At 62.4% G+C, this 57,671-nt stretch carries 44 protein-coding genes and 1 tRNA gene (1 of these 45 running past the window's edge); 19 read left to right on the forward strand and 26 right to left on the reverse strand.

All coding sequences use genetic code 11. The features are described 5' to 3' along the window. The 5 genes from VHD36_13680 to VHD36_13700 form a co-directional block, all read right to left on the reverse strand. Window positions 1–623: hypothetical protein (locus VHD36_13680; protein ID HVU88366.1), on the reverse strand; the 623-nt coding region annotated here is incomplete at its 3' end. Window positions 624–887: 264 nt separating this feature from the next. Then, a tRNA-Lys gene (locus tag VHD36_13685) sits at window positions 888–961 on the reverse strand. Between the two features lie 158 nt (window positions 962–1,119). Continuing rightward, on the reverse strand, window positions 1,120–1,908 hold the full coding sequence (locus VHD36_13690) for a sulfotransferase domain-containing protein (protein ID HVU88367.1): 789 nt from the start codon (window positions 1,906–1,908) through the stop codon (window positions 1,120–1,122). 484 nt (window positions 1,909–2,392) lie between these two features. Continuing rightward, window positions 2,393–3,007, reverse strand: coding sequence for a hypothetical protein (locus tag VHD36_13695; GenBank protein HVU88368.1), 615 nt, complete (start codon window positions 3,005–3,007; stop codon window positions 2,393–2,395). Continuing rightward, window positions 3,004–4,212 (reverse strand): CoA transferase, encoded by a 1,209-nt coding sequence (locus VHD36_13700; GenBank protein HVU88369.1) that lies wholly within the window; start codon window positions 4,210–4,212, stop codon window positions 3,004–3,006. Before VHD36_13700 ends, VHD36_13695 begins: the two co-directional genes overlap by 4 nt. A gap of 250 nt (window positions 4,213–4,462) precedes the next feature. On the opposite strand from VHD36_13700, the gene VHD36_13705 reads away from it, so the two are divergent. The 4 genes from VHD36_13705 to VHD36_13720 all read left to right on the forward strand — a co-directional run bounded on the left by VHD36_13705 (window position 4,463) and on the right by VHD36_13720 (window position 8,832). Beyond that, window positions 4,463–4,684: a hypothetical protein gene (locus VHD36_13705; GenBank protein HVU88370.1), complete on the forward strand. Its 222-nt coding sequence runs from the start codon at window positions 4,463–4,465 to the stop codon at window positions 4,682–4,684. 192 nt (window positions 4,685–4,876) lie between these two features. Continuing rightward, on the forward strand, window positions 4,877–5,965 hold the full coding sequence (gene aroB, locus VHD36_13710) for a 3-dehydroquinate synthase (protein ID HVU88371.1): 1,089 nt from the start codon (window positions 4,877–4,879) through the stop codon (window positions 5,963–5,965). Window positions 5,966–6,122: 157 nt separating this feature from the next. Then, the gene (gene dprA / locus VHD36_13715) at window positions 6,123–7,277 is read left to right on the forward strand and encodes a DNA-processing protein DprA (protein HVU88372.1); all 1,155 of its coding nucleotides are present in this window, start codon (window positions 6,123–6,125) and stop codon (window positions 7,275–7,277) included. A gap of 178 nt (window positions 7,278–7,455) precedes the next feature. Further along, window positions 7,456–8,832 carry a sulfatase gene (locus VHD36_13720; protein ID HVU88373.1) on the forward strand — a complete coding sequence of 459 codons (1,377 nt, stop codon included), beginning with the start codon at window positions 7,456–7,458 and terminating at the stop codon, window positions 8,830–8,832. 71 nt (window positions 8,833–8,903) lie between these two features. Here the strand turns inward: VHD36_13720 and purQ are convergent, their stop codons facing one another. From purQ to VHD36_13735, 3 genes are read right to left on the reverse strand one after another with little or no spacing between them, the layout of a single operon-like run. Beyond that, the gene (purQ, locus tag VHD36_13725; GenBank protein HVU88374.1) at window positions 8,904–9,689 is read right to left on the reverse strand and encodes a phosphoribosylformylglycinamidine synthase I; all 786 of its coding nucleotides are present in this window, start codon (window positions 9,687–9,689) and stop codon (window positions 8,904–8,906) included. 8 nt (window positions 9,690–9,697) lie between these two features. Then, entirely contained in the window at window positions 9,698–12,646 is a 2,949-nt protein-coding gene (gene purL, locus VHD36_13730; protein ID HVU88375.1) for a phosphoribosylformylglycinamidine synthase subunit PurL, read from the reverse strand. After that, window positions 12,630–13,508, reverse strand: coding sequence for a prephenate dehydrogenase/arogenate dehydrogenase family protein (locus VHD36_13735; protein ID HVU88376.1), 879 nt, complete (start codon window positions 13,506–13,508; stop codon window positions 12,630–12,632). The genes purL and VHD36_13735 overlap by 17 nt, the downstream gene beginning before the upstream one ends. Window positions 13,509–13,797: 289 nt before the next feature. Between VHD36_13735 and VHD36_13740 the strand changes: the two genes are divergently transcribed. The 4 genes from VHD36_13740 (at window position 13,798) to VHD36_13755 (ending at window position 17,531) form a co-directional block, all read left to right on the forward strand. Continuing rightward, a complete protein-coding gene (locus VHD36_13740) occupies window positions 13,798–14,298 on the forward strand; it encodes an RNA polymerase sigma factor (protein HVU88377.1) in 501 nt (166 codons plus the stop codon). Further along, on the forward strand, window positions 14,295–14,861 hold the full coding sequence (locus VHD36_13745) for a hypothetical protein (GenBank protein HVU88378.1): 567 nt from the start codon (window positions 14,295–14,297) through the stop codon (window positions 14,859–14,861). Before VHD36_13740 ends, VHD36_13745 begins: the two co-directional genes overlap by 4 nt. 69 nt (window positions 14,862–14,930) lie before the next feature. Next, window positions 14,931–16,256, forward strand: coding sequence for a hypothetical protein (locus VHD36_13750; protein ID HVU88379.1), 1,326 nt, complete (start codon window positions 14,931–14,933; stop codon window positions 16,254–16,256). Between the two features lie 228 nt (window positions 16,257–16,484). Beyond that, window positions 16,485–17,531, forward strand: a complete 1,047-nt coding sequence (locus VHD36_13755; GenBank protein HVU88380.1) for a type II secretion system F family protein — start codon at window positions 16,485–16,487, stop codon at window positions 17,529–17,531. A gap of 157 nt (window positions 17,532–17,688) precedes the next feature. Here the strand turns inward: VHD36_13755 and VHD36_13760 are convergent, their stop codons facing one another. Then, complete coding sequence (locus tag VHD36_13760; protein ID HVU88381.1) at window positions 17,689–18,420, reverse strand: HD domain-containing protein; 732 nt, start codon at window positions 18,418–18,420, stop codon at window positions 17,689–17,691. A gap of 184 nt (window positions 18,421–18,604) precedes the next feature. Then, window positions 18,605–19,339 (reverse strand): isoprenylcysteine carboxylmethyltransferase family protein, encoded by a 735-nt coding sequence (locus tag VHD36_13765; GenBank protein ID HVU88382.1) that lies wholly within the window; start codon window positions 19,337–19,339, stop codon window positions 18,605–18,607. A 570-nt stretch (window positions 19,340–19,909) separates the two neighbouring features. On the opposite strand from VHD36_13765, the gene VHD36_13770 reads away from it, so the two are divergent. From VHD36_13770 to VHD36_13780, 3 genes are all read left to right on the forward strand, one after another. Beyond that, a complete protein-coding gene (locus VHD36_13770; GenBank protein HVU88383.1) occupies window positions 19,910–20,599 on the forward strand; it encodes a DUF1080 domain-containing protein in 690 nt (229 codons plus the stop codon). Window positions 20,600–20,690: 91 nt separating this feature from the next. Beyond that, window positions 20,691–21,986, forward strand: coding sequence for a hypothetical protein (locus VHD36_13775; GenBank protein HVU88384.1), 1,296 nt, complete (start codon window positions 20,691–20,693; stop codon window positions 21,984–21,986). Between the two features lie 2 nt (window positions 21,987–21,988). After that, window positions 21,989–22,870, forward strand: a complete 882-nt coding sequence (locus tag VHD36_13780; GenBank protein HVU88385.1) for a hypothetical protein — start codon at window positions 21,989–21,991, stop codon at window positions 22,868–22,870. An 11-nt stretch (window positions 22,871–22,881) separates the two neighbouring features. Here VHD36_13780 and VHD36_13785 read toward each other — a convergent pair whose 3' ends face one another. After that, window positions 22,882–23,658, reverse strand: a complete 777-nt coding sequence (locus tag VHD36_13785) for an aldolase/citrate lyase family protein (protein HVU88386.1) — start codon at window positions 23,656–23,658, stop codon at window positions 22,882–22,884. Between the two features lie 496 nt (window positions 23,659–24,154). Between VHD36_13785 and VHD36_13790 the strand changes: the two genes are divergently transcribed. Beyond that, the gene (locus VHD36_13790) at window positions 24,155–24,466 is read left to right on the forward strand and encodes a hypothetical protein (GenBank protein HVU88387.1); all 312 of its coding nucleotides are present in this window, start codon (window positions 24,155–24,157) and stop codon (window positions 24,464–24,466) included. A gap of 169 nt (window positions 24,467–24,635) precedes the next feature. Beyond that, window positions 24,636–25,211 carry a sigma-70 family RNA polymerase sigma factor gene (locus tag VHD36_13795; protein ID HVU88388.1) on the forward strand — a complete coding sequence of 192 codons (576 nt, stop codon included), beginning with the start codon at window positions 24,636–24,638 and terminating at the stop codon, window positions 25,209–25,211. 99 nt (window positions 25,212–25,310) lie between these two features. Here the strand turns inward: VHD36_13795 and VHD36_13800 are convergent, their stop codons facing one another. The 5 genes from VHD36_13800 to pilM all read right to left on the reverse strand — a co-directional run bounded on the left by VHD36_13800 (window position 25,311) and on the right by pilM (window position 36,109). After that, window positions 25,311–25,688, reverse strand: a complete 378-nt coding sequence (locus VHD36_13800; GenBank protein HVU88389.1) for a DUF423 domain-containing protein — start codon at window positions 25,686–25,688, stop codon at window positions 25,311–25,313. Window positions 25,689–25,827: 139 nt separating this feature from the next. Then, window positions 25,828–29,832, reverse strand: a complete 4,005-nt coding sequence (locus VHD36_13805) for a hypothetical protein (GenBank protein ID HVU88390.1) — start codon at window positions 29,830–29,832, stop codon at window positions 25,828–25,830. A gap of 576 nt (window positions 29,833–30,408) precedes the next feature. Then, window positions 30,409–32,196, reverse strand: a complete 1,788-nt coding sequence (locus tag VHD36_13810; protein HVU88391.1) for a hypothetical protein — start codon at window positions 32,194–32,196, stop codon at window positions 30,409–30,411. Window positions 32,197–32,272: 76 nt separating this feature from the next. Then, on the reverse strand, window positions 32,273–33,739 hold the full coding sequence (locus tag VHD36_13815; GenBank protein HVU88392.1) for a hypothetical protein: 1,467 nt from the start codon (window positions 33,737–33,739) through the stop codon (window positions 32,273–32,275). 18 nt (window positions 33,740–33,757) lie between these two features. Further along, a complete protein-coding gene (gene pilM, locus VHD36_13820; GenBank protein HVU88393.1) occupies window positions 33,758–36,109 on the reverse strand; it encodes a type IV pilus assembly protein PilM in 2,352 nt (783 codons plus the stop codon). Between the two features lie 361 nt (window positions 36,110–36,470). Between pilM and VHD36_13825 the strand changes: the two genes are divergently transcribed. The 4 genes from VHD36_13825 (at window position 36,471) to VHD36_13840 (ending at window position 41,517) form a co-directional block, all read left to right on the forward strand. Next, entirely contained in the window at window positions 36,471–39,266 is a 2,796-nt protein-coding gene (locus VHD36_13825) for a hypothetical protein (GenBank protein ID HVU88394.1), read from the forward strand. A 32-nt stretch (window positions 39,267–39,298) separates the two neighbouring features. Beyond that, complete coding sequence (gene cmk / locus VHD36_13830; GenBank protein HVU88395.1) at window positions 39,299–39,961, forward strand: (d)CMP kinase; 663 nt, start codon at window positions 39,299–39,301, stop codon at window positions 39,959–39,961. A gap of 71 nt (window positions 39,962–40,032) precedes the next feature. Further along, window positions 40,033–40,749: a lysophospholipid acyltransferase family protein gene (locus VHD36_13835; GenBank protein ID HVU88396.1), complete on the forward strand. Its 717-nt coding sequence runs from the start codon at window positions 40,033–40,035 to the stop codon at window positions 40,747–40,749. Between the two features lie 315 nt (window positions 40,750–41,064). Beyond that, window positions 41,065–41,517: a hypothetical protein gene (locus VHD36_13840; GenBank protein ID HVU88397.1), complete on the forward strand. Its 453-nt coding sequence runs from the start codon at window positions 41,065–41,067 to the stop codon at window positions 41,515–41,517. 111 nt (window positions 41,518–41,628) lie between these two features. Here the strand turns inward: VHD36_13840 and VHD36_13845 are convergent, their stop codons facing one another. From VHD36_13845 to VHD36_13860, 4 genes are all read right to left on the reverse strand, one after another. Further along, window positions 41,629–42,225: a DNA-3-methyladenine glycosylase gene (locus VHD36_13845; GenBank protein HVU88398.1), complete on the reverse strand. Its 597-nt coding sequence runs from the start codon at window positions 42,223–42,225 to the stop codon at window positions 41,629–41,631. Window positions 42,226–42,280: 55 nt separating this feature from the next. Next, complete coding sequence (locus VHD36_13850) at window positions 42,281–43,060, reverse strand: creatininase family protein (protein HVU88399.1); 780 nt, start codon at window positions 43,058–43,060, stop codon at window positions 42,281–42,283. Between the two features lie 201 nt (window positions 43,061–43,261). Further along, a complete protein-coding gene (locus tag VHD36_13855; protein HVU88400.1) occupies window positions 43,262–44,716 on the reverse strand; it encodes a DUF1570 domain-containing protein in 1,455 nt (484 codons plus the stop codon). A gap of 148 nt (window positions 44,717–44,864) precedes the next feature. Beyond that, a complete protein-coding gene (locus VHD36_13860) occupies window positions 44,865–45,863 on the reverse strand; it encodes a sugar phosphate isomerase/epimerase (protein ID HVU88401.1) in 999 nt (332 codons plus the stop codon). Between the two features lie 412 nt (window positions 45,864–46,275). Between VHD36_13860 and VHD36_13865 the strand changes: the two genes are divergently transcribed. Further along, window positions 46,276–48,408 (forward strand): redoxin domain-containing protein, encoded by a 2,133-nt coding sequence (locus VHD36_13865; GenBank protein HVU88402.1) that lies wholly within the window; start codon window positions 46,276–46,278, stop codon window positions 48,406–48,408. A 561-nt stretch (window positions 48,409–48,969) separates the two neighbouring features. Here the strand turns inward: VHD36_13865 and VHD36_13870 are convergent. Then, window positions 48,970–49,812, reverse strand: a complete 843-nt coding sequence (locus VHD36_13870; GenBank protein ID HVU88403.1) for an anti-sigma factor — start codon at window positions 49,810–49,812, stop codon at window positions 48,970–48,972. Further along, entirely contained in the window at window positions 49,751–50,275 is a 525-nt protein-coding gene (locus tag VHD36_13875; GenBank protein ID HVU88404.1) for a sigma-70 family RNA polymerase sigma factor, read from the reverse strand. The genes VHD36_13870 and VHD36_13875 overlap by 62 nt, the downstream gene beginning before the upstream one ends. A 235-nt stretch (window positions 50,276–50,510) precedes the next feature. Here VHD36_13875 and VHD36_13880 point away from each other — a divergent pair, with 235 nt between their 5' ends. Then, a complete protein-coding gene (locus VHD36_13880; protein ID HVU88405.1) occupies window positions 50,511–51,467 on the forward strand; it encodes a metallophosphoesterase in 957 nt (318 codons plus the stop codon). Between the two features lie 609 nt (window positions 51,468–52,076). On the opposite strand, the gene VHD36_13885 is transcribed toward VHD36_13880, so the two are convergent. The 4 genes from VHD36_13885 to VHD36_13900 all read right to left on the reverse strand — a co-directional run. Further along, entirely contained in the window at window positions 52,077–53,732 is a 1,656-nt protein-coding gene (locus tag VHD36_13885; protein ID HVU88406.1) for a hypothetical protein, read from the reverse strand. Between the two features lie 71 nt (window positions 53,733–53,803). Continuing rightward, window positions 53,804–55,168 (reverse strand): DUF1501 domain-containing protein, encoded by a 1,365-nt coding sequence (locus VHD36_13890; GenBank protein ID HVU88407.1) that lies wholly within the window; start codon window positions 55,166–55,168, stop codon window positions 53,804–53,806. A 116-nt stretch (window positions 55,169–55,284) separates the two neighbouring features. Then, window positions 55,285–56,925: a DUF1549 and DUF1553 domain-containing protein gene (locus tag VHD36_13895; protein HVU88408.1), complete on the reverse strand. Its 1,641-nt coding sequence runs from the start codon at window positions 56,923–56,925 to the stop codon at window positions 55,285–55,287. A gap of 107 nt (window positions 56,926–57,032) precedes the next feature. After that, a protein-coding gene (locus VHD36_13900) for a DUF1559 domain-containing protein (protein ID HVU88409.1) crosses the window boundary here: on the reverse strand, window positions 57,033–57,671 show its end. The gene runs 1,212 nt beyond the window's last position; only the last 639 of its 1,851 coding nucleotides appear in the window; its start codon lies beyond the right edge, outside the window; its stop codon occupies window positions 57,033–57,035.

The raw sequence follows: 57,671 nt of genomic DNA on the forward strand, positions 1-57,671 counted from the left end.
AGCGGCAGGTCGTAGCCCAGGTCTTTGGCCGGAACGCTGGCGACACTCGACAAGCCTGGGTAGGTGCGAAAGTCGATCGCCGGGCACATGCCCGCGATCCGGTCGACGCACGTCGGGTGGCGAAGCGCCCAGCCGTAGGCAAGCAACCCGCCATGGCTGTGGCACAGCAATCGGGCTCTCGGGTGCAAACGGTATTCGGTCGTTAGCAGCGTGTAAAACCCCTGGCAGACATCCGCCGCGGCAGGGCTCGCGAAGGAGGCGCCGACATCGACGCCGGCGACGTGGAACCCGGCGGCCAACGCCCGTTCGACGTAGAACTGGTGCGCGATCGAACCGAATCCGTCCTTGATGGCGAGCCAAAAGGGAAAGTCCCAAATCCAGCGCCGCTCGCTGTCAACTTCGCCTTTCGGCTTGATCAGATAGGCGATCCGGTCGCCGACGCGCATGCTCACAAGCGTGCCGTGCTCGTATTGGCCCGAAACCGTCGTGGGCACTTTCTGCACGTTGGCGCGAGCATTCGCCGGTGCGGCCGCGGGCGGTGGCTCCTCGCCTCGTGCCACGGCGGCAAACAGCATCAGGCCGGCGAGCGGTGCGAACAATCGCGACGGCAAGATGGTCGCCATAGCCGTGCATCCCCTGAGCTTCGACCTTGCTGTAGGCGGACAAACTCTCGACTGCGCGACGCTCAACGGTGACGACGGCTTGCCCAGTCGCCTTATGGCGACGACAGGAAGGGACGCGAAGGCCAGGTGCGTTCGACATGCGGGCCTCCTAGAATCCGGTCGTCTACCGGGCTCTCGGATGATCACCCGCCGCACGGCCGGCCGTCGGGAGGTTATGTTCCGGCAGGTGACGTAAAGTCGCGTTTCGGCGGAACCTGGTGCAAGTGCCCCCTGTAGGACTCGAACCTACAACCCTCTGATTAAGAGTCAGATGCTCTGACCAATTGAGCTAAGGAGGCGTGCCGGCCATACCCCGAAGCGGTCGGGGATGGCGGATACACCATCCTATCGAAATGGAGCGTTTTCTCAAGAGGCGAGCCGCTTCTGGGCAATCGGGCCGACGGCCTGATTCGGAACGCGAGTTCCTGCCGGGATTTGACGAGGCATCGGTCGTCGCTCAGCGCCGAGCCACTTGCTCGTCAGGTACCACGGGATGGCGTCTGGCCAGGCAGGGAACATTGCCCGAATTGTCGAGTTCTACGCGGCAGTACTCGGCGAGTCGATAGATGGCATGCTTGTGATCGTCGTTCAGCATCTCGGCCCCGCGACCGCTGATCCCGACGTTGAAACGTGTATCGCGACCGGCGGCGCGCTTTATGGCAGCGACAATTCTCTCATTCGATACGCGGATACCGTAGAAATCCGCGATCCGCCGCAGCTCGCTTTCTTGGTTCGCAAAGAGCTCTTCATACGTTACGTGGCACAATTCCAGCCGATCGGCCGCGGCGCGCCAGGAAAGCAGGAAATTGAAGTACCAAGGCAGATGCAGGTGGATCAGGTAATCCACACGCTCTTGCCAAGCCATCCGCAGGTAATCCTGAGAGATGTATCCGCAGGACAGGCCGCTGCCGTGCTGTTCGAAATGATCGTGCAACGACGCGACAATGTCGAACAAGTTGCGCGTCTGCACGATCGGACGCATGCGATACCAGACCAATAGTTCCAAGTTGGCTTGCGTCGCCCTCATGTGTTGTTGCATGATCGAAGGGCGTCGCGGCCGGTGCAATCGCCGTTCAGACAGATCTTGCTCTTTCTGCTCGCCAGGCTCGGCCGCATACCACCCAGGGTATCCGGTCAGCTCTTGCAATACCTTGCTGAGATAGGTGGATCCGGATTTGGGAAAGCACGCGATGAAAATGTGCTTCCGGTTCCAGTTCCACAGCGATGCGATCAAGGGCCGACGCACGTTACAAGCCTTCCTGACTTGACGGCCTGAAGATGGAGTCGTAATGGCAACATTTAACACCGCAGCCCGCGGTTTATATCGTTCGGCAGCAGGAAAAAACCGGCTCGATCCCGCGCAATCTCTATATAAAGAAAAGCGAAAAATCCGCGCACTGCCTATCGGCATAGGGTCGCGGTGCCTTGCCAGGTGAAGGCGACGTTATCCATTCGCATGGCCGGACACGGGCACTCGATGCGGTGGCCGAGACGCAAGCATAAGCCCGTTATGGGATTGCGCATGCCCCTCGTCGCCTACTCCGGGCGCCGCGAGGTGCACGGCCCGTTAGGCCGCGAAGGCGAGCCCCTACCCGAGTGCCGGCATGCTATACCGCATCACCGTGGACCCCAGAGCTTTCCAGCGGTGAGGCAAGCGTGCCAAAGCGTCGCGAGCGGGCAACGTAGCGGACGTATTGCTGGCGCTGAGGGAAAATGGGCTGTGCTGCCCGCTACGGACTGGCTGTGTCCGGCCGCGTTTCGGCCGGGAACTGCTCGTGCAAGAAATCTTTGATTTCCGCCGCCACAGGCCGAATTGATACCGTACGATCGGTGCCCGCGAGCGCGGCGCGCGGGCAATTGAAAGCCAAGAGGATCGCCACTTGATCCTCCCCGTCGACGAATTGAACCACGTGCGTCCATTGGGGCGGGGCTTCGCACGGCGCCTCGTCCCAGACAAAGCTGCGATCGTGAATCAGGCTGTTGCGAATATGCGAGAATCCGTTCGCCTGGCTGATGTCGCGCTCAGCCACCGCCCGATAACGCTGGCCGGCCACGCTGAATTCGAGCGCCGGGCTTTCCGCGCCCTCTATCGGTACGGCATCAACGGCCGGGACAATCCTAAAGGCTCGCGCCGCGGGCGCTCGCAGCATCATTTCCGCGGGCCGAACGCCCCACAACGCCAGCGGCCGCTCCTGCAATCGGGCATAGTAAAACCAACTGGCCATCGCCGCCACGATTGAGAACCCAAGGACGCTCAGGATCACCCACTTTCCCTGCACCAGGTTGGCGCCATCGTCAGGGGGCCTAGACGGATATTCGGCTGGCGTGGCGGCATTGTTCATCATGCGATTGCGCCGCTCTCGCGCAGCGCCTCGATCTTGGCATTGTCCAGGGATAGCCAGTCGCGCAAGACCTCGTCGGTGTGCTGGCCGATCTCTGGCGGCGCGACGGCGCGCCGCGGTGGTTCGCCGTCGTAGTGAATCGGGCTGGCGACCACGCGATAGCTGCGTCCCGTGCCGTCGACGACCGGCAGGATCATCTCGCGCGCGGCGACCTGCGGCGTGAGCATGGCTTCATCCACCGACAGGACCGGCCCGTGCGGCACATCGATCGCCGACAGCAATTCCTGCCAGTGATGCCGTGTACGTTGCCGGACCAGGGGACGCAACAGGGCCAGCAATGGTTCCCGATGCGCCACGCGCGAGGCATTCGTACGAAAGCGCGGATCCGCAGCCCAATCTTCGTGCCCGGTTGCCGCGCACAGCTTGCGCCACTGATCGTCGTTGCCGACGCCGATGACCAGGAATCCGTCTGCTGTCTCGAAGGACTCGTAAGGAACGATCTGCGGATGAGCATTCCCCCAGCGCTGCGGCCGCTCGCCCGTCACCAGCGCACTTTGCGCCACATTCACCAGGCTGGCCAGCGTGCAATCGGCCAATGCCAGGTCGAACGACCGTCCCCGACCGTCGCGCGCAAGCGCGTGCAATCCCACCAGGACGCTAATCACCGCGTATAGCCCTGTGAGAATGTCGCTCATGGCGACACCGACCTTGACGGGTGGACCGTCGGGCTCGCCAGTGATCGACATCAGCCCGCTACCGGCTTGCGTCACCAGGTCGTAACCGGCCACGTTCGACCACGGGCCGGTCCGCCCGAATCCTGAAATCGAACAACTCACCAGGCGCGGATTCAGTTGCTTCAAACGCGCCGGCTCGAGGCCAAATCGCTCAAGGGCGTCGGGCAGAAAATTCTCGACCAGCACGTCGGCAGCACGGATCAAGTCGTCGACAATCGCCCGCGCCGCGGGATTCTTCAAATCGAGCGCCAGCGATCGCTTGCCCCGATTGCACGACAAAAAATAGGCGCTCGGACCATCGCCATCCAAAAACGGCGGTCCCCATTGCCGCGTGTCGTCGCCACTGCCGGGGCGTTCGACCTTGACGACATCGGCCCCCAGATCGGCCAGGATCTGCGTGCAGACCGGGCCGGCCAGTACCCGCGACAGGTCCAGGACCTTGAGGCCCGCCAGGGGATAGCTGCTGCTGGACATCAATAGCAAAGCTCATTCTCGCGCCGGCATTCGGGCGCTCAATCGGATGAGACGATTGTAAGGCCAGGTCGTGCGTAAGGCCGAATCGCGATCGCCTCGATTTCGCCCGTGCTCGAGGCCTAGCCATCCTCTGCGAGGCAAGTATACTACTGACGTATGGTCAGGCCATCCACCGGGCGGCCACCACGTGCACCGTATCAAAGTTTCCGCCAGAATCGTTCTCTACACGCGAAATCTCTACACCCGAAAAATGTCCAACGCTTTCGATCCTTATCGCGAAGCTCTGGTGGTCGAGACGTCCACCATCTGGCCCGATGAATACGATGCTTGGGAGCCTGCGGTGCGCGATCAGGTCGCCGAGCGTTTGCATGCCGAGCCGCAGGCGGCTGCCGAGTTGGACTACGTCCGGCAGCACACCGGTTTTTGCCGGCAAATCACGGTCACTCCGGCCGACGTCGACCGTGTGAAGTAGCGCCTTCGCGCCGAGAGCCCCCCTCCAGGTTCGGCCGGCCGAGCCGTATTGCTTGCCTTTTTGACAGGGCTGGGCAGCCCCGTAGCGCTATTCTAAAGTGTTAAAGGCGCGTCTGCCGCAACATTCCGCCCCCTTTGCGGAATGCACCGGGTGTGTCGGTTAGAAGCGCTCCCTGGTACGGAACAATGTAGCGTGAGTTCGATCACTACTGTCGACGTCGTACTCGCCGAGCGCGGGTACACGATTGAGATTGGCACCGGCAACCTGGCAGGCGCCGGCCGATTCGTCAGCGAGCGCGCCGCGACATCGCACGTTGCGCTCATCACCGATGACAACGTCGTGGATCGCCTTGCGCGGCCCGTGGCTGAAAGTCTGTCGCAACTGGCCGACGTCGATATCCTTTCGATCGAGCCGGGCGAGACGGCCAAGAGCATCGAAACGGCCGACGTGCTGTGGCAGAAGCTGCTCGACATCGGCGCCGATCGAAAGACATTGGTGGTGGCCGTCGGAGGCGGCGTCGTGGGCGACCTGGCCGGCTTCATCGCCGCCACGTTCGCGCGTGGGCTGCCCTTCGTGCAGATTCCAACCACTCTGTTGGCGCAGGTCGATAGTTCGGTCGGCGGCAAGGTCGGCATCAATTTGCCCGGCGCGAAGAATATGGTCGGCGCCTTCTGGCAGCCGCGCGGCGTACTGATCGACACGGCAGTCCTTTCCACGCTTCCCGAGCGCGAATATCGCGCCGGCCTGGCCGAAGTGGTGAAATATGGCGTGATTTTGGACGAAGAGTTCTTCGCGTATCTCGAAGGCCATGTGACCGAGATTCGCGCTCGGCAGGACGAAGTGCTGCGGCACATCGTGGCCCGTAGTTGTCAACTGAAAGCCAACGTCGTATCGGCCGACGAACGGGAAGAGACCGGCTTGCGCGCCGTGCTGAATTACGGCCATACGTTTTGCCACGCTTTCGAAACCCTGACCGGCTATGGCCAGTTGCTGCACGGCGAGGCCGTAGCGATTGGCATGACCTGTGCCGCGCGATTGGCCGAGCGACTGGGGCGCATCGACGGCGAGTTTTCGCGCCGCCAGCAGGCGCTGCTGCTCGCTCTGGGACTGCCGACCGAGGCGCCGCGCCTCGAGCCAGGGGAGGTGATCGCCGTCATGGCGCGCGACAAAAAGGCCGCGGGTGGGAGGCTGCGATTCGTCCTGCCCACGCGCTTGGGCCACGTCGAGTTGGTCGGCGACGTGCCCGAGACAGACGTTCGGGCCGCGCTTGCGTCTGCGTAAAGTCGGTGGCGCATTGCGGCCGCAGAATGTTCTGGTCGGTTTCCGCTGCTATCTTCGCGCGGCCGGCGAAGTTACTCTATGCTGGCGGTTCGTTCTCCGCGTCGGCGCGCGTCGCGCAACGTCTCTTCGGTTATCGCCGCAAAGAATTGGGCACCCCGTGAGTCACGACGGCAATCAGGAATCGGAGCCGAGCACGGCACGCGTGGCGGATGAGGACGACCTCGTCGCGGCTCTGCGCCTGGCCATGGTTCCCGGCATCGGGCCGCGCATGACGGTGGCGCTTCTGCAGCATTTCGGCTCCGCCGCCGCCGTGCTGGCCGCGGCGCCCAGCGACTTGCGTACCGTGCAGGGAATTGGCACCAAGCTAAGCCAGGCCATTGCCCGGGCGCCGGCGTCCGAGGACGCCGAGCGCGAGATCGAGCGCTGCCGGCGATCGGGAATCGCGGTGCTCACGCCGCGCATGCCCGATTATCCGCGTATGCTGCGCGAGATCCACGATCCGCCGCCGGTGCTGTTCAGCCGCGGAACGATAGAGACGCGCGATGCGCTGGCGATTGCCATTGTCGGCTCGCGGCATGCGACGCAATATGGTCTGGCACAAGCCGAGCGATTGGCCGGCAGCCTGGCGCGCTCTGGCTTGACAATCATCAGCGGCCTGGCCCGCGGTATCGACGCGGCCGCCCATCGCGGGGCCCTATCCGCGGGTGGGCGCACGATTGCGGTTCTTGGGAGCGGGCTGGCGAACATTTATCCGCCCGAACATGGCGCGCTGGCGGACGAAGTCGCGGCGGCTGGTTGCGTGTTGAGCGAATGTCCGCCGCAGACTCAGCCGATGAGCGGCGCCTTCCCGCAGCGCAATCGGCTCATCAGCGGCTTGTCCTTGGGCGTTCTGGTGATCGAAGCTTCGCTGCAGTCAGGCGCTTTGATTACGGCCCGGCACGCCAGCGAGCAAGGACGCGATATTTTTGCCGTGCCAGGCCGCGTCGATAGCCGCGTCTCGCACGGTTGCCATCGGCTGATTCGCGACGGAGCCAAGCTGGTAGAATCGGCCGACGATGTGCTGGAGGAACTCGGTCCCTTGGTCGAAGCCACGACCGACGCGACCGGCCAAAGCGTTCACCATCCGGCCGAGCTCATGCTCAACGACCTGGAGCGGCAGGTGCTCGCCGCGGTGGCGGTTGATGCCACCACGGTCGATCACGTGGTGACCGCGAGCGGCCTGCCCACGCCGCAAGTGCTGGCCACGCTCAGTGCGCTGGAAATGCGCCGCCTGGTGCGCCGCTTGGGCGGCAATCGCGTCGCCCGCGCCTAACGAAGACGATTTTGGAAACATCACATCGGTAGCGGAGAGCGTTGCGATGGCAAAAGCGGGTGCGCGTCGCGGAAGAGAACTTAGGGCAGAGTGCGCGCGGCATCAGTATCGGCGCGTTTCGAACGCTGTTGTCACGCTGACTATCGTCGTTCCACTTCTGGTCGCATTGAATGCGCGTATGACATTTGCAGCGGAGCGACCAAACATCGTCGTCATCATGGCCGACGACCTGGGCTGGGCCGATCTCGGCTGCACGGGCAGCACGTTTTATGAAACGCCGCATATCGACCGGCTGGCGCGCGAGGGTCTTCGTTTCACCACGGCCTACTCAGCCTGCCCCGTCTGCTCGCCAACGCGCGCCGCGGCGATGACCGGCAAGTATCCGGCCCGCGTGCACTTGACCGATTACATTCCCGGCGCGCGGCGCGGGCGTTTGAACCCTGCCCCATACCTGCATCATTTACCTCTCGAAGAATCCACGATCGCCGAAGCTTTACGCGACGGCGGCTATGCGACGGCGCTTGTCGGCAAGTGGCACTTGGGGGACGAAGGATTCTGGCCGCAAGATCAAGGGTTCGATCCGAACGTAGCCGGGTCGGGCAAAGGCGCGAATAAACTCTTCTCGCCCTACACGCTGCCGAATCTTGCGGACGGTCCCGAGGGAGAATACCTGACTGATCGGCTCACGGACGAGGCGCTGCGGTACATAACCACACAGCGCGAGCGGCCGTTCCTACTGTGGCTGACGCATTACGACGTACACACGCCGCTCGTGGCAAAGCAAGAGTTGATCGATCGCTTCGAAAAGAAAGCTGGGAAGCTACCGCCGGCGAAATCGCCGCGCTTTCGCCCGGAGCACGAGCGCGAGGATCGCCGCGTGCAGGATCACGCCGTATACGCGGCCAAGGTGGCGAGCCTGGACGAAAGCGTGGGCCGGATCGTGCAAAAGCTCGACGAACTGGGACTGACCGAGCAGACGATCGTAATCTTCACGTCCGACAACGGCGGCTTGTCGACTTCCGAAGGCTCGCCCACCTCGAACGCGCCGCTGCGTGCCGGCAAGGGGTGGTTGTACGAAGGAGGCATCCGCGTTCCGCTTATCGTGCGTTGGCCGGGCGTGGCAAAGCCGGCGAGCACTTGCGACGTACCGGTGATCACCAATGACCTTTACCCGACGCTTTTAGCTGCGGCCGATCTGCCGGCGCGTCCCGCGCAGCACTGCGACGGCGTCAGCCTCGCGGGTCTACTCACCGGTAAGAACGCGAAGCTCGACCGCGAGGCACTGTACTGGCACTACCCGCACTACGGCAACCAAGGGGGCTCGCCGGGCGGGGCGATCCGAGAGGGCGATTGGAAGTTGATCGAGTTTTTCGAGGATAACCACGTCGAGCTGTACAATCTCGCGGACGATTCCGGCGAGCAGCATGACCTGGCTGCGGAGATGCAAGACCGCGCTGCGCAGTTGCGCGAGAAGCTGGCGGCCTGGCGCACAAGCGTCGACGCCCAGATGCCGACCGCGAATCCGGATTATGTGCCCGGCGCGAAGCCGCAGTAACCGCTTGAATTAAGCGGAGCACTGCACTGGTGGACAAGCCACCAGCGGCTCCCGATTCAGCTACTGGTGCTTTAGCGAAAGTATTCCACCGCATTCCGGAATACGCGCAGGCCGTCCCCTTCGTCCGAGCCTTCGCCGCGCGTCCAGCGAGGATGCTGCGTGCGATCGACGTGCCGCTCGGGATGCGGCATGAAGCCGCACACGCGGCCGGTCACATCGCACACGCCGGCGATGCCGGCCGTCGAGCCATTCGGATTAGCCGGATAATCTTCGGTCGGCTGCGTTGAACCATTTTGCGCCGCGTAGCGCAGCACGATCTGGCCGCGGGCTTCGAGTTGTCGCAGCACTTGCTCGTCGCGGACTACGAATTTTCCTTCGGCATGCGCCACCGGCAAATACATCGACGTGATGCCCTGAAAGAAAACGCACGGCCCCGCGGCCGACAGCAATTGCACCCAGCGATCTTCGAACTTGCCGGAATCGTTCCACACGAGCGTCGCGGGAGGATCGTCATGCGTGCCCATATCTTCGAACAAGATGCCCGATCGCAAGAGAACCTGAAACCCGTTGCAGATCCCCAGGACCAGATTGCCGCGCTCGCGAAAATTGCGCAACTGCTCGCCCAGGTGATGACGAATCTGGTTGCCGAAGATTCGGCCGGCCGCTACGTCGTCCCCGTAGCTGAACCCGCCCGGGATGCACAGGATCTGGAATTCGTCGAGCAGCCGCGGGTTTTCCAGCGTGCGATTGACGTGCAGCGTGGTGGCCGCGCCGCCGGCACGTTCAAAGGCGTGCGCGGTTTCTACGTCGCAGTTGGTGCCCGGGGCACGCAGGATCAAGGCACGAGGTTGAGCCATATCGGAATTCACCAACGGAACGGTTGCTGCCAGGCGTCTTTCAAGGGTTGCAGGTCGGCGGCGATGACGACTCGACCGCCTGTGGCGGCGAGCCCGCGAATTTCCAGCCTGCGCTCGTCGGTGACCTCGCCCAGCCGGGCGTGCGGCACGCCCGCGAGCGCCGCCTCGAACGCGGCCGCCTTGTCGGGGCGCACTTCGCACAGGAAGCGGCTGTTCGACTCGCTGAACAAGAGCACCGCGTCGTTTGCACCGCCGGCCATGTCATGCGGCACGCTGTCGAGCGTGATCTTCGCCCCCAACTCCCCGGCAAACGCCATCTCGGCCACGGCCGCGGCCAGGCCTCCTTCGCTCAGGTCATGGCAGGCGCGGACCAGCCCGGCATCGATCGCGTGATGCATAGCCGTGAAGGTCTTTCGTGCGGCCGCAGCATCGACGCGCGGGACATGGCCGCCGGCCGTGCCGGTGACGAGCGCAAAATGCGATCCACCCAGCTCGTCCTTCGTCACACCGACCTGGTAGAGCCGATTGCCGGCTTCCTTCAGGTCCATCGTGACAGCGCGCGACACGTCATCGATCTGTCCCAACGCGCTGATCAAGAGCGACGAGGGAATGGCGATCGATTGCGACCCGCTTTCGCCCGATGCGGCGGCGGTCGTCGGATAGCGGAATTCGTTGTTCAGGCTATCCTTGCCGCTGATGAAGGGCGTACCGAGCGCTATCGCCAGGTCGTGACAGGCCAGCGCCGCGCGGACGAGCGATCCCAGCGTGTCGGGCTTTTGACAATCACCCCAGCAGAAATTGTCGAGGATCGCGATGCGCCGCGGATCGGCACCCACCGCGACGCAGTTGCGCACCGCTTCGTCGATGGCACTGGCAGCCATGTGATACGTATCGAAATCGGCGTAACGCGGGTTCATGCCGCAGGAGACCACGATACCGCGGCGCGACGAAAGCACCGGTCGCAGCACGGCGGCATCGCTCGGCCCGTCGTTCGCGGCACCAACGAGCGGCTTCACGACGCTGGCGCCTTGCACCTCATGGTCGTACTGGCGGATGATCCATTCCTTGCTCGCCACATTCCATGCGCCGAGGATTGCGAGCAAGTCGGCGGTGTAATCATGCACTGCCGGCGCGGCGAACGCTGTTTCGGCCGGAGGGGTGTAAGTTGCTTCGCGCACCACCGGCGGCCGGCCGTCGTGCAGGAATTCCATCGCCAGGTCGGCGACCGGCTGTTCCTTGTACAGCAGCTTCAGCCGACCGGTCGCCACGTACCGGCCGATCACGGTGGCTTCGACATCTTCGGCCGCGCATAGTTTCGAGAAAGCTTCCCAATTTGCCGGCGGAACGGCCAGGATCATCCGCTCCTGCGCTTCGGAGATCCAAATCTCGCAGTAGGAGAGACCCTCGTATTTCAGCGGAACGCGGTCGAGCCAGACTTCGGCGCCGATCTCGGCCCCCATCTCGCCCACGGCACTCGAGAACCCGCCGGCACCGCAATCGGTGATCGCTGAATACAGTCCGCGGTCGCGCGCGACGAGGATCACGTCGAGCAACATTTTTTCGGTGATGGCGTTGCCGATCTGTACGGCTCCGCCGGAGATCGATTCGCTTTCGCTCGTCAGCTCGGCCGAGCTGAACGTCGCGCCGTGGATTCCGTCGCGACCGGTGCGGCCGCCTACGGCCACGATGTAGTCACCCGCCTGAGCGTGCTTCTCGACCTTGTCGACCGGCAGCAGGCCGACGTTGCCGCAATAGACCAACGGGTTGCCCAGGTAGCGCGGGTCGAAATAGACGGCCCCATTCACGGTGGGAATGCCCATCCGGTTACCGTAATCGCGGACGCCGGAGACAACCCCCTTCATCACGCGCTTGGGATGCAGAGCGCCCGCAGGCACATCCGCGGCGTGAGTATCGGGCGGAGCAAAGCAGAAGACATCGGTGTTGCAGATCGGCTTCGCGCCCAGGCCGGTTCCGAGCGGATCGCGAATCACGCCACCGACGCCGGTATTTGCGCCGCCGTACGGCTCGAGGGCCGAAGGATGATTGTGTGTCTCGACTTTGAACACCACGTGCTGATCGTCGAGAAAGCGGACCACGCCGGCGTTATCTTTGAAGACGCTCACGCACCAATCGTCGGCGCCCAGTTGCCGGCGGATTTCGACCGTGGCGGCGAAGATCGTCTCCTTGAGCATGTTCTGGAACGTGCGCTCGCCGCGTTCGTCGCGGTAGCGGACACGGCCGGCCAGCGTCTTATGGCTGCAATGTTCGCTCCAGGTCTGCGCTACTGTTTCCAACTCGACATCGGTGGGCTCGCGCGAGAGCGTGCGGAAATGCGCCTGGATGGTCCGCATCTCGTCGAGACTGAGATACAACTGCCCTTCGCGCGAGAGACGCATCAGGGCGGCGTCGTCGAGATCGAGAATCTTCGTCGTGCGCAGCTCGAACTTGTACGGCGCGCCGAATTCCAGCTTCTCGAAGTTCAAAGGTCCGACGATCACCTGCTCGATGGCGTCGTTAGCCAGCAGCTTCGTGCACAGGCGCTGCAACCGATCGGGCGGCAGGCCACGCAGCCAGAACTTGCGCAAGGTCCGTACGGCGGTAACGTCGATGCCCAGATCGGCGATCGCCGTTTTCGTGCTTTGCGCCACGGGGTCCATCACGCCGGGTTTAGGTAGAACGTACACAACCTGCCCGCCGGCGCCGTCCGGCGCGACGTCAATCAGTGACTTGTCCCCCACGCGTGCGATCACGGTCCGTTCGACGATCGCGTCGCTCAACAATTCACGGGCGATACGTTCGACGGCCGCGCGATCCAGATTCCCTTCGATCAGGTAACCGTGCGCCACCGTGGCGTCGAGCTGGTCGCTCAATTCCAGTTCAGCCGCTTCGACGGCCAAGCGCGCAGCCGCCCGATCTGCCTGGCCCGCCGCCGGATAGATGTCAACTTCCCACAGCATCGCGCGTCCGTTTCGCGTTTTGAAGCAATTCGATCAAGGCCGGGCCGTCGTCGCTTTCGAGCGCCTGGCGGAACTTCGAGAGCGCCGTGTCGACGCCATCGAGCGTCGCCAGCACGTTCGCCCGATTCGATAGTAGTATGTCGCGCCACAATTCGGGATCGCCAGCGGCGATACGCGTGGTATCGATCCAGCCGCCGGCGACCAGCGGCAGGCTTTCTGGCGGCGTGGCAGAGACCAGGGCCGCGGCCACCAGGTGTGGCACATGGCTGGCTCCTGCCACCAGTCGGTCATGTTCGGAGGGGGACATGGTTAGCACCTTGGCGCCAAGTGATTGCCAGAATTGGGTAATCTTCTGCACGTCCTCGGCCCGCGTCATGCTGCCCGGGGTCACGACGACGTTGCGTCGTTCGAAGAGCCCGGTGACGGCGGCGCCGGGACCGGCCTTCTCGCCGCCGGCCAGCGGATGGCTGCCGACGAATCGAGCTTCGTGCGGTAACTCGCGATCCAGTTCGCCGACGATTGCGCCCTTCGTGCTACCGACGTCGGTGATCAAGGCGCCGAGTTTGGCAAAGCTGGCCGCGGCGATGACATCCTGCACCACGCGACTGACCGGCGTACAGACGATGACCAATTGCGCGTCGGCCAGGCCTTGCGGCAGGTCGAGCGTAGTTGAGCTGCAGGCTCCCACCTGCCGGGCCACGTGCAGGCTCTCTTCGCGCCGCCCGATGCCCACGACGTGCCGAGCCAGACCTCGGGTGAGCAAGTCGCGCCCGATCGATCCGCCGATCAGCCCCACGCCTACGATGGCCACGGTATCCCACAGCGGGTGTTTACCGGGGTTGGCAGGAGCGGGGGAATTCATCGTGGCGTTCAGATTCTCGGAAGTCTGAGCGAATCCTGATATATCGCTAGCATTGTAGCAAATCGGGACGCTTTGTGACGGGGGTCGGCCCGTGCGTCACATCGGCCACAGGCCGATCACAAGGATGCCCCCGATACGACCAATCGTCAGCAACCACAGCATTTGCTGCGTCCGACGGTGATATTTCGCGCATGCCGAGCGTAGAAAGGCAGATTTCCAACAATTGACATGGGAAAATAATCCCCGGCCGGCGTCTTCTCCTTGGAACAGCTAACCCTTTCGCGTGCCCATGCCTGTGCCCGGACCGGAACTGCTGACACGATTGCTCGACCAGCACGGCGCGACGCTGGTGCTGTACGCGCGGCAATGGTGTCACACGCCGGAGGACGTGGTGCAGGAAGCATGTTTGCAACTGATGCGAGAAACCAGCGAACCGGCGAACGTGGCAGGCTGGATGTTCCGCGTGGTGCGCAACGGTGCGATTAGCGCGGGTCGCGGCGAGTCGCGCCGCGTACGGCACGAGAGCGCGGCCGCCCGCCAGGCGAGACCTTGGTTTGAGCCGAACGCGGGCGAATCGCTCGATGCCCGGGCCGTGGCTCGTGACCTGGAGACCTTGCCCGACGACGAGCGAGAAACGATCGTTTTGCGGCTGTGGGGGGGATTGTCGTTTGAACAAATCGCGGAGCTGACTGGCACGTCAACCAGCACCGCGCATCGTCGCTATGTCGCAGGGCTGACGGCCTTGCGCGAAAGGCATCTGCCATGCACGAAAGAGGACCAGAAGACATGAATCCGCTCGACGACGGCGCCAAGCACGCCGCTACGGGGCGCTTACCAGGTGAATTGCAAGCGTTCGAAGCGGCGCTTGCGCAGCTGCGGCCCCGCTGCGGGCAGTTCGATCGTGATCGGTTGATGTACCTGGCCGGGCAAGCGTCGGTCCGCGGCGAGATGCTTGCCGACCGCCCGCGCGTTTTGCCCGGCTGGTTCTGGCCGGCCTCGTCGGTCGTGATGACCGGCGTGGCAGCGACGTTGCTTTTTATGCTCGTGATGCGCGTTCCCGTCACAGGCCAGGAAGGGGCGCATGAGAGAGGGGCCGCGGCCGGCACCGCGCCGGCGCAAACTCTCGTCGAGCGTTCGCACGACATCTCGTCGCTGGCGTGGCGAAAGCGCATCACCGACGAACTGTTGTCGCCCGATTCGTTGGCCCACGCGCGGGCCGACCTGCCTGGTGCTTCGTCTCTCGACGTGGATGAGGAGATCCTGTCGTCGCGTTCCTACAAGCAGTTGCTGGACGAGGCGGGCAATTTCCGTCGCCTGCCACGCGCGTCTCATTCGCCCAAATCTTCTGGTTAAGGAATATCCTATTCTATGCGCGCTCACTTGAGAGTCCTTGTCCTTTCCGTTGTATGCGTGCTGCCGGCCATGACTGCCCGTGCGGACGACGTTCCGCCGGTAAAGCTCACCATTCATCCGATGGCGGCGCCGCGCCCGTCGCTGAAGTATCAACTGCTGCCGCCGTTCGCGACCCGCATCCGCGGCAACGCGGCCGTGTACTACGGCAAGGTCACGGCCGAGCGGATCGCCTTTTTCAGCAATCGAGAACTCATCGAGAAGATCGATAGCTGGCGGGAACTGCCGCTTTCGGAGCTGCGCAAGCCCGAGATTAAGACGCAGACCGAGACGATCGAAGACATGCTGGCTCGCGCGGCACGCTGCGACTCGTGCGACTGGCAATTGCCGATTCGCGAGGAGGATTATTTCAATATCCTTTTGCCCGAGGTGCAGCAGACGCGACAGTTCGCGCGGTTCCTTGCAACGAGCGCTCGGATCCATATCGCGCGTGGGGAATTTGAAGTGGCTCTCCAAAAATTTCAATCCGCTTTCGCGCTCGCCCGGAACGTGGCAAAGGGTGAGACGCTGATCAACGGGCTGGTGGGGATCGCCATTTGCGGGATCATGATGCCGCAGGTGCAAGCGTTCGTCGAACAGCCGGCCGCGCCGAATCTCTACTGGGCGCTAACGACCTTGCCACAGCCGCTGGTGGATTTGCGGGCCGGTGTCGAAGGCGAGATGTTGGGGGAGACCACCTGTTTACCGGAGGTCGGGAATCTGAATGCGGACCGTACACCGGACCAGTGGCGACAATTGCTCAGTCAATTTTGGCAGCGGGTCGCCAAGGCCGCCCAAAACGAAAACCAGCAGATCGAGCCGGCCGATGCGCTTTTGGAAAATAGCTTGCGAGGCTACCCCGAATCTAAGCAGGCAATGATCGCGCGCGGGATGCCGGTCGAGACCGTCGACGCCATGCCGGCCGCGCAGGTTGTGTACCTGGACATCGTCCGTAGCTTCGAAGAGGCGCGCGACGACCGATTTGAATGGCTGTACGTTCCCTACTGGCAGGGCGTCGATCGATTGAAGATCGACGAGGCCGCAGCGGCTGACGACGCTGGCGCGGCGGCTTTACCCGTGAAGCTGCTTATGCCCGCCGTGAGTGCGGCGCATCACGCAACAGCCCGTATCGAGCGCGAATTTGCGCTGTTGCGCGTGGTCGAGGCGTTGCGTCTGCACGGCGCCACCAGCGGCGGCCGATTGCCGGAACATCTGGCCGATGTCACCGTCGTGCCGCTGCCCGACGATCCGGTGACCGGCAAGGAGTTCGTATACCGATTGGAAGACACAACCGCGGTGATCGAACTAACGCCCATGCTCGGCCGGCCCACGCGCTGGGAAATCAAGATGGAACGGTGATTCTCTGACGAGTAGGGTGCCCTGTGGGCACCATCGGCACGCGCACAGGATGCGCAGAATGCCATGGTGCTCGCAGAGCACCCTACGGCGCAGCGGCACAACGAGGCCATGCCCGAAAGAATCTCGACAAGCACGCATGGCCCGTATAGCCTGAATTGCTGGATAGTTCGCGCGATCTTGGTCCGAAAGAGGGCGCGCGATCGGCAATTCTTAAGAGGCAAGCGCGCCATGGCCCACTTCTTTTCGCCGCGCATCGGGCTGCGTGACATGTCGCAACTGAGCCGGCGGATGGCTATCGCCCTGGCCAGCGGTATCGAGGTGCGTCGCGTGCTGGAACGCGAAGTGGCCAACACGCGCAAGACGCTGCTCAAGGCCAAGCTGACCGACGTTTATCATGCCGTGGCCCGCGGCGATACTTTGGCCGAGGGCTTTGCCCGCACCGGCGATTATTTTCCGCCGCTGGTGCAAGAGATCGTTCAGGTCGGCGAGCATACCGGGCACGTCGCCGAGGTGTTCCGGCGCCTGGCCGATCATTACGAGGAGCGGGTGCGCTTGCAGCGATCGTTTCTATCGAGCATCACGTGGCCGTGCATTGAGCTGGGCTTATCACTTTTGATCGTGGGGATCATGATCCTGGTGTCTGGCGCCATCGGCGCACGCAACGGCACGAAGACCGATATCCTGGGTCTGGGCCTGGTCGGCGAAGAGGGCTTCGTCGTCTACTGTCTGATCCTGGGCAGCATCGGCGGGGGTCTGTTTTTCGTGTACCAGGCGATGCGGCGCGGGCTGGCCTGGACGCAGCCGGTGCAAAAGGTGGCGCTCTCCATTCCCGCGCTCGGCGGACCGCTGCGCACGATCGCGCTGGCGAACATGGCTTGGACGATGGAGCTGACGATGGAGGCCGGTGTCGAAATCATGCGCGCCATGAAGCTCAGCCTGGCCGCCACTCGGAACGCCTTTTTCACTTGCCACACCGACCAGGTGGTTCGTTCGATTCGCGCCGGCAACGAAGTACACGAGGCGCTCACCGATACGGGCGCATTTCCCTTCGAGTTTCTGGCCTCGGTCGAGGTGGGCGAGCGCAGCGGCCGGCTGCCCGAGGCCATGAAGAGCCTGGCCCACGAGTATCACGAGCGAGCCCGAGCGGCTGTGCAAACATTGACGACGCTGGCCGGCTGGGCCGTGTGGGGCGTCGTGGCGATGGTGATCATCGCGATGATCTTCCGCGCCTTTTCCTCGTATATCAACGTGCTGAATGAAGCCACGAAGATGTGAGGGAAGAAGGAGGCAGAGGGCAGTGGGGAGAGGGAAGTAGTCAGTAGTCGGTAGACAGTAGTCAGAAAGAAAATCGCGTCGTCGTACCAACATTTAGCCGCCGGGCTTGCCTGGCGGTCCCCACTGAGTACTGATTACTGACTACCGACTACTGCCCTCACCCTTCACAGCTTTCGGCCAGTTCGCGTACGTAGGCAAGCGCTTCTTCCACGTCGCTGGTGGGGACGCCGACTTGCCGGCCGGCGCGGTCACATTGGGCCAACAGCATTAGTTCGTCGAAGCTTTCCGATTCTTCCAAACGACGCCGCGAGCGGGCTCCCAAAGTCCCATCGCGCAAGGCCGCGGCTTCGGAATGGTGCTCGATCAGCCAGGCGGTGCGCGGCGTGATGTGCCCTTCGAGCTCCGCAAGCGCTGCCGCCACGTGGTCCTGCGGATCGATGCCCTTGCCCACGTCGTGCAACAAGGCCGCCAGAAGGAACTCTTCGTCGTAGGGGAGCTCGTCGCAGGCCAGGTCGAACACTTGTAAGCTGTGATACAGCGCGTCCCCTTCCGGATGATACTGGGGTTTTTGCATTACCTTTTCCAGCGGCAAGAGCAGCGCGCGATAGACGATAAAGCGGTCGGGCGTGAACAAGTCTTCAACCGGGCCGGGCAGTGTGTATTCGATGTCCGGTGAAGTGCGGCCCGTCTCCAACTGCGAGAGTCGCGCAAAGGCCTCGACCTGTTCATGAATTTCGCGCCGGCTCGGCATTTCGTGCGGGCGCACAGGCTCGGGCGAGAGCGAGCGGGCAGCTTTCAGGCGGGCGCGGTAGAACTCGGATTCCTGGCGGCGGTACAAGAGTCGCGCAGCTTCCCACGCGATCCGCTGTCGCAATTGGTCTTTGCCCATCGGAGAGTTCTGCGTCGAGTGCCGGGACGGCTTTGGCGAGAGGGAGAAGACGCTTGAGGGCCACACCTTAAGTATACGCAGCGGGGGCCAAAAGCGGCAAATCGCTGCCCGCCGCCGGGCCGTCGACGCAACACCCGGCGCGCACGCTCCACGTCGAGGGGCTGTCGCCGGCGCGGTTGCCCGGCTACCGCCCTTCGACTTCCAATAGACGCGTCTGCTGTTTGATGGTCCGCAGCACGAAGTACAGCACGACACCCACCAGACAGATCACTTGCCAGGTGGGATCGAGCGCAACGCGCCCTTCGACGACCAGGTGCTCGCTCAGGCCGAGCGCGGCGAAGGTGAGGATCACGCCCATCATGCCCGAGTACTCGCGCTTCAGCACGTTGCGTAGCGAGAACGAGAGCGACGCCGCTTGCCAATTCTTCCAGCGCGGCAGAAAGGCCGGCGTATTGGCGGCCCATTTGACGTAGGCTTCGCCAAACTTGCGGCGCAAGAACTCTTCTTCGGCGAACATGATCCGCTCGTAGTAGATCCAGAAGATCAACGATACGATCACGACCAGCCACCACAGTTGACTGTACATCGTGACGCCTAGCCACATCAGATAGTTGCCCAAGTAGAGCGGATGGCGGACCGTCGAGTAAATGCCCGAGGTGTTCAACTCGTCGGCCCGTTGCCCGTGCGTGTTGCGACCGGAGGTTCCTTTGGGCGTGAAGCCGATGGTGAGAATGCGCACGCCCAGGCCGGCCAGCGAGACGGCGAAGCACAAGAGCGTCCACCACAGGGGCGGAACGAAACCAGTCATGCGGTTTTCCCACAGGCCAAGAGCGAGAATGGGAATCAAGGCCAGCGGCAAATAGCTACGCCAGCAGAAGAGCCAATTGCCGACCGATTCCATCTCTTCGCGGAGGGGCATCCTTGCCATCCTTATTTCGGGCCGTCGACCGTAGCGCGGTCGCGCATGTCTGAAACATCGAGAATTGAGCCAGCAGGCATGCTGGCGGCGGCAGATGATACCGATAAACCGGCTGGCGCCCCAAGGGCAGAAATCGACTAGCTAGCATCGGCGTGGACTCAGCCAAGGCCTCCTTCGCAGCAGGTTTCGCAAATCGTGTGGCAGCGCGAACAAATGAGCTTGCCGCGCTGCTCGACCAGATGCCCGCCACAGACCGGGCATGCCGGGCGCGAGGCCCGCGGCTGCGGATCACGGTCGCCCCTTTTTTCAGGCTTGGATCGACTGTCGCTAGGCTGGCTGCTCATCGAGCAAAACGCAAAGGGGCCTTGAGGCGATTCGGTGCTTGTTCCACGACAAGTATGCCTCACGCCCGGCGATTCGGCTATGGTCGGCGTTTTCGACCGCCGAGCGACTTTCATACCGTGGCGAGCGTTTGCTGTCGCCGCGCCAAATGGCGCAGTAGAATCGCGATCCGCAAGACCATGACGCCGTATCACCATAAGCGAATTCGCACGCCGGGAGAGAAAACTGATGTTTTTGCCGCGAACGATTGGAGCTTTTTTGTTGTTGTGTGCTTTGGCCGGGTCCGCAGTTGCGGCGGATAACGTGCTTTCGGACCAGGAAAAGGCCGACGGCTGGCGTCTGCTGTTCGACGGCCGCACGCCTTGGAAAACCAGCACGCTCGCGGCCAGCAACACGCCCGTTCAGGAAGGTGCGCTCAATCCGCACGGCAGCGGCGGCTACATGGTGATCCACGATCAGCCGTGGGAGAATTTTCGGCTGGCGCTCGATTTCAAACTGAGCAAAGGGTGCAACAGCGGAATCTTCATCCGCACGTTTCCGCTGGAACCGCGACCAGGAAAAGATGTTGGTTACAACGGCCTGGAAGTGGCGCTCGACGACACGCCGACGGCCGGCTACACCGATACCGGTGCCATTTACGATCTCTCGAAGCCCACCCGCAATGCCATGCGGCCGATCGGCGAGTGGAATCACATCGAAATCACCTGCGATAAGAGCGTGATCGACGTCGTGCTGAACGGCGAGCACGTCAATCATCTGGATCTCGAGCGGTTCGCGAAGCCCAACCTGCGACCCGACGGGACGCCGCACAAGTTCGACGTCGCCTACAAGGACCATCCGCGGCGCGGCTACATCGGCCTGCAAGACCACGGGTCGAACTGCTGGTTCAAGAACATCAAGCTGAAGGAGTTGGATTAACCAGGACAGCAGACGTGGACGGCTGTTCACGTCGATGCTAGCATGAGGGCGATATTCTGCTGACGGTCGTGACTTGTCGAATGGATTGCCGATGAAAGCTCGCGGTCAAACACTTCTTTTTCCTGAACTTCAGTCAGAAACTTCAGCGCGAGAGGACCGCTCTTCGACCTTTGTCGATAACATGTCGCTCCCAATTCATCGCTGGTTTCGGTACAGCGCGGGGTTTTCGGCGCGATGGGTTGAGCACACGCTTCGCGAGACCGGCGAGGCCCGCGATTTGACCGTATTCGACCCGTTTGCCGGCTCGGCGACGACTCTACTTGCGGCGGAATCCGTCGGGGCACGGAGTTGGGGGATCGATTCTCATCCATTTGTATCGCGCATAGCGCGGGCGAAACTCCTATGGCGTTCCGACGTGGATGCGTATCTGCGCAAGATTCAAGAGATCCGGCAACATGCGGATGCCCATCCAGCGCCCGAGATCCAGTATCCTCCATTGATCTACAAGTGCTATGACGAGATGACACTGCGCGAATTGAGTGCGCTGCGTCGGGCGTATGAGGCAATTCGTGATGACACGGCGGCATCGGAGCTTGCGTGGCTGACGCTCGTTGCAATTCTCCGAAGGGTATCGGCGGCTGGAACTGCCCAATGGCAATATGTTTTGCCGAAAAAGAGGAAACGGTCGCCACAAAGTGTGCGCCGCGCGTTCTCGGATTGTTCGCAAATGATTGCCGCAGACATGTCTTTCGCGCAATCGACGAACTCCCATTCGCCGGTTTTCGTGGAATCTGATGCCCGGACATGCGAAGGCATTCCCAATAACGTTGCGAATTACGTGATCACATCGCCCCCGTATCCAAACAACTACGACTACGCCGATGCTGCCCGCCTGGAACTGTCGTTTCTGGGAGAAATCTCCGGCTGGGGAGATTTGCAGTCGAAGATCCGCACGCATCTGGTACGTTCGTGCTCTCAACATGTGCCGCAGTCAGCGGTACAACTTGAAGAGGTGTTATCCGCAGACGAGCTAACACCGGTACGTGACGAGTTGACGGCTGTCTGCAACCAGCTTTCGGAGATACGTGTCACCAAAGGTGGTAAGAAGACTTACCATTTGATGATTGCCTGCTACTTTTACGATCTTGCTCGGGTTTGGTTGTCCTTGCGTAGAGTTTGCCTTGATGGTGCGACCGTTTGCTTCGTAATCGGCGATTCGGCACCCTACGGAGTCTACGTGCCGGTAATCTCCTGGTTAAGCTCACTCGCGCAAGCGGCGGGCTTCGGTGACGCCCGGTTTGAAAAGACACGAGACAGAAATGTGAAGTGGAAAAATCGCAAGCACAGAGTTCCGCTTGTCGAAGGACGTCTTTGGCTTAAGGGTTGAGAATGGCGCGATCGCCAGCACACAAGTTTGGGCAAATCATAGGGGACGTTCTTGAACTTGCCGTCGTGCCGCTCCTCCAGAAGTTTGCATCCGAACATCAACTCTTCCTTGATCGGAAGGGACCAAGGAGCTGTCGCGACTCGATTAAATGCAGCTGGGTCGATCGCAACGGCAACTCGCACGATCTAGATTTCGTGCTCGAGCGAGGAGGGTCTGACAAACAATTTGGTGCGCCCGTCGCATTTATCGAGGTTGCCTGGCGTCGGTATACCAAACACTCTCGAAACAAAGCCCAGGAGATTCAAGGCGCGATTGAGCCCCTTGCAGACACGCATTTCGCGACCGCTCCGTTTAAGGGCGCTATACTCGCGGGCGACTTCACCAGTGGCGCTCTCACACAGTTGCGGTCGCTTGGATTCTCGGTTTTGTATTTCTCCTATGATTCGGTCGTCTCAGTTTTTCGTGAATTCGGCATTGATGCAGCCTTCGACGAGAGCACCGCTGACAGCGCGTTTCGAAGCAAGGTACGCGCCTATGCTTCACTGAAACCGCAGGAAAAATCGCGCCTCCCAGTACGGTTGCTCGCTGCGCACGACAACGACGTGTCGGCATTCATGAATGCTTTGGAAGCATCCGTGCTTCGCCAGATCGAGTGCGTCGTCGTGTTGCTGCTTTATGGAACAGCGCGCGAATTGCAGACGGTCGACGAGGCAATCGCCTACATTGAGACACACGCTGGCGCGGATAACGGTAACTTGAAGCGATACGAGCTTGAAGTCCGTTATAGCAACGGAGACGCGATCGTTGGAAGATTCAAAAAGCGCGAAGACGCAATCGCGTTCCTTCTGCAGTATCAACCAGCGCGACCACCGGGAAATAGATAGGTGCCACCTGCCTACCCGCCGAACAGATCCTTGTAGGTCGTCTTCGCGGCCTGAATGCCCATTCGCAGGGCGGAAACGTCGGCGCCCAGGCTGAGCATGCGGCACCCTTTCTCGTAGCAGCAGTGCGTGTATTCGGGATTCGGAGCGACGGTGCCCCAGTGCTTGCCGTGCTTGCGGCAAGCGGCAGCGACGCGATCGAGCCCTTCGAGTAATTTCGGGTGCGAGAATTGTCCGAGCACTCCCATCGCTTGCGATAGATCGCTGGGACCAACGAACAACAGGTCGACGGCGTCGTTCGCGGCGATGGCGTCGACATCGTTCAGGGCGCCGAGCGTTTCGATCTGAATCGCCACGAACTGTTCGCAGTTGGCATCCTTCGCGAATTGTTCTTGTGACTTGTGCGTGTAGTGGGCGTCACGGCCCGAGGTGTTCAGACCGCGCAAACCGCGCGGAGCGAACTTAGCCCACTTGACGAACTCCTCGGCGTGCGCCGCGGACTTGATTTGCGCGGCCATCACGCCGCCGGCACCCGCTTCCAGGTTTTGCGTCACCAGGGCGTAATCCGTTGGCGCCATGCGCACGAAACAATCGAAGTTGTTGGCCCGGGCACAGGCCGCGGCGAGTTGCACTTCCTGATACGACAGCCCGCAATGTTCCTGATCGAGCCAGAAGCCGTGAAAGCCGCCGGCCAGGCCGAACATGTCGATCACGACCGGATGGGTCAGCCGCCCCAGGGCAAAAACGCGGACCAGCTCGCCCTTGGCCAATAGCTCTCGAAAGCGACTCATGATCGATGGATCCCCCGGCTTTGGTAACTTGGGAAGGTTCTCGGCGGCAGGGCTGACACCGCGACTTGGCATGCCGCTTAAAAAGCGGGCCAGGAGCAGTCCAGCTAGCCATGCGTCCGCGTGGAGCAAAGTCTGACAGTGCCTGACCTTAGCGTCAAGCCGCCGGGCGCGATTGCGGGCTCGGTTAGGTGAGGCGGTGACAACGCCCCAAAAATATTTTCGCAATACCCGCGAACCATCCTCCCGGCGGAGTGTCCCTGAGGCGTACGGCGGGCATTTTGTTCGCCGAGAGGCCTCGGGCGGCCCTTTCCGCATTGACTTTGCGGGTAGACCGTGACAGGCTTACTTAGTTGGTCCCCGGGCCCGGCCCCGGCCGACAAAGAGGTTAAAGGAGACAGGTCCGCCACCTGGCCGGCGCGTGCTTCGTGCGGCCGGGGGGGCGGAATAACGTTCGTTTTTCGTTCTCTCCAAAAGCGCTCAGCGCACGGAGTCACAGATGCGTACCAATATCAATCGCAACACGTCGGTCGTAACCCTCGCGAATCGCCTGGGCCGTATCGTCGTTGCCGCGAATGATCGGGTACGCAGCGTGGACGTTGCGCAGCCCGTCTCAGGGCAATTCTTTACGGCGCTAGTCGGTTATCAGGGTGCGCTTAAGCGCGCCATGAAACCGGCAGCTACCGGCGCAGCCGCCGGTATGGAAGCGGCGATTAGTTCGCTCGCTTCCATTACGACGGGGCTGCTGTCGAGGTGCTGGCATACGCCGAGCGTTATGCCGCACCACGCGGTCGTCAGGGTTAGTTCCTAGTTCCGCAAGCCAAGCGAACTAAGAAACTCGAAACCACGACGACAGCCGGTCGGCAGCCCCTGGCCGCGGTGAAGGGCCTTTTCACGCCTTTTTCCGCACGCCGAGGACTGGCACGTTTTCCTCAGCTTTTGCACCGTGCCGCGAAGCACGGTTTTTCACGGAGAGAGCCATGATCGTTCTGACCGAAACCAGTCGAGAGAAAGTACTGCTGGCAGCCCAGGTAAGGGCCGCGCAACGCGGCAACCGCGAGGCGTTCGGCCAACTGGTCGAACGGTTCCAGCGGGCCGTGTACGGCATCGCGCTGCGGCGGCTGCGCAATCACGCCGAGGCTCAGGAGCTGACCCAAGAGGTCTTCGTCCAGGCCATGCGGAAGATCGCGCAACTGCGCGAGCCGGAATGCTTCGGCGGCTGGCTGCGGTCGATCACCACGCGGATGGCCATCAACCGGGCCCTGCGCGGCGGACCGGTCGTACCCACCGAGCGCGAAACGCTCGAAGCAACCTGCGTCGAGCGGCGCACGCCGCTGGCCGTGGCGCTCGAGCGCGAGCAGGCCAGCCAAGTGCGGGCCGGCTTGGGCCGGCTGCGCCGGTTGGACCGTGAAACGCTCGAGGCGTTTTACGTCCGCGGCCAGTCGCTGGTCGAGATGAGCGACGAGTTCGGCTCGCCGATCGGCACGATCAAGCGGCGCCTGCACGTAGCCCGCAAACGGTTGGCCCGCGAGCTCGAAGAAATGGCGCCCGCTTGAATGGTTCGGCCGCGACGCGCCGCTGAATGCGGTCAGTAAATGCGCAGTCCCCCTGCGAAGAAGCCCGGACCGGCTGGCAAGAACGCCATACGGTCCGGGCTATTTTTTTGCAAATGCCGCCGTGGCCAAAACCAGCCAGCCCGCGATGAAGCTCAAGCCGCCGATCGGTACGATCGCGCCGAAGATCTTTGGGCCGCCCAGGGCGAGTGGATAAAGCAGGCCCGAGAAAACGACGATGCCGACGGTAAAGCACAGGCCTGCCACATTCAGCGAAGGGGCTGGCATTTGCAGTCCGACAAGTCCCACCAGTACCAGAGCCAGCGCGTGGTACATCTGATAGCGTACGGCGATTTCGTACGTCTCGGACTTGCCCGTCTCTTCTAGACGTTCTTTCAAGGCGTGAGCGCCGAAAGCGCCGGTGCCGACGGCCAAAGCGCCGAAGACGGCGCCGACAATAATCCACATTCTGGGAGACACAAGCGAATCCTCCGCGAGGCGGCTGGTGGTGGGTGCCGCTATTGTAGCGAGGCATCGCCACACCGGGAGGATGGCAGCCGGCCCGATAAGGGCCGCAGATTACGGCCAGTTAACACAGCAAGCGTTGCGTCACCGCCGATCACGGAGGCGGCGGCGTTTGACCCGTCAGATTAAACTCTTCCTCTTCCTGAATGATGATGCGTGGCGTGACCATCATCATCAGGCTTTCCGTTTGTCGGCCGATGGCCGAGTTCTGGAAGAGGCGGTTGACGTACGGAATCTTGTTGAGAATCGGCACGCCGAATTCGTTACGGCCTTCGCTCAGCCGTTTCACACCGCCCAAGAGAACCGTACCGCCGTCGGGCACGCTGACCGTGGTACTAACGCTGACGAACGAGAACGTCGGCAATTGCACGGTGGTGCCTTCGGTGGTCGTGACCGAGGACGTCGAACGACCGGTGGTCGAGTCGGTGGGGCCGGTCGATTGGCTGTTCGAAGTCGAACTGCTGGAGCCCGTGAAGGTAAAGGTGTTCACTGCGCCGATGCTGCTGAAGAACGGCACGAGCGTGAGACGGACGAAGCGCCGATCCTCGGACACCACGGCCTGCACCGTGAGCATCGTGCCTTCGGACAAAACGACGATCACCGGCTGCTGTGCGGCTGCGAAATCGCCGACGACCGGAATCACGCTGATCACGAACGGGCTTTGCGACTGATCGAACACCGAAGCTAGTTGGCCGTTGAAGAGCGTGACCTTGGGAGCTTGCAGCACGTTGCTGCGGCGATCGCCTTGCGAGGCTTCGATGAAGAAGAAGGCCTCGATATCGCTGAGAATGGCGAAGCCCAACGTGGCACCGGCGCCGGCCGAGAAGCTGCCGAATTGCGGGACCGCGGCGGCAAAACTGCCTTGCGACAGGTCGATGTTCAAGTCGTCGGTGTATTGACCTATGCCCGCGGCCGAGGTGCCAACCGTGGCCGAGGTTTTCTGGAACAGTTGCGGGTCATAGCTGGCAAGAGCCGAGCCTTGGTTGAGCGTGCCCACGTTCTGCGCACCAACCAGCGAGGCCGGAGCGTAATCTTGCAGCGAGAGCTGGAAGTCGACGCCGATACGTTCGAAGAACTCGTCATTGAGCGTGATGAACCGAACTTCGATCGTGACTTGCAGATCTTGCAAGCGTCGTAACTGCGCCAGCAGGTCGGCGATTTCCTCGTGAACGTCTTGCTTCTGGCTGATGACCAGGCTCAAGTTGTTGGGAAAGCGTGTGACCGAGCCGGGGCCGCCATTGGCGTCCCAGCTTTCCGGCTGAATCGTTTGTACGATCAAGTCGATGAGGCTGTCGAAGTCGGGCTGCGCGCCGCCGCTCAGCCCGCCTGGCCCGGCGCCCATCGACTGGCTGATGCCAGCCAGGGGTCCGGGAGTGCCGGACATTTGGGCGAGGATTCGCGGGTCCATGAAGGCGTTCGAGGGACTGCCCGAGGCGCTGGCCACCGACAAAGGCGCGTCGCTGGAGTAGGGGCCACCCAGCATGCCCTGTCGCGCGTTGGCCTGGGCGCTATTCAGCGCGCCGGTCATACCAATGTTGTTATCGGGCACGAAATTCGGAATCGGTATGACCAGGTCGCCGACGTTGTAGGTCACGGTATAGACCTCTCCGTCGCGCAACTGTTCGCTCGTCACGTTGAGCACTTCGTTCTTCACGACGTAACTCAAGTGCAGCGGCTCTAGAATCAGGTTCAGGGCGCTACGCAGCGAGATCGGCTCCGACAGGTCGATATTCACGGGTGTGTCGGTCATAACGCCTTCGGCCGCCAGGCCGCGTGGATCGAGATGAATATTCACGCCGGCCAAAGTCTTCAGATGATCCATGACTTCGCCCAGCGGCGCGTCCTGGAACTTGAGCGAGACCGGAGTCTTCAGGCTCTTTTCGATCTCGATCTCCTTTTCCGAGCGTCGTGCCCGGCCTTCGATCTTGCGGCGGAACGGAGATTTGGAAAGCTGGTCCCACTTACGCGCGTCAGTAAACTGAATCGGATTGCGATCATCAAACGGTATTGCCGCCTCGTCGGCGGACTGCATCTCGTTGACGAAGCCCTTTTCCTTGTCCGACTCGGCCTGCTTGGTGTTGGCCAGCCGGCGTGCGAACGTGGCCTTCCATAACAGTTGCGTTGCTACGGGATCGTCTGGTGCCATTTCCTGCACGCGCTTGGCAATAACTTCAGCTTCAGCCCAGCGCTGCTCATCGAGGAGATTGTTGAACTTCTCGACCTCGAGGGCGATCTTCTCCTGGACTTCGACCTTGGCTGTCTGTTCGCGATCGATTTCGTCCTTTACCGCCTGGTTGCGCTCGTCGAGCTCGATCTTCGGTCGATTGATTTCGATGTACCGCTCGATGTCGGAGATGCTGCGATCGGCACTGCGCAACAGCCGGTCGCGAGTCTCCTGGTCAAGTCCGGACTTTTCGACCATGACCCGCGCTTGCTGCAAGATTTGCAGCGAGCGTTTGGGATCGCTTTCCTGCAGGCGTTTTGCCTCGCTCTTTTGTGCCACCAGGTCGGCAATCACCTTCTTGGCCAACACCTGCTGGTCAACGGCACTCTTTTGCAAAAGTGAGCCGGCATGGCTGGACGGCGGAAGGCGTTGCGGCGCCTGCTCCGCGATCGTTGTGTCCGGGGCCGCACTGTCCGACGAACCAGGGTCCGGCATCTCGGCGCCAGTCGGCGCGGCCATCATCGCTACGCGGCCTGGCGTGGTCCGCACGAGTTTCGCTGGCTGGCCCGTGCGCAATTCGTTGGTCACTGTGTTTGATGCGGGAACATTGTGCGTCGTGTCCGTTTCCGGCTCGAATACGGCGCGCGTGGCTGGCGCAGCAGGCGCAGGCGGGGCCGCTTCCGTCGTCTGAGCGTCCGCGACGTCGCTCACTAGCGCGCCGGCCGACGACGCGGCATCAGGCGCGTTCGCGGGAGCTTGGAACTCCGCGGGGGCAACGGCATTGTCGCGGAAACGACCGCTGCGGCGACGCGCTGCGGCAACCCGATTCAGCAGGTCTTGCGGGTTCGCATCGAACGGCCCGTAGTTCACCGGCACGTGCGAAGCATCGGTCGCCAGCCGTTCGGCATCGTCGAACTCCTTCCACAGCAGCAAAGATTCCGCCTGCGACAGCAGCATTTCCACCTGCCGCCGCCGATAGGCTTCGCTGTCCTTGGGCGTGCGGAGCTGGACGAATTCCATGTGCTTCTGAACGGCCAACTCGATCTTGGCCGGATTGTCTTCGTTCAATTCATAGCGCACATTCAAAGCCTTGGCCTGGGCTGCCAGCTTGGCGGCCCGCGCCGTATCTCCCACGGCCAATGCCTTTCGCGCACCGATCAATAGTCGATCGCTCTGGTCACGCGCATTAACAGCAGGCGCTCCCGCCGGAACGTCGTTACGCGCCGGTTCGGGACTCATGACTCGCTCACCGGGGTTCGGCAGGGGCGCGGCCGTGATGGCGCGGGATGGCGGCGCCGGACTTTGCTCGGCTTCGGGAAGGCGGACAACGGCCGGCTCCTCGGCCGCCGCGGCGCGATCCACTGCGTCGAAGGGGTTCGTGCCGCGCGACATGACCGACGGCATCCGGCCTGTGCTCTTTGGCGGGAATGGTTGCTCCTCGCGAGTTGACGGCCGACCGGCTGCTTGCTCATTCGCCGCGGGCTGTTGAGTACGGAGCGGACGCTCGCCCGGAGCACGAATGGTTCCGGCGGGCGCGGTCTTCCCGGGCGCGGCCATCTGGCTCGCTGGCGGGATATCCGAAGAGGCGTCTCCGCGCTTTTTGCCGGCGACCGACTGCTTGCCCGCGGCAGGGCGAAGGCGTTCCAGTTCCGCGCGGCATTTTTCGGGCGTGTCACCAAAATAAAGTTTGCCGAACTGCACGTGCAGTGCTTCGGCCTGCGCGATCAGTCCATCGGCCGTTTCCCAATCGGCTTCGGAAATTGCCTTCCGTGCGCGGGACAGCAGTTGCGAGACTTGCCGCTTCGAATCGCCCGCGCGATTGCCGTTTTGCCCCGCGACAACCGTCGAGGTAAAGGTTGCGGCGGCGATTGCCGAAGTATTGGCCAGACAGGGCGCTCGCTCGGGCACGAAGGCCGCGATCACGCCAATAATCATGGCAAACGTCTTTCCGGGCGGGATCTCCTTGAAAGGATTCCCGGCACGAGAAACCCGAACTGGCGCGCTGCGACGTTGCGCTCGTGGCGCGTGGCAATGAATCATGCTTCGGTCACACGTCTGAGTCATGGTGGATGTCAAAACCTTGGTCGCTAGCGCACCCAGCAATGCGCTCGCCGATAAATCTTCTCGGACCACTCGCACAGTCGGTTACCACGGGCTGACCCGGTGCCGACCCTGATACGCGCACATAAAAACTCGTTCTGCGGCACCTGCCCGCCGCTGATTTAGAAGCTGGAACTGGGATAAGAAGTGCTTGGAATCGGAAGAAGAGAGGCGGTTAAGTAACCGCCGGGGGGATTCCGGTCAATATCACTTGCGGCAAAGTGAGAGAATCCGAGCCGGAAAAGGCCGATATCAGGCCAGCAAAAAGGTCGCTCACCGACCAAGTGTGCGGCGCTTGCTAGCTAGCGGGAACAGCGCGAGCCGCGGAAAATCTTCCCGGCAAGCAAGCCTCTCCGCAGGCGAGGTCATTGCCCGCCAGGCGTGCAGGCAAACGACAATCCCTGCAAAACGTTAGTTGCCGCGCGGCTGCTTGCCTGCCTTACCCGCGTCAGCACCGGCGTTTAGCTTCGACAGTCCGCCTCCTTGTTCGGTCCTGCGCCTCTTGGGCCGGTCCTCCTCTTCATCTGCAGCGACCGGCGGCTTGGCGGCTTCCTGCGCTTTTTTCAGGCGTTGCTTCGTGGATTCGTAAATCTCCGCGTCCGCCAATTCGCTCTTGACGATGAGCTTGCCGTTGGGCTCCATGACCAGCACCTGGCTGGGGGCCCTGGGGCGCAGTCCGCCCCCTGGCATGGCCATGGTATCGCCGCCTGTCATGTCTACGACCATCATGTCGGTATGAAAGGAGAGCCTCTTTGGCTCGGCCGTGCCATCGCCACGTTCAACGAAAGCATCCTCGGCCGGGAAGTTGGCCACCTGCCCGCGAAATAGCTCGACGATGCGCGAGGCGTCAACCGCCTCGTTGGAATCCCACATTTTCAGGATCACTTCCAGTTTCGATTCGTTGATCTGCTTGTTCGGCTTGATGCCGCCAGCCAGCATGCTGAAGCCAAGCGGGACGGTAACTTCCGCCGACGCCTCGCTCCACGGGCTCTGCCGTGTCTGCCCCTTGGCAAGTTGCGCATTGGCCAGGTACTGTGCCCCGAGCCCATAGTTGGGATTGTTCAGCACCAGGCGCACGCGATACCGATACGTCTTGCCCGGCTGAACGGAGAAGTCGAAGCAGCGAAACAACTGATACTCCACCGCTTTGGCTTGCGACGGGTTGGCGTTGGCCATGGCCGCATTGCCGGCCTGCGCCATCGCGCGGGCGCGCAGCCCACCCCCCGCCGGCGCAGCGGGCGCGACGGTTCCCGGCGCCTGGCTGCCGGTGGGAATTTTCGGATGACCCGCCGACCGGCCATGCTCCTTGCCGCTGATCTTGAACAGCGGCCTGGTCAATACCGGGTCGGCAAAGACATGATCGATCACGTCGGCCGCGCGCTCGGAGAAGGTAGCCTCCTCGTCTTCGGCTCGCTTGCGATCCAAGAGCGTCCATTTCAAATCGGCATCCGGGGCCGTTCCCACGGGAACTTCGGCGCGCTCGACTTCGAAAGAATGGTAGCGAGGATAGTCGAGCGCCGGATCCGTCTTCCGCGCATCGCGAAAGGCGGCGCGGTAGTCCTTTGCCTGCGCCTCGATCGGAACGAGACCGGTGATGACGGCCCATTGCTTGCCCTTCACCGCCGCATTGGGATTAGGCCGATCGACGGCGCCCGCGGGCGCGGCACCCGCTTTACCTCCCGCCATGTTCAGGGCCCGCTCGCGCAGGCCACCGCCGCCTTTTGCCGGCTCCGGCGCGGCCGCTTTCGGGGCAGGCGCCGCTTTCCCAGGGGCCGGCGCTGCCTTGTCCTCGTTGCCCAACGAGTGGACGTATACCGCGCCATAGCCAGTCGCCACGCGAACGTCTTGCAGGGCCAAGAACTTCGGCTCGGGCCGGCGCTTCTTCATGTCGAACGGGGGTCGGCTCCACTCGTCGTGCGTCACCCATACCTTTTGGGGAACGTCGCGGGCCACGGGCAGCGGTTCCATCGGCGGCACGTCGGTCGCAGGGTCGAAGGTCGACGCAGTCACTTTGGCGTCCACCTTCTGCGCGGCATCCATGAACTGCTGAGGTACCTTGTCGTAGGGCTTATGCTTCATCGCGCCCAGGCAGAACATGATGAAGCCCAAGACGAACAGGCCGAAAACCCCTTTCTCGATGTGGGTCGTGAGGAACTCGAGCAGTTGGTCCTTGTCGAGTTTGATCTTCGGCTTTTTCATGGGAACTCCTCTGCGCGATCGGTCGAACCGTTGCGGGCGTCGAATCTACAAATTGACCTGGTCGTGTCTCGTCCGCTTAGTGCAGGCGCCCGCCCGAGACCGTAGCCCCACCACGGGGCGCTTTGACGATCGCCGTCGGAACACCGCTTGGACGCTTCGACGGATCGGCGGCTGACCCGGTGCTTAGCTTTTCGGGGTCCGGCGTATTGAAAATCTGAATCAGGCCGCAGACCTCGACCGGTACGTCCGCCGGTGTGGCTTCGACTTCATCGCCGCCCGCCGCGTTCGCCTGCGGCCGATTCTCCATGGCGGCCGCTCCGGCGCGCAATCCTACGGCGGCGCCCAGACCTCCGGCGGGGGGACGTCCCGGCTGCGCGGCTGGCGCAGCATTTCCCTTACCGCTCGGCTGAACGAGTGGATCGTGCATCGTCAACCGCACGACCTCGATCGGAATATCCGCGTTGGCGCAGTTGACCAGCAGATCGGGGATCTTTCTCTGATCGATGACGACTTTCAGGCGAACGAACATCAACTTGAACTCGCCGTATGGTGTGTCGGTGGGGCCTGCGGGCGTTCCTGTGTCACTCAAATAACGGCCATTGAGCAACTCGTCGTCGAGTTGCTTGGCACGCTCCGCGGGATCTTCCGATACTTGTTCCTGGGGCTGGCCGCCAGCAGCCAATCCGCCGGCTGTTCCCCCTTCGGTCGACTGGTCGGCAAATACCTTGGGGCTCTCGCGCACCGCGTCATTCACGGCCCACTGAGCGATGTCGAGCGAATCGATCCGTTTGATCGGCACGGCGATGACGTCCGCCGCGCCCTCGTTGGTCTTGCGAATGACCTTGGCGAGGTTTTGCAACAGCCAAATATCCTCTTGGGCCAGCCGAATATCGAGATCTGAAGGAACGCCGAGCTGTCGACTGAGCGTGTAGCGCTGCTCAAGCGCCTCGCGGTGGGCGCGGCTCCAGACGACCAGTCCTTCCATCGTGTCTTCGACTTCTTCGGCCGGGGGCTTGTCGGCCGGCTGCCCGGCATTGGGGCGCATCTTGGGCGCATTCGGTTGCGCCGCTTCTTGGCCCTCGGCCTTCAGCTTAGGATGGCGATAATCGGCCGTGGCGAAGACCTTCTCCTTGAGGGCTTCGACAAATAGTTCGTTGGATTTGAAACGGGAGCGGACGATCTCAGGAATCGGCTCGTCAGGCCTCAGCTTGGCGATATCCTCCGCGACCATTTCCGGCCAACTGAAGGTCTTGCGCTGGGCTTCATAGCTTTTCTGCCATTCCTCGAGCACCTGTTTCTTCAACTCTTCGTTCTTGACGTTCACGCCGTCGGCAAATTGCTGATTGGCCGGATGGCCGTTTTTGTCGACATCCTGCAGGTCGCTGAAGCTCTTTTTCACGATCGCTTCATTGGCCTGGGTCAAGGTAGCGAGGGTCCCTGCGCCGCTCCACCAGCAGATCAAACCGACCAGCGCAGCGATCGAGACCAGCACCCAGAAATGATGCTTCTTCAAGATCTGCAAGAATACTTTGACTTGGTCCATGGCAAGCGTTCTCGATCGTTAGGGATTAGGCGCGGCCGCTGGCGGCGCGCCGGCTGGCGGCGATGCAGGAGGCGCTGGACTTTCGCCCGCCGGTGCTTCACCCGCGGCAGGCGGAGCTTCGCCGGCAGGCGCCGCAGGCGGTTCGGTCGGGGCTTCGCCCGGGGGTGCAGCGGGCGCCGGTTCACCACCCGCTGGCATGGGTGACGCCGCCGCGGGAGCGCCCTCGGCCGGCGGAGATTCCTCGGGGGTCGGTGCGGGTGTGGCAACTGCAGGGGGCGGGGCCGCGTCGGCGGGCTCAACCGGCGCCGCGCCCTCTTCCGCAGGCGGCGGTGGTTCCTCTTGCGGCGGTTCATCCAACCAACACAGCTCGACGAAAAAATCGAAGCGCGGCGCGGGAATCTGTTTCGCTTGGCCGGCAGCTCCTTCTACGTTGGGGCCGTCGTCAGCACCCTCGATTTTGTTCTCCCAAAAGACTTCGTAGGTGCGGGCTCCCGAGGCGGGCACGACCACGGGGAAGAGCAATCCGATTTTTTTCAGATCGATTTCGCTAGGACCGTCCGGCACACGATCCTCTTCGGGAATGGTCAGCTTGCCCGACTTCAGATTCCGGATGATCGTCTGGCGGACGTAATGCTCCTTGCTCGTTTCCAGATGCACCCTGTCGTTGTGAAAGTGATAGCCGCGCAGCGAAATGATCCAGCCGGGGCCGCTCGGCCCTGTGACTTCGGGTTCGGGGGTGGGCTCAGGGGGAGGCGGCGTGGCTTCGGCCCCGTCGGCAGGCGGCGGCGGGGGAGGCGGTGGCGCCTTGGGTTCGGCCTTATCGAATTCCTTGATGCTCGTGTACCATGACGTGACATCATCAAGATGCTGTGCCTGCACCGACAAAATATTCAGCGATTTCCGCTTCGTCACGTCGGCCGGCAAGTCGCCCTCGTCCTTGGGCAGCGCCAGGTTCAGCGCTTTCCAGACCTCGAGCCAGCGCTCACGCCGTTCGGCGCTAGGGACCAGGCTCTGCCCCACGTCCCCCATTTTTTTGTAGTCGTCTTTGGCCTTGGTGTAGCTCGACTCGTAGCCGCGCGCCCGGGACACGACGTCGTTCGCACGAGCCACAGCCGGCGCGAAATAGTTGTCCTGCAGCACGGCGTTCCAGGCGCGCCAGTAGCCGAAGTAGCTGATCGTGCAGCCGAGCAGGAGCGCGGCCGCTGCGCCGACAGCCCACGGCTTTTTCGCGCGAATCATGCGGTCCTTCATGATCTCGCGCGGCAGCAAGTTCGTGCGGATGGCCGACTCTTTCAGCCCCTGTAGCGCCAAACCGTAGCAGACGCCGAAGCTGGCCACGTTTTCCTTGAAGGCTGGCGCATCCACCACCGAGGGACCGGTCAGCCCGCGGAACGTCTCCAGCCGGTTGAACTCATTGCCCAGGTTTTGCGCCAGGTAGCGCTGCAGCCCCGGGAGCTTCATGGCATTGCCCAGGCCGAGGACGCGGCCGATCTTGGCGCGGCGATCGATGTTCGAGAAATAACCAATCGAGCGCTGCACCTCGGTCAACAGATCGTTGAACACGGGGCGCATGGCTTGAAAGAGCGCCTTGGGATCGTCGGCCTTGGCGGCGTTGCGCTTCAAATGCTCGGCCGTGGCGAAGGTCAGCTTCAGTTCCTTGGTCAGGGCCTTGGTGAAATGGTTGCCGCCGATCGGCACGCTGCGCTGCCAGACGCGGAAACCGTTGGTGACAACCAGGTCGGTCGAATCGGTGCCGAGCGAAAGCAAAACCGTCGACGGTGGTGGATTGTCGGGATCGTAGTCGGCCGGAGGCGGCAGATCTTGCATCTGGTCGAAAACGACGAAGTTGTAGAGTGCCAGCGGCGTCAACTGCACGACGTCGACTTCGATGCCGGAGTCGATGAACGGCTTCAGCGCGCGATACACCTGGTCGCGCTTCATCGCGAACAGGCCCACCTCGGTCTCCAGCGCAAAACCCTCCTCTTCACTGCCGCCGACCATCTTTTGATAGTCCCACACGACGTCTTCGAGCGAAAAGGGAATCTGTTGCCGCGCCTCGTACTTGACGATGTCCGGAATCTTCTTGGCTTCGACCGGCGGCAACTTGATGAACCGCGCCAGGCCGCTTTGCCCGGGCACCGACACCGCCACCCGATCGCCGCGCACGCTGTTGCGCGACAAGAACTGCGTGATGGCCTCTTGCACCAGGGCCGCGGGATCGGCCTCGGGCTGGCTGAGGATTTTGGGGTATTCGACGTAGTCGAAGGCGTCGGCCAAAACCTGCGAAGGCTCCCCTCCGGGGCGGCAACGCAGCGCCTTGAGCGCACATTGGCCGATATCGATACCCCAAACGGCATCACTTCTCGCCATGCCAGTTTCCCTTCGTCTGGTCCGCGGAGCCCGGAGCAGGCCCCAATCGTTCGGCAACCCGGGCCGGAAAACGGCCGTGATGGGAGGTTGGGGTTGCCTGCCCTATTCCAAGCCCAATTATCGAGTTACATAAACTAGTGTCAACCAGATCGTCGCTTGTCGCAAGGGTCTGGCGGGCGGAAAAATCCGTGCCGCGCCGGCTGACCGAGCGGCGGCCGTCATCGCTCGTGCTTTACCAGGGGAGTGCCGATTGTGCCGGCTCTGGCCGCGGCTCGACTTCTTGTGCCTAGCGGGCTATCGTGGACTGCCCGCCCGCTCCACTCCGAATCATTTCGGCCAGTCGCCGGAACTCATTGGCCCTATGAAATTTGAAGAAGTTTGTGTCCTTCTGCCTTGCCATAGCTTGGAGGACTTCCCTACGCACTACGAGGGGGCCTCGGCCGAAGGGCTGCTGGCCGCCTGGTCCGCCATGTGGCACCCGGCCTTACTGGCAGCGACCGGCCGTTTGCCCACCTGGTATCGCGCCGAGGGGCCGCCTGACGCACTCTCGGGCCGACTAATCATCATTCCTCCAACTAGCGAGCCCTTGTTGCTGGCCGGCTGGGTGTCACGCGCAACGGGCGAAGGAGCCCACGTCGTCCGCAAGCTCTCGCGCCGCGGCGAAATCGTTTCCGCAGCGCTGGCCGGGCTTGATGAACAGCCCCAGGTGGATCCCGAACTGGTGGCCGATTTTCTAGCGCTGGGCTACGGCTATCTGGCGGTTGAATTGCTCACCCGGCAGATGCGCTACATGAGCAATATCGACGAAGTTCACCTGCAGAACGAGACTCTGGCCGCGGCACGGGCCTGCCTGGCGGGTGATGCCGAGACGGCGCGGCGGCATTTGCAGAACAGCTTTGAAGTCTTGATCGAAGCCCGCGAGCGTTTCTATCCCGTCGATGCCTATCTGATCGACCTGACCTTGGTCGCGCCAACGACCGTCGGCGAATCGCTGCGGCGGCAGCTCACAAGCGACGTACCGCAAAACGTGTTGATCTCGGCGGACACTTTGGCACAGCTGGCCGAGGCTGCGCCGCAAACCCTTGCGGCACTGCGCATGGCCCTCGATCACCAGACCGTATCGATCGTCGGAGGCGAGCGCAGCGAGCGCGAATTGCCGCTGTTGCCCCTGGAAGAGACGCTGGCCGATTTTCAAGCGGCGGCACGCCTCTATCAGGATCTGCTGGGCCAGGCGCCACGCGTGTACGGCCGGCGACGCTTTGGGCTCTCACCGCTGTTGCCGCAGATCTTGTCGCGATCGGGCTTCATCGGCGCGCTACACGCCACGCTCGACGACGGCCGCTTTGCCACCGCTTCGCAAGCCAAGGTGCGCTGGGAAGGGATCGACTATTCGGCGATCGATGCCCTGGTGCGCTTGCCGCTGGACGCGAATCGGGCCGACACGTTTCTCGGCCTGCCCCGCACGCTCGGCGAATCGATGGATCGCGATCATGTAGCCACGGCTATCTTTGCCCATTGGCCGTCTCAGGCTGATACGTTTTACGGCGATCTGCGGCGCATGGCAGCCTACGGCGCAGTGCTCGGCAAATTCATCACGCTCGAAGAGTATTTCACCAACACGGCCAGCCCGGGCGAGATCGTCAAGTTCAAAGCCGACGGTTATCGCGCGCCCTATCTAAAGCAAGCGGCAGCTGAGAAGGGCTCGCAGCCGATCTCGGGCATATCCGAACAGCACGCCCGGCAGGCTCTATGCTTGGCGACCGAAGCGGTGGACGCGATGACGATCTGCGTGGGAGGCGCCGTTCCTGGCAGGCCCGACGAAGCGTCCGCTGCCGCGGAAAAAGAGCTTCAGCACGATCTGGATGAGGCCGCCGCGCGGCTCGCGTCGGTGCTTGCGCCCACCGACAGCGCTCAAAGCGGCCTGCTCGTGGTCAATCCGCACAGCTTCGCGCGACGCGCGCTCGTCGACGTCACGGCACTGGCCAGTTTGCCGGCGGTGGAAGGAACCGTTGTCGCCACGCAGGAATCCGCAGGACGAAAGTGGGCCGTCGTCGACGTGCCGGGCTTGGGTTTTTCGTGGCTCGCACCGGGCCCTGCCACTCCCGTAGCGCCACCGAAAAAGAAAGGGCCCAAACCGCTCGCCGCCGGGACGTCGCTCTCGAACGAGTTCCTCCGCATCGAGATCAGCCCCGCCACGGGCGCCGTGCAAGGGATTTACGATCTGACGCAGCGGGGCAACCGCGTGGCGGTGCAGTTGGCGCGGCGCACGCCTCCTCCGCCGCCGCGGCCGGGTGATATTTGGCGCGACACCGACGAAGGGGCCGTGTATTCCGCGATGGTGGCTGACGCGGTCGAAGTCACGCACACGGGCCCGGCATTCGGCGAGATCGCCAGCCGGGGCCGAATGGTCGATGCCGCGGGAAAAACGATCGCCCGATTCACGCAGCGCTATCGCCTGGCTTGCGGCAGCCGCGTCTTGGAAATCGAGACGGAACTGGAAATCGACGAGCCGGCCGGCGGCGACCCGTGGGAATCGTATTACGCCGCCCGATTCGCCTGGCCCGACGAAGACGTCGAGATTTACCGCGATATCGGGCTGGCGCGACAGGCGAGCGACGCCCGCCGGCTCGAGGCGCCGCACTATCTCGATCTACGTTCGTCGCGCGCCCGGACCACGATCCTGACGGCCGGACTTCCGTATCACCGGCGTGCCGGCAACCGCATGGTGGATACATTGCTTGTATCGGCGGGCGAAACGCAACGCTCATTTCGGTACGCGGTGGGCTTCGAGCTTGCACACCCGATGCAAGACGCATTGGCGATCGTGTCGCCGACGGTCGTTGTGCCTGGCGCGCGGCGACCAACGGGGTCGCACAATTCGACCTGGCTATTCCACGTCGATGCCAAGAACGTTGTCGTAACGCACTGGCAGGCTAAACGCGACGACGCACAAGGTCCTCTGGTCCGGGTAAGGCTGGCCGAGACCGAAGGGCTGGCCGGTCGCGTGCGGCTGCGTGCCGTGCGCGACGTGGCCCAGGCGCGGCATATCGATTTTCGCGGCCAAACGCTGGCCGAGTTGCCTGTCGCGGGAGATTGTGTCACGATCGACGTCGCGCCGTTTGAAGTGGTGGAGATCGAGACGCAGTTGCACCGCTGAGCGCCCTCAGTGCGGCGGATCAAAAGAATCCCATGATCGTGACCATCGACGGACCTGCCGGAGCCGGCAAGAGCAGCGTTTCGCGGATGCTGGCGCAGCGCCTGGGTTTCGCTTTTCTCGACACGGGCGCGATGTATCGGGCCGTGGCGCTGGCGGCGCTACGGCAGAACCTTGGCTGGAATGACCCGACGGCGCTCGCGGCCCTGGCGCGGCGGCTGAATATCGAAATTCGCGACGACCGCACTTATCTCGAAGGAGAGGACGTCAGCAGCGAAATCCGCAGCCACGAGGTGACCTCGGCCACGCATTACGCCGCCAACAACGTTGCAGTCCGCGCGCACCTGGTCCAGCTGCAGCGGCAAGTGGCGGGTCGGCTGGACATCGTCACCGAGGGGCGGGACCAGGGAACGGTCGTTTTTCCGCACGCTGAATGCAAGATTTTTCTCGACGCTTCGCCCCATGAACGGGCCCGGCGGCGGCAGGCCGATTTGGCGGCCCGTGGCGAGAAGCTAAGCTTGGACGAGGTGCTCGCGGACCAGAACCGGCGCGACGAAAGCGATGCTGCGCGCGAGGTGGGTCCGCTCGTGGCGGCGGCCGACGCCGTACACGTGAACACGGATGGGTTAGCGCCCGAGGAAGTCGTCGACCGCTTGGAGGCGCTCGTGCGAGCAAGGATGCCGGAAGCCGCAAAGTAGACGCAATCCCAATCGAAGCGGGGCTGTCTGCTTCGACATTTGACTCTCGACATTCGTCATTTAGCGCAACCATGGCTGACCGATCGCTCGCGAAACAGCTTTGGTACAAATATTTGCACGTGACGTGCCGGCTAACGTTCACGGGCTTGTTTCATTTTCGTTGCACCGGGCGCGAGAATGAGCCCGCCGCGGGAGGGGCCCTGGTACTCTCGAACCACCAAAGCATGTTCGACCCGGTGCTGGTGGGCGCGACGCTCGAGCGACGTTTGAACTACATGGCGCGGGAGACGCTATTCGCCTTCGCGCCGTTTCGCTGGCTCATTCAATCGCTCGATGCCATTCCGATCGATCGCGAAGGGTTGGGGCTCTCGGGCTTGAAGGAGACGCTGCGGCGCGTGAAGCGCGGCGAGATGGTGCTGATCTTTCCCGAGGGAACGCGATCGCCTGACGGTGAAGTGGCGGCGCTCAAACCCGGCTTTTCAGCGCTGGCCCGCCGCGCGAAGGTGCCGCTTTTGCCAATCGGCATCGATGGGGCCTACCAGGCCTGGCCGCGCGACCATGCCTTTCCCGGCTTGTCGACGATCCATGTCCACGTTGGCGAGCCGATTCCCGCCGAAGAGGCTGCCACGGCCGATGAACGGGAACTCGTGGCCGAGGTTGAGCGACGGATCCGCGCCTGTCATGCCATTGCCCGGCAAGGCCGGCTGCGGGCGCTCGACCAATTGTCCCGCGAGGATGCGTCTCAGCACGTCGTGCCGGTAGCCGTGGCCGAAGCAATCGTGGCCTGAATCCTCGGTTGGCGTGCTGAATGTCCATTGCGCCGTCAAATCGCACCGATGTTGGCTTTTTTCACCATGCGGGCGGCCTGCGCGTGGATTCAAGCCGTTCCCGCACTTCGTGAAAAGCTTCACTATCAGTTTTGCAAGGCGGGCGCGGTCCAGAAAATGCTGTCGCCTATCAGATGGTGTCTGCCCGACCGCGATAGTCCTATAATTCACGTATCGCACGCCGTGACGAAGGAAGCGCGCAATCAAGGAGTGTTTTGATTTCGGCGCTTCTGGATCGTCGCGGCAAACGCCCACAAAGTTTTCGGAGGTTTTGTCATGCATGCCCTATCTCGTTTTGCAGCCGTCGCCCTGCTGCTGTTCTTGGCGACGAGCGCACTGGCCGACGATCAGAAGAGCGCGGCGAATGCCGCGGCTGGTGATCAGAAGGCCGTGACCAAGCAACAGGACAACAGCAATGCGACGGCCGCCCGCTGGCGCTATCGCCGCCATAATGGCCGCTGGTGGTACTACACGCCGGCCAACAATTGGATGGTTTTCCACAACAATGCGTGGGCACCATACCGTGCGGGCATGTTCGCCAGCGAGCAGCGCATGACCAGCCAGCCGGTGCGCCGCTATTCGTATGACCCGGGCTTCCAAGGAAACGCGGGTTACTATCCTCGCATCTATCGAGCCCCGGGTAATTTCGGCGTGCAAAAGTCGATCCGCTACGCCGGATCGAAGATCAACGCCGACTACGCGCCTTACACAGGCGGCAGCATGCAGTAAGCTACTATTAGCTTTGCAACGGCTGATGAACTTGAGCCGCTTCGCGGGCCCACGGCGCCGCGGAGCGGCTTTTTTGTTGCGCCGCGCGATAGCGAGGGTATTGCTGCGATTTTAGCGCCGTAGCGCTGCACAATCAGCATCGACGAATCGCAAGAGCGCGTCTTTCCACTCGCCGGCATAATCGACGCCGATCCGCTTCGTGCGCCGCAGCTTCGGCCGATCGCGCGGATCGTCGAGAAAGAACAGATCGTTCTGCGTCAGATCGACGCCGTTGTGAGCGCGTGTGACACCGAAAGCCCGCGCCAGCCGTCCGGGGCCGATGATGTGCGCGTCCCAATCGCCCAGCGGCTCAGCTCCGCGCAGGAGAACGGCCTGGGCGTCCCCTTTTTTCCCGACCACAACGTTGAGCATGTCGTACATGCCATAGATCAGGTAAACGTACGCGTAGCCCGGCGGTCCGAACATGATTTCCGTGCGCTTCGTCCGTCCCTTCGACGAATGCGACGCCAGATCGTGCGGGCCAACGTACGCCTCGGTCTCGACGATGCGGCCGCGAAACTCCCCGTCGCCCAGCCTGTGTACCAGAATCTTGCCGATCAGGTCCTGGGCGACGTCGATCGCCGGCCGCGCGAAGAACGCACGACGCAGCTTGCGATGACGAGTTCGGCCCGGCTTCGATGCTTCGCTCAAGGCCGAGTTCCGCGGCATTCTCCGAATCCTACTCATCATCATCATTTTGCATTCTGCATTCGTGTCGACGCCTTCAATAAGGAAACCGCTCATCCAGCGGCGCGGCCGATAGTTCGACCAGAAACTGCGCCAGCCGTTCGACCAGCAGCTTCATCATGGCGCGCCCTTTTTCGGCCGTCGCCGCGTGAGGGTTGCCCGACCCGGTATTCGTGGTCAGCAGGTGCCAGGGACGGGTGATCGAGATCCAACCGCGGTTGACGGCGTCAAACTTCGTCGCCGCCGTCGCGCCGGCGTCGGCCGCCAGGCTGCCATCGGGGTTTTTCGCCACCAGTTCCGGACGATACGCAAGGATGAACGACGTCTCCATTTCGCCCGCGTGATCGCCAGGCTCGACGAAGATCTCGTGCTCGATGTCGGCCAGCACCTTGTACCAGTTGCACAGGAACAAATGCGCCGACGTCTTGCCGTACATCTCGCGCAAAATCGGCTTCAGATCGTTGCCGCCGTGGCTATTGAGCAGCACGACTTTGCGTATGTCGTGCCGGGCGAGCGATTCGACAAGGTCGCCGATCACAGCGGCCAACGTCGAAGGGTTGACGTTCATCGACAGCGGGTAAGCGATCTGGTTCGTTTCGGTGCCGTAGGGAATCGTCGGCAGCAGCACGACCCTCGCCCCGCGATCGTGCGCCGCCTGGCAGATTTCCTCGCCGACCACGTCCCCTTCGATCGTGTCGGTGCCGTATGGCAGGTGCAGGTTATGCGGCTCGGTGGCCCCCAGCGGCAACACCGCCACCTGGAACTTGTTTTCCTTCACGTAAGCGTAGTTCGTCTCGGCCAGCTTCCAGGGACGCACGAATAAAACTCCGATCTGAAGGAAGGCGAGCAAAACGGGCAACGGGCGGTCCGAATCCCAAGCATTGGCATTCGGGGTGCCACGGATGGCTTGTCCACCCGTGAATTCACGGGCGCTGCTATACGAGGCACTCGCGACACCCGTCACATTAGCCCGAATCGCGAGCGAGGGAAATGGGCATGGTGGTCTTCGAGAAGTCCCTCACTTGACGCTCTTCAAGTAGTCGCGGTATTGCGCGTCGAGCTCGTCGTAGTTCGAGCGGCACAATTCGGCCAGCGTGCCAGCACGGTCACGCCCGCGATAGATGGCCGAAAGATAAGCGATAAGCGCCGCACGGTAGCGCCCTTCGTCGGCGAACATCAAGAAATAGGTCAGGCCGGTGGCCTGGCTATAGAGGGTCGCGATATTCGGATCGACCTTTAATCGATCCATCGACATCGTCGTCAGCTCGGCAAGTGGCACGTAAAAATCGTTAACCAGCAGACGGTGCTGCGCCGCGATCAACCGCTCCGCATCGTTGCCGCCGACCAGGTGCCAGCCATGGGCCTCGGTGAGCGATTCCATGAAGCACGCGATCCCCTCGACCACCCAGAAATTGCCGTCGCGTCCCATATCACGGACCGCGGGGCGAACTTCATTGAACAGTTGATGCGTGGCCTCGTGATTCAAATTCGTGAGATCCGCTTCATCGACGGCGTAAAAATAAGCCGTTTTCTTCGCGGCCAGATAGTATCCGGCGCTAACGCCGATGTTCGGTTCTTTGCGCTCGAGCGCCTGCACGTACTCGTCGCGGTCGCGGAAGTACATCACCCGATGCCGCTGCGGCGTGTTGCTCGTGGCGGCCTGCATACGGAAGCGTCGGACGAGTTGCTCGTCGGTGGCGTAAAAGCTCGCGAACAACTGCTGCCACGCGTCGTACAAACGCTCCAGGCGCGTGGCCAGTTGCACGCCCGCCTCGAGACTGTGCGTTGTATGGACGTTGTAGTGCTCCGTGACAACATCCCACCCTTTGCTTCCCTTGCGTGAGCCGCCACGGAGACGCTGCTCTTCGTCGGCCTTGATCCAGCCATTGTTGTAATAGCGCTCGCCCGCCTCGTAGCGGGCAACGTGCGCCGCGGGCAGCCAGCCAAACTTCGCGTGCCACACCTGCCCTTCGCGAGCTTTTGCCACCTCGAAGGGCGTCAGCCAGTCCCCTTTGTATTTCTCATAGCCCAGGATTTGGCGTGCTTTCTCGTGGTCGGGCTGTTCGCGAATCACTTCGACCAATAGCGGAAACGCATCGGCCGCGTGGCCGTGATCGGCTGCCTCGACCGCGAGATCGAAAAGCGCCTTTGCCTGCTCGGCTCGCAACGCGGCAAAACGCTCGCGCCATTCGGCCGACGTCGACGTAAGTGTTTCGCTCGTGGCATCATCCGGCGCGGGGCGACAGGCCAAAGTGATCCGATTCGGTTCTTCGGCCGGCAGCCAGTCGCGCGCGATCTGTGCTTCGTCAGTTAGCTGCTGGCCCTCGGCCCAGGCGGCGAGCTCGGCCAGCTTTTCGGCGTAAGAGGCGTGCAGCGCCGCGTGCTGGGCGCTGATCTCTTTTGATTCCCTGCGCCCCGCGGCTGCCGGCGCAGCGGCGCGCAATGTCGTTAGCGCCACGCCAAGGCCAGGCACAAGCAGAGCGCATACAAGTAAGAGGCGACAGCAGATCGGCAAGGAAATGATCCGCGGGACGAGGGGAAAGTACCTCAATCCAGTCTATCACGCGGTCGCAATCAAAACGTCGGGTACAAGACGGCTTCCGCCTCCGCACACTCGGCGGCTATTTCTCGGCAAAAGCCGCGTCGAACGCCACCTGGCTGGGCGTGAAATCGAGCCGCTTGACGAACTCGGCGGCCTCGCGGGCCCCTGCTTCGCGGTCCATGCCCACATCTTCCCATTCGACCGATAGCGGGCCGGCGTAGCCGATCTGGTTCAGGGCGCGAATGATCTCTTCGAAATTCACGCCGCCGCGCCCCGGCGAACGAAAATCCCAGCCGCGGCGCGGATCGCCGAAATTCAGGTGGCTCGACAGAATGCCCGAGCGCCCGTTGAGCGTGACGATCGCGTCCTTGACGTGTACGTGATAGATGCGGTCGGAACAGGCGCGCAGGAACTCGACCGGGTCGACGCCTTGCCACAAGAGATGGCTGGGATCGAAATTGAAGCCGAACTCCTCGCGCCGGTCGATGGCCGCGAGCGTTCGCTCGGCGCTATAGAGGTCGAACGCGATTTCCGTCGGATGTACTTCCAGGGCGAACCGCACGCCGCAATCGCCGAAGACATCGAGGATCGGGTTGAATCGCTCGGCAAACAACTGATAGCCGGCGTCGATCATTTCCTGCGGCACTGGCGGAAAGCTGTACAAGAGCGGCCAGATGCTCGAGCCGGTGAAGCCGTTTACGACTTCCACACCCAGCTTTTGCGCGGCGCGCGCCGTGTTCTTCACTTCTTCGGCCGCTCGCGCATTGACGCCGGCTGGCTTGCCGTCGCCCCACACATGCGCGGGCAGGATGGCCTTGTGCCGGATGTCGATCACATCGAGCACGGCCTGTCCGACCAGGTGCGTGCTGATGGCGTGCAGTTGCAGGTCGTACCGTTCCAAAAGGTCGCGGCGGCCGACGCAATAACTGTCGTCCGACAGGGCCTTGTCGACGTCGAAATGGTCCCCCCAGCAGGCAAGTTCCAAGCCCTGATAGCCGAATTCGCTGGCCTTTCGGGCCAGGTCCTCGAGCGGCAAATCGGCCCATTGACCGGTAAAGAGCGTGACGGGCCTGGCCATGCCAAAGAGCCTCCTATGCTGGGAACGGCCGAAAAAGGGGCCACTGCGGCACGACATCGGCCGCGGCAACTGCGGTCGATTCTCGCAGATCGGCCGCGCTTGGCAACAGAGACCGATTACGGCAACACCCGTGACGCCGGCCGGGGTTTAATCATGCCGACAGGATGGGGGAAGGCGGGGTCGCCGCGCGCCTGACGCGCCCCTGGGCTGACATTTACCCAGCTTGCGCATGCGGTTAGAGTTAACGTTTGCGATCCCGTCCTCCGCCTCGCATCGCACCGCCTGAAACCGCTCTCGCCGCACCCTGGTATACGTGCGTGGACGGGCTTCGCCCCTGCGGCCCGACGGGCCAGATTCAGCGACAGTATCCGCAATTACCCGATCTATTCAATCTTCGTAAGGGTCATGTTCCATGAAGCGCTTCTCCGCAGCACCTTCTGTCCTGGGGATTATGGTCCTGATGATGGCGCTCCTGATGGTAGCCAACGAAACGGCGAGCGCTGCGACCAAATCGAGCGCCAAGCCGGGCGCGAAGGTCGAGAACTTCACGCTCGCGGACTATCGTGGCACCGAGCATTCATTTGCGGATCTGGCCGGCAAGCGGGCGACAGTCGTTGCGTTTCTGGGGACCGAGTGCCCGTTGGCCAAAAGCTACGGTCCGCGTCTGGCCGAATTGGCGGCCAAGTACGGAAGCGAGGGAGTGGCGTTCATTGGTATCGACCCCAACCGGCAGGATTCGCTGGCCGAGATCGCGGCCTATGCTCGCACCTCGAATATCGAGTTCCCGATCCTCAAGGATTTGAATAACAAGGTGGCCGACGCCATCGGTGCCACCCGCACGCCGGAAGTCTTCGTGCTCGACAAGAATCACGTGGTGCGTTACTCGGGCCGGATTGATGATCGGTACGGCGTCGGTTACGTGCGCGACAAGATCGATAACGATTATGTAGCGACGGCGCTCGACGCGGTGCTGGCCGATAAAGCGGTGAAAACGGCGCACGTCGATGCAACCGGCTGCTTGATCGGCCGCATGCACGACGTCGACAAAAACTCGGAGATCACCTACTCGAAGCAAGTCGCGCGAATCTTCCAGGATCATTGTGTGAGCTGCCATCGGCCGGGCGAGATCGGACCTTTCGCCATGACCGATTACGAAGAAGTGGCCGGCTGGGCCGACATGATCGCCGAAGTGGTGCGCGAGCGCCGCATGCCGCCCTGGCACGCCGACCCCAAGGTTGGACATTTCCGCAACGACATCAGCTTGTCGGACGCGGATAAGGAAACGATCTTCAAATGGGTCGCTGCCGGAGCTCCGGAAGGCGACCGCGCCGACCTGCCCGAGCCGCGCGAATATGCTCAAGGCTGGACGCTACAGCGCGAGCCCGACCTGGTCGTCGATATCCAGGCCGAGCCGTACACGGTGCCGGCCGACGGCGTCGTGGAATATCAGTACTTCACCGTCGACCCCGGCTTCAAGGAAGACAAGTGGATTAAGGCCAGCCAGGTCATTCCGGGTAGCGCTCCGGTCGTGCATCACGTATTGTGCTTCGTGCAGGCGCCTGGACGCGACCGCGGCAGCTTCGATGAAAACGGCCTGGGCTTTTTAGCCGCGTATGTGCCGGGCTATCGGGCCACGCCGTTCCCGGACGGCATGGCCAAGCACGTCCCGGCGGGTTCGAAGCTGGTGTTCCAGATGCACTACACGCCGGTCGGCAAAGAGCAGCATGATCTGTCGAAGATCGGCTTCATCTTCGCCAAGCCCGAAGAGCTGACGCACATGGTGCAGACGGTTTCGACCGGCAACCGCGGCATCAACATTCCGCCGCACGCCGAGGATTACTCGCGCGAAGCCACGATGACGCCGTACAAGCACGACCTGACCGTGCTGTCGTACTCGCCGCACATGCACGTGCGCGGGAAGGCGTTCTCGTACGAAGCGATCTATCCCGACGGCAAGCGCGAGATGCTGCTCGATATCCCCCGCTACGATTTCAACTGGCAAACCAGCTACGAGCTGGCCGAGGCCAAGACGCTGCCGCCGGGCACACGCATTCATTGCGTGGCCCATTGGGATAATTCGGACAACAACCTGGCCAATCCCGATCCTTCGGCGCGCGTGAACTGGGGCGATCAGACGTTCGAAGAAATGATGATCGGGTTCTTCGACGTAGCGATTCCGCTTGATCGTGAGAAGCTGTTGGCCGACGGCACGATTCCCAAGCTCGAGCCGGCCGCGTCGGTCGAAGACCGTGCCAAGGAACTGGTCAGCCAGCTCGACGGCAACGGCGACGGCAAGCTGACGAAGGACGAGGTGCCCGAGCGCTTCCAATTGATGTTCGGCTTGCTCGACGCGGATCACGACGGCTTTGTCGACGCCGACGAGGCGCTCAAGTTCGTGAAGGCCAACGGCGGCCGGCGACCGGGCGGATTCGGCGGCGGCGGACGCGGACGGGGCCAGCGCGGTGGCGACCGCAGCGAGCGCATGCACCGTGGCGGCGGCGAGCGCAAACCGGCCGCGGAAAACGCCGACCCGGCCGGAAGTTAGTCGACCCGTCAAGTTCCCGAATCACTGAGAATTCCGTGCCCTGCTTTTCCGCCGCAGGCGGGTAAGCAAGTATAGCAAGCGCGACAGGTGTTCTAGCTAAGGGCGCGCTTGCTGCGTGCGCCGGCGCCCTTGTATTTTAGGCACGAGGCAAGGGCAGAGGTTTGCCAGAGGCCGGGAGGGACGACGTCCGTGAACGCCCCTGATTCGTAACAAACATTTAATCGCCGGGCTTGCCTGAGCGCCGCCATGCGAATCTCAAGCGATGACAAGAACGTCCAGATTGCCGCTCTCGGAGCGCTGCTCGGATTAATAGGGCTGATAGCCGGCTCGCTTGCTGGCCCAGCCATCGCCCATCGTCCCGAAGTGCCTTCCGCCTGCGGCCTCTGGGTGATCGGACCCATGATGGGAGGGGCGTGCCTAGGCGCCGTTATAGGGTCCACGATGGGCGCGGCCATCGGCTGGTTAGTGCCGCCGCCCAAGCCATGAATGTCGCTGAGAGCGGATCCATCGTGGCATCAACGTGGTATCCGCCCGCCGTTTGCTGCGCCAAATAAACAGACTCTAATTCTCGGACGGTTCCGTACGAGTTTCCTGGACGAGTCTCGCGAACTCTGCAAGATCGACCGCGTTGAGGTCGGAGACGGCCCAATACTGCAGTCCCCCTTGCGTCCAATGGACAAGATGAAAGCCATTTTGCTCGGACTGCTTTAACTCGGTACTGTCATGGCCTCTGTCGCCGGTCGGCCAACAGAAAAGATTGATAACATGCTTCCGCCGCCCATAAACTAGCGCCGCGACGGGCCGATGATCGATGAAGTCCAACCTTCCACCAATCAGGGGAAAGCCGCGCGCGGCAAGATCGTTGACGACCGGCGCGTAGTCGAGCTTTCCATTGAACCACGGTTTTACTTCGTGTCGATCCGTCGAAGCCACGTCCGACAAATGATCGACCAGTAGCGAACGGACGTGGCTGTCTACGACCTCATCGACCACGGCCACCTGGGTATCCCTTCGCCATCGACGATCGATTATGCCGATGACCGACAGCAGGACCACGGCCGCCGCGGCCAGCGCCATCAGCCGGCGCGGCTGTTGCCACCACACGATGCGTGGTGAATCGGTGTGGTGCAGCTGGCTTCGCACCCTCTGCCGGAGAGAAACGGGCGCCCGGTAGGCAAGCTCGCTACGATCGACAAGCCGTCTCAGGGATTGCATTTGTTCGTGCGCGGCACCGCATGCGCGGCAGCTTTGCAAATGCGATTTGATCTCGACGTTGTGGACCGCGTCCAGCTCGCCGTCGAGATAGGCGTGCAACAGCTGCGATGCTTGTTGACAGTCCACATTACACCTCGTTGGCGAGCCGTCGAGCGAGACATTGCTGCAGCCTCTGACGGGCCCGAGCAAGACGTGACATCACGGTGCCCGGCGGGATACCGGCAATGTCGGCGATCTCGTTGTACGTCGCTCCTTCGACCTCGCGTAGCACGAAGACTTCGCGAAACTCTATCGGTAATTCCTCGATGGCTTGTCGCACCATCTCTCGATTGGCGCTAGCGATCAGCGCCGCGTCGGGTTCCGAACCGTGCAACCCGACGCTGTGTACTTTTTCGTCAAAGGCGGTCGTACACTCCGCCGGACGATTCGCTTGCAACCATGTGAAACACGTATTGCGAACGATCGTTAGCAGCCAGGCACGGCAATTAGCGCCCCGCATGGTGTCGTAAAACCGATAGGCGCGCAGCAGCGCTTCTTGCGAGACATCCTCGGCGTCCGCCTCATTGCGCGTCATCCACCGCGCCAAGTTGTAGGCCGCATCGAGATGTGGCAAGACCGCCGTTTCAAAGCTGGCCAGCCTGCTGTCGCTCAAGCGATTCGCTGTTCCTCCTGGTTGCCGGTCCTCTTGGTTCGCAACCCTCTTGGTCGGCGCGTGGCCCCGAATTCCCAGACTGGGATATCGGGCAGTTTATTCCCGCAAAGTTTCGCAAATATTTGCGGGAATTTTGCCCCGCTCGGGCCAGTCAACTCCAGGCAACGCCCGTGCGACTCAAGTTTACGTCGGCAGGCCGGTTTGTTGAAATTCTCGCCATTTTTGGAGACACACGATGACTTACGAAACCAAACTTCGAGGTGCAAACGATAGTGTCGATCGCCGAGGGTTTCTGGAGTGCATGGCCTGGGCCGGCACCGGCCTGGTCTGGACATTATCCGGCGGGATGCCGGCGGCGCGAGCCTTGGGACAGGAGGTCCCTCGGCCCGGCGCTAGCCCCTTCTCCTTCGTCCAGATCAGCGATAGCCACATCGGTTTCGGCAAGGAACCGAATAAGGACGTCGTCGGCACGCTGCAAATCGCGATCGATCGAATCAACGCTTTGCCACAGGCTCCCGCTTTTGTCTTGCACACGGGCGATCTCACGCACCTTGCCAAGCCCGACGAGTTCGATACGGTCGCCGAGATTCTCAAGGGAGTGAAATCGCGCGTCCTCTACGTGCCCGGCGAACACGACTTCGACGCCGAGGACAACAAACTCTATCTACAGCGATTCGGCAAGGGGACGCAGGGCACCGGCTGGTACAGCTTCGATTATCAGGGAGTTCACTTCGTGGGACTGGTAAACGTCGCCAATGCGAAGTCAGGTAGCGCGGCTGGTCTGGGCCAGATCGGCCCTGAGCAACTGGAGTGGCTCCGGAAGGATTTGGCTCGTTTATCGCCAAGCGCGGCTGTCGTGGTCTTCGCGCACGTTCCGCTGTGGACCGTCTACGAAAAATGGGGCTGGGGCACGAAGGACGCCGAACAAGCGCTCGCACTGCTCAGACGGTTTGCCTCGGTCACGGTCCTCAACGGGCATATTCACCAGGTCCTGCAAAAGGTCGAAGGCAAGCTCCTCTTCCACACCGCCCGTTCGACCGCTTTTCCGCAGTCGGAGCCGGGCAAGGGAACTCCGGGACCGATGCGTGACCTGCCCGCCGGTCGGCTGCGCGACGTGCTCGGGGTGACCACGGTGCGCTACGCCACGAACGACGGAACGCTCGCGATCGCCGATCCCACGCTCGCCTCGTGACCGCAAGCCGATTCGTAACCATCGCGCGAAATTGAAAACAGCCGCCTCGCGCGTCCCGCGCAAAAAAGGAAAAGAAGAATGGCTCGCCTTCTACAAATCGCGTCTTTCCTGGTCATGCTGCTTCACGGCTACTGTCGGGCAGGCTCGCCCAATGTTCCCGACGTGCGCGAGATCGCATCGGCCGCACGCGCCGTTTTCACGGCCCGTTGCAACGAGTGTCACGGCGCTCACTTACCGCAGCCCGAGGGTCGCTTCGGATATGTAACCGACCTGGCGCGGGTCGCTTCCAATCCCGAAATGGTCATTCGTTCGTCGCCCGAGGAATCCGAGCTCTGGGAACTGATTCGCCGGGAAGAGATGCCGCCGGCCGATGCGTCGGCAGGGTCGCTGTCCGAGCAAGAGAAAGCGATCCTTCACGCCTGGATCGCCGCCGGGGCGCCAGCAGGCACAGAGAAGTCGGCAAAATCGCCGGAGTTTTCGAATATTCAACCCGCCACGCGTCGGATGCGCTCAGCTCGTGCGCCTTCGGCGGTTGCCGCTGGAAGCTGGCGTCCGAAGGAAGGTGAACGTTGCAGCGCGGAGCATCGGCGCTCTCGGGGCCGCTAGCCATCATTTCTTTGCCGCAAGCGCCTCGGCTTCTTGGGGCGTCATCAGCCCGTCGTTATCCGCGTCGAGCTTTTGAAATTGTTCTCGGGTGCCGAGGAACTCGCGCCGTGAGAGGTCGCCATCGCGGTTACGATCCATGCGTTGGAACCATACCGGCCCTTTGCCGGAGAGTTGTTCCTGGTTGCCGTTACCGGAGGCGACGAAGGTCACGACGCCGTTTACGTTCCCGGAGGGGCCGCCCGGCGCCAGCACGATCTGGTAGCGGCGCGGAACGTCGTCGTGCTTGATCTTGCCGTCGGCATCGCGGTCCCAGGCCGACGCCGTGCGCGCAAGCTCTCGCAACTCGCGCAGCGATAAGTATGAGTTGCGGTTGCCGTCGAGAATCTCGAACAGCGTGCTACCGCGATCCGTGAACCCGGCATTGACCCGCTTGGCCGAGATTTCGTTTTGCCGCCTGAGGTAGTCGACATATTCTTCGACGAAGATCTTGCCGTCGCGGTCCTTGTCGATCTTCGCAAAGTCGTTCCGCTGTGCTGTCCGTCGCAGCTCCTGCTTGTCGAGGTAATCGTTGTTATCTTGATCGAGGTTCTTGAACTGCTGCCGTACGCGCTTCTCAGTATTCTTCGGATCGGCAGCTCCCGCGCCGGAGAGCTCCAATTCGAACGAGATGCCGCGCACGAAGATCGCCCCGCTCTTATCAAGGTCGACGCGCAATTGCCGGTTGGGATCGTTCAACTGATTGACGATTTGCAGGCGCCGGCCCTTAACTTCAGGATCGAGGTCGGCCGCCAGCTCGACGTCGGGCCGCTGCGCGATATACCAGGCCTGCAACTCCGCCTGGTCGAGCTTGCCGCTGGCATCCTTGTCGGCCGCGGCAAATTCCTCCTGAGCCAGTTGCAGTTCCTCGCGAGTCAGCAGCCGGTCTTTTTGCTCGCCCGTCGGCGCGCTGTCGTAGCGCGCTACGATCGCATCGCAAATCTCGGCCGGCGGCTGGTCGGGGACGGGCGCCAGTAATAACGTGCCCGGAACACCGCCAGGGGTCGGCGCTGCGAACACCTGGTTGCCGAACGGGTTGCCGTCGGCGCGCAGCTCGAACTCGGAATACGTCTCGTCTTCGTCGCGGTCGAAGCGTTGCAGGCGATCGAGGCCGGCCGTCATTTCCGTGGCGTCGAGCAACTGGTCATTATCGTGATCGAGAATGGCAAACAGCGGATCATCTCCCGCCGCCGGCTGACGTTGTCCGTTGCGCCCCGTACCGAAACAGGATTGCGCGAGATGTTCAACCAGCTCGTCGAACGAGATGGCGTCGTCCTGCGGATTCGTATCCAGGTCGAGAAACGTCAATATCTCGAATCGTGAATCGCCGCGGCGCGTGCGCCGCTCGTTGAAGGCGGTCCAGTCCGCGGTTTGAAACTCGGCATCGTCGATGCCGCCACTGGCATCGGCGTCCAACTCTTGAAATCGTTCCCACAGGTAGTCGCCCCAGGTCGACTGGTAGCCTTGCCCGCCCAGCCGCAAGTGCAAGCGGAGAAAGACCGGCCGGCCGGCATTCAACAGGACGAGATCTTGCAGATCACTATTGTCCGCGGCGATGGCGATTGCTTCGGCGGAAGATTCCGCGGGCTTAGCATCGTCGGCGCGCACACTCGCGGCGGGCACGGCACAGGCCGCGCCGCAAACGAGCAATCGCACCCAGTATCTAAACCGTTTCCGAGACAAAGTCGCTGTTCTCATACCAGGCACTCGCGCAGTGGTTTTGCGGACGGATCGACGAGCCTGATGGGGCGGCCCACGTTCGACATGTTCTGGTCCATGGGATCAAGTCCCAGCGCCAGCACCATCGTGCCGAGCAGATCCGGGACCGAAACAGGGCGGTCGGCGACCTGCATGCCGTCCTCGCTCGTCCGGCCCACGACCTGACCGCCAGCGATGCCACCGCCGGCCAGCACGGTGGACCAGGCCGTGGGGAAATGATCGCGTCCCTGGTTGTTGTTGATCTTCGGCGTGCGGCCGAACTCGCCCATCCATACGACGAGCGTCGAGTCGAGCAGGCCGCGCATTTTCAAATCCTCGATCAACGTAGCCCAGCCCGAGTCGAGCACCGGCAGCATCTTTTTCAGCAGATCGAAGTTGTTCTGATGCGTATCCCAGCCGAATGTGTTCAACTCGGGCAGTCCGTTGAACGAGACCTCGACGAACGGGACGCCGCGCTCGATCAGGCGTCGCGCCAGCAAGCAACCCTGGCCAAACGCGTTGCGGCCGTATGCGTCACGCAGCGGCGCCGCTTCGCCTTCCAGGTCGAAAGCCGCGGTGGCGCTCGAGCGCATCAGGCGATCGGCCTGACGATAGGCCGCCACGTGGCTTTGCGGGGCGTGGCCCGGATGCGTGTCGGCAAAGGTGCGCTCCATATCGGCCAAGAGACCGAGTCTCGCATCGGCCTGCGCGCGCTCGACATCCTTAGCCAGAGTCAGATTCGGAACCTTGAGCTGCTGCTCGTAATTGTTCCCCTGCTGGACGACGAACTGCCCGTTGCCGACCACGAGCGGTGCATGACGCGGGCCCAGGAACCCTGGACCGAAGGCCGCGGGACTGAGAAATGTCATCGGGGCGATGCTGACGCAGTTGGGCAACTCGGCAGCTTCGTCGCCGATCGTCTTGCCCACAAGCGACCCCAGCGAAGGGTAAGCCACGGGTCCGCCAGGCACGTAGCCGGTGCGCAGCAAGTAAGTGGCGCGGGAATGGTCTCCCTCTTTGGTGCTCATCGATCGGACGATCGACAGATGATCTCCCAGCCGCGCCAACCGCGGCATGTGCTCGCAGATTTCCATGCCGGGGGCTGATGTTTTAATCGCCTTGAACGGCCCGCCGTTGGCGTGGCCGGGCTTGAGATCAAACGTGTCGGTCTGGCTCGGACCGCCCGACATCCACAGAAGAATGCAGGAACGCTTGCGGCGGTTGTCGGTCGCGGCTTGGGCCGCTAGCGCATCGAACCAGCCGCTGGCCGAGATACCGGCGGCGGCCCCCAGCGTCGTGCGCAACCAATCGCGCCGCGAACCGAAAAATCCGCGCGCAACAGAATTCAGTTTCTCGTTCATAACTTCATGTCTCCTGCTCCGAACGCCGTTGGTCGAGATTCCGAAGTTTTCCTTGATGCCAACGCGCCCTGCCCCGGCCCGCCTTTGCCGCGGACGCGCTGGCCATAATTACGCAATTAATGGTTGAAAACGAATTCGCTCGAGTTCAGCAGCGCCCAAAAGATGTCCCCCATGGCCCGTTCGGGGTTCAGCGATAGGGCTCTCTCGGCCAGATACTTTTCCAATCGCTTCAGTTCCTCGTCCGTGGGCGTCCGCTGCACGGTGGCCAGATACATCGTCTCGATCCGTTGCCGAGTATCGAAACCGGGGAACTGGGCGATCGCGCCCAGCATGGCGCCGTTCCTGCCCGAGGTCGCGTTAGCGACGAATTGTCCGTTCATGATGGCCATGGCTTGAATGATCGAGGTGTCGTAATCGATCGGCTTGTCGCGCTGATTGGCGAACAACTCGAGGAAAGTCGACCGCGGCGTGCCGTTGACGAACGCTTCCTGGCCGTTGGCCAGATTCTGATCGCGGTAGCCGACCGCCGTGGCCAGACTGTCGAAAAGTTGATCCGGCGATAATCCGCGTACCGGCATCACGGCAAAGGCGTGCGGCGTGCGCTGGCTTTCGTCACTGACGCTGCTCGATAGCTGGTAGGCGCGGCTGGTCGTTATTGCGCGAATAAGATACCCGAGGCGGAATCCGTTCGACGCAAACCGCTCTCCGAGAATCTCCAACAGCGCGGGATGGCTGGGCGGGTTCGCTTCGTCGAGATCGTCAAGCGGGTCGACGATCCCTACGCCGAAGAAGTGCGCCCACAGGCGGTTCGACAACGCCCGCGCGAAGTAGCGATTCTCGCGCGACGTAATCCATTCGGCCAGCTTGCCGCGCGCCGTGGCTTGCTCGGTCCACTCCGGCGTCGTGCCGTCGAGAAACGTCGCGGTCACATCACGCTCGGTATCCGGAATACGCAGCTCGTGCTTGGTGAGATTGTCTGTGAGTGGCGAAAAGTCGGCATCCTTCTGCTGCCGGTCGATGCCCGCGAAAAAGCTGGCTAGCTGCCAGAACTGTTCGCGCTTCCAATGCGCGAAAGGATGGTCGTGGCATTGCGCGCATTCAATACGTACACCCAGGAACGTTCGCGCGGTGACCGCTGCTAGATTCTCGGGCTTGCCTTCCTTGGCCACAAAGAATGCGACCGGGGTCGTCGCGCGGCGATCGTAGGGATTGATCGGGTTGCCGTTTTGCGTCACCGGCGTCGTCAACAGCTCGCGCGTGATCTCGTCGTAACCGCGCCCTTCGCGAAATTGCTTGCGTAGCCACGCCTCGACCGTCGATACCACGAAGCGGATCTGCAGATTGCTGTCGGCCTCGGGCACCAGCGTGTTGCGCCACGTGCGCGCAAAGTGATTCGTGTAAGCGGATCCTTCGAGCAGGCGATCGATCATCCGCTCGCGCCGATCGGGCGAGACATCTTCCAGAAAATCGCGCGTCTCGGCCACCGAGGGAATACGCCCGGCCACGTCCAGATAGACGCGGCGCAGGAATTCGGTGTCGGTGGCGGGTGCCGCGGGCACAATTCTTTGCTGACTCCAGCGCGACGCCAATTCCGCGTCGATCATTTTGGCCAGTGCCCGCGCACCTTCCCACGATTGAGGCGCTGCCTCGGCGGCCGTGGCGTGCCGCGCATCGGTTACACCAAGCGGAACCGCCAAAAGAAGCGCAAAACACGAAACGAGTCCGTGACGCACCTGCCAGCTTCGCGGCCCGATCATCACTGTCACCCTTGTTAGTTTGTGATGTCTGTGACTCTGTTACCCGTAGCGCACTTCTGTTTGGAGTTCGCGGTACCATGCGGCACGCGGTGCATGCGCGGCTCGGTCTACTCTTCATCTAGCCGTGCTTGATCGACCGGCTCCTGTCCGCCAATGGTGATCAGGGCAGGCAGGGCGGCGGCCAAAGTTGCGTCGCGCAGAAAATGCCCCTGGCCGTCGGCCGTACAGAACACCACGCCGCCCGGATGAATGCCCCCTAAACGTCCCACCGGCTTGCCGTCGGCCCCAATCGCGACATCGTCAGGCTTGGACCAGGGAACGTTGCGGCGCGTTTCGACCACCAGCAACGTCGTGGCCGGGCCGTCAGCGATCTCCGAAAGACTCTTCGTACCTTGGTCGACAAAACAGGCCGTCGGTCCGACGATCGCCATGACCATGGTATTGCCGCCGGCCGGCGCTTTGCCGGCGGGTACCCCGCCGAATTCGCGCGGCATTTTTGCGACCAGCTTGGCGTTGTGCTCGCTGTCCCACGGTTCATCGAGATGGAATTCGCGATACAGCTCTTCGTATCCCAGGTCCGGCAGGATATGAACCCGCCAGCTCAACAAGGACTTGCCGTCGGCAGCGAGACTTGCCCGGGCGGGCAGCGCTTTCGTGCGCTCGGCGTGTTTGAGCAGAGCCGCGGCGACGCGTTCCAGGTTTTCTTTCGAGGTGGTGCGCCGCCTGGCCATCGCGGGCGAGTTGCG

Source organism: Pirellulales bacterium (genome assembly GCA_035546535.1).
In the GTDB taxonomy this organism is placed as follows: Bacteria; Planctomycetota; Planctomycetia; order Pirellulales; family JACPPG01; genus JACPPG01.

Coding starts and splice junctions, on each gene's coding strand:
- VHD36_13750 (HVU88379.1), top strand. CDS start 14,931: ATGACTGCCCGTGCGGACGACGTTCCGCCGGTAAAGCTCACCATTCAT.
- VHD36_13895 (HVU88408.1), bottom strand. CDS start 56,925: ATGATCGGGCCGCGAAGCTGGCAGGTGCGTCACGGACTCGTTTCGTGT.
- VHD36_13880 (HVU88405.1), top strand. CDS start 50,511: ATGACTTACGAAACCAAACTTCGAGGTGCAAACGATAGTGTCGATCGC.
- VHD36_13815 (HVU88392.1), bottom strand. CDS start 33,739: ATGGACCAAGTCAAAGTATTCTTGCAGATCTTGAAGAAGCATCATTTC.
- VHD36_13775 (HVU88384.1), top strand. CDS start 20,691: ATGAAAGCTCGCGGTCAAACACTTCTTTTTCCTGAACTTCAGTCAGAA.
- VHD36_13780 (HVU88385.1), top strand. CDS start 21,989: ATGGCGCGATCGCCAGCACACAAGTTTGGGCAAATCATAGGGGACGTT.
- VHD36_13770 (HVU88383.1), top strand. CDS start 19,910: ATGTTTTTGCCGCGAACGATTGGAGCTTTTTTGTTGTTGTGTGCTTTG.
- VHD36_13835 (HVU88396.1), top strand. CDS start 40,033: ATGGCTGACCGATCGCTCGCGAAACAGCTTTGGTACAAATATTTGCAC.
- VHD36_13805 (HVU88390.1), bottom strand. CDS start 29,832: ATGATTATTGGCGTGATCGCGGCCTTCGTGCCCGAGCGAGCGCCCTGT.
- pilM (HVU88393.1), bottom strand. CDS start 36,109: ATGGCGAGAAGTGATGCCGTTTGGGGTATCGATATCGGCCAATGTGCG.
- VHD36_13790 (HVU88387.1), top strand. CDS start 24,155: ATGCGTACCAATATCAATCGCAACACGTCGGTCGTAACCCTCGCGAAT.
- VHD36_13735 (HVU88376.1), bottom strand. CDS start 13,508: ATGAATTCCCCCGCTCCTGCCAACCCCGGTAAACACCCGCTGTGGGAT.
- VHD36_13720 (HVU88373.1), top strand. CDS start 7,456: ATGACATTTGCAGCGGAGCGACCAAACATCGTCGTCATCATGGCCGAC.
- VHD36_13825 (HVU88394.1), top strand. CDS start 36,471: ATGAAATTTGAAGAAGTTTGTGTCCTTCTGCCTTGCCATAGCTTGGAG.
- VHD36_13755 (HVU88380.1), top strand. CDS start 16,485: ATGGCCCACTTCTTTTCGCCGCGCATCGGGCTGCGTGACATGTCGCAA.
- VHD36_13745 (HVU88378.1), top strand. CDS start 14,295: ATGAATCCGCTCGACGACGGCGCCAAGCACGCCGCTACGGGGCGCTTA.
- cmk (HVU88395.1), top strand. CDS start 39,299: ATGATCGTGACCATCGACGGACCTGCCGGAGCCGGCAAGAGCAGCGTT.
- VHD36_13740 (HVU88377.1), top strand. CDS start 13,798: ATGCCTGTGCCCGGACCGGAACTGCTGACACGATTGCTCGACCAGCAC.
- VHD36_13845 (HVU88398.1), bottom strand. CDS start 42,225: ATGCCGCGGAACTCGGCCTTGAGCGAAGCATCGAAGCCGGGCCGAACT.
- VHD36_13700 (HVU88369.1), bottom strand. CDS start 4,212: ATGTCCAGCAGCAGCTATCCCCTGGCGGGCCTCAAGGTCCTGGACCTG.
- VHD36_13890 (HVU88407.1), bottom strand. CDS start 55,168: ATGAACGAGAAACTGAATTCTGTTGCGCGCGGATTTTTCGGTTCGCGG.
- VHD36_13760 (HVU88381.1), bottom strand. CDS start 18,420: ATGGGCAAAGACCAATTGCGACAGCGGATCGCGTGGGAAGCTGCGCGA.
- VHD36_13865 (HVU88402.1), top strand. CDS start 46,276: ATGAAGCGCTTCTCCGCAGCACCTTCTGTCCTGGGGATTATGGTCCTG.
- VHD36_13765 (HVU88382.1), bottom strand. CDS start 19,339: ATGCCCCTCCGCGAAGAGATGGAATCGGTCGGCAATTGGCTCTTCTGC.
- VHD36_13840 (HVU88397.1), top strand. CDS start 41,065: ATGCATGCCCTATCTCGTTTTGCAGCCGTCGCCCTGCTGCTGTTCTTG.
- VHD36_13795 (HVU88388.1), top strand. CDS start 24,636: ATGATCGTTCTGACCGAAACCAGTCGAGAGAAAGTACTGCTGGCAGCC.
- purL (HVU88375.1), bottom strand. CDS start 12,646: ATGCTGTGGGAAGTTGACATCTATCCGGCGGCGGGCCAGGCAGATCGG.
- purQ (HVU88374.1), bottom strand. CDS start 9,689: ATGGCTCAACCTCGTGCCTTGATCCTGCGTGCCCCGGGCACCAACTGC.
- VHD36_13860 (HVU88401.1), bottom strand. CDS start 45,863: ATGGCCAGGCCCGTCACGCTCTTTACCGGTCAATGGGCCGATTTGCCG.
- VHD36_13810 (HVU88391.1), bottom strand. CDS start 32,196: ATGAAAAAGCCGAAGATCAAACTCGACAAGGACCAACTGCTCGAGTTC.
- VHD36_13785 (HVU88386.1), bottom strand. CDS start 23,658: ATGAGTCGCTTTCGAGAGCTATTGGCCAAGGGCGAGCTGGTCCGCGTT.
- VHD36_13695 (HVU88368.1), bottom strand. CDS start 3,007: ATGATGAACAATGCCGCCACGCCAGCCGAATATCCGTCTAGGCCCCCT.
- VHD36_13705 (HVU88370.1), top strand. CDS start 4,463: ATGTCCAACGCTTTCGATCCTTATCGCGAAGCTCTGGTGGTCGAGACG.